This window comes from Tellurirhabdus rosea (assembly GCF_026278345.1).
Classification (GTDB): domain Bacteria; phylum Bacteroidota; class Bacteroidia; order Cytophagales; family Spirosomataceae; genus Tellurirhabdus; species Tellurirhabdus rosea.
In genome coordinates this window covers 375,343-433,013 of record NZ_CP111085.1, presented here as the reverse complement: position 1 = coordinate 433,013, position 57,671 = coordinate 375,343, and the positions used below count along the sequence as shown (strand labels likewise).

The 57,671-nt window shown below is 58.2% G+C and carries 44 protein-coding genes (2 of these 44 only partly in view); 17 read left to right on the top strand and 27 right to left on the bottom strand.

What is annotated here, in order from left to right; genetic code table 11:
• Positions 1-1,049: the 5' portion of a flavin monoamine oxidase family protein gene (locus ORG26_RS01760; RefSeq protein WP_266366803.1), read on the bottom strand. Its footprint begins 547 nt before the window's first position; 1,049 of the gene's 1,596 nt are visible here — the first part of the coding sequence; its start codon is at positions 1,047-1,049; its stop codon lies beyond the left edge, outside the window.
• 236 nt (positions 1,050-1,285) lie between these two features.
• On the opposite strand from ORG26_RS01760, the gene ORG26_RS01755 reads away from it, so the two are divergent.
• The 5 genes from ORG26_RS01755 (at position 1,286) to ORG26_RS01735 (ending at position 7,041) form a co-directional block, all read left to right on the top strand.
• A complete protein-coding gene (locus ORG26_RS01755) occupies positions 1,286-1,621 on the top strand; it encodes a YciI family protein (RefSeq protein ID WP_266366802.1) in 336 nt (111 codons plus the stop codon).
• Between the two features lie 191 nt (positions 1,622-1,812).
• Entirely contained in the window at positions 1,813-3,084 is a 1,272-nt protein-coding gene (locus ORG26_RS01750; protein ID WP_266366801.1) for an RNA polymerase sigma factor, read from the top strand.
• Between the two features lie 120 nt (positions 3,085-3,204).
• The gene (locus ORG26_RS01745) at positions 3,205-4,950 is read left to right on the top strand and encodes a GMC family oxidoreductase (protein ID WP_266366800.1); all 1,746 of its coding nucleotides are present in this window, start codon (positions 3,205-3,207) and stop codon (positions 4,948-4,950) included.
• A 220-nt stretch (positions 4,951-5,170) separates the two neighbouring features.
• The gene (locus ORG26_RS01740) at positions 5,171-5,809 is read left to right on the top strand and encodes a gluconate 2-dehydrogenase subunit 3 family protein (protein WP_266366799.1); all 639 of its coding nucleotides are present in this window, start codon (positions 5,171-5,173) and stop codon (positions 5,807-5,809) included.
• Between the two features lie 146 nt (positions 5,810-5,955).
• The gene (locus tag ORG26_RS01735; protein WP_266366798.1) at positions 5,956-7,041 is read left to right on the top strand and encodes a Gfo/Idh/MocA family protein; all 1,086 of its coding nucleotides are present in this window, start codon (positions 5,956-5,958) and stop codon (positions 7,039-7,041) included.
• A 60-nt stretch (positions 7,042-7,101) separates the two neighbouring features.
• Here ORG26_RS01735 and ORG26_RS01730 read toward each other — a convergent pair whose 3' ends face one another.
• From ORG26_RS01730 to ORG26_RS01720, 3 genes are all read right to left on the bottom strand, one after another.
• Positions 7,102-7,860: an SDR family NAD(P)-dependent oxidoreductase gene (locus tag ORG26_RS01730; RefSeq protein WP_266366797.1), complete on the bottom strand. Its 759-nt coding sequence runs from the start codon at positions 7,858-7,860 to the stop codon at positions 7,102-7,104.
• An 81-nt stretch (positions 7,861-7,941) separates the two neighbouring features.
• Positions 7,942-9,054: an OmpA family protein gene (locus ORG26_RS01725; protein WP_266366796.1), complete on the bottom strand. Its 1,113-nt coding sequence runs from the start codon at positions 9,052-9,054 to the stop codon at positions 7,942-7,944.
• Between the two features lie 160 nt (positions 9,055-9,214).
• Positions 9,215-9,331, bottom strand: a complete 117-nt coding sequence (locus tag ORG26_RS01720; RefSeq protein ID WP_266366795.1) for a 30S ribosomal protein THX — start codon at positions 9,329-9,331, stop codon at positions 9,215-9,217.
• Between the two features lie 168 nt (positions 9,332-9,499).
• Here ORG26_RS01720 and ORG26_RS01715 point away from each other — a divergent pair, with 168 nt between their 5' ends.
• The 6 genes from ORG26_RS01715 (at position 9,500) to ORG26_RS01690 (ending at position 19,432) form a co-directional block, all read left to right on the top strand.
• The gene (locus ORG26_RS01715; RefSeq protein ID WP_266366793.1) at positions 9,500-10,360 is read left to right on the top strand and encodes an SRPBCC family protein; all 861 of its coding nucleotides are present in this window, start codon (positions 9,500-9,502) and stop codon (positions 10,358-10,360) included.
• Positions 10,341-11,513 (top strand): zinc-dependent alcohol dehydrogenase, encoded by a 1,173-nt coding sequence (locus tag ORG26_RS01710; RefSeq protein WP_266366791.1) that lies wholly within the window; start codon positions 10,341-10,343, stop codon positions 11,511-11,513. The genes ORG26_RS01715 and ORG26_RS01710 overlap by 20 nt, the downstream gene beginning before the upstream one ends.
• A 221-nt stretch (positions 11,514-11,734) precedes the next feature.
• Complete coding sequence (locus ORG26_RS01705; protein ID WP_266366789.1) at positions 11,735-12,751, top strand: efflux RND transporter periplasmic adaptor subunit; 1,017 nt, start codon at positions 11,735-11,737, stop codon at positions 12,749-12,751.
• Positions 12,752-12,866: 115 nt separating this feature from the next.
• Positions 12,867-17,378: an efflux RND transporter permease subunit gene (locus tag ORG26_RS01700; RefSeq protein WP_266366787.1), complete on the top strand. Its 4,512-nt coding sequence runs from the start codon at positions 12,867-12,869 to the stop codon at positions 17,376-17,378.
• An 88-nt stretch (positions 17,379-17,466) separates the two neighbouring features.
• Positions 17,467-18,543, top strand: a complete 1,077-nt coding sequence (locus ORG26_RS01695) for a sensor histidine kinase (RefSeq protein WP_266366785.1) — start codon at positions 17,467-17,469, stop codon at positions 18,541-18,543.
• Positions 18,544-18,661: 118 nt separating this feature from the next.
• Complete coding sequence (locus ORG26_RS01690) at positions 18,662-19,432, top strand: LytR/AlgR family response regulator transcription factor (protein WP_266366783.1); 771 nt, start codon at positions 18,662-18,664, stop codon at positions 19,430-19,432.
• 124 nt (positions 19,433-19,556) lie between these two features.
• On the opposite strand, the gene ORG26_RS01685 is transcribed toward ORG26_RS01690, so the two are convergent.
• Positions 19,557-21,188: an ABC-F family ATP-binding cassette domain-containing protein gene (locus ORG26_RS01685; RefSeq protein WP_266366781.1), complete on the bottom strand. Its 1,632-nt coding sequence runs from the start codon at positions 21,186-21,188 to the stop codon at positions 19,557-19,559.
• A gap of 189 nt (positions 21,189-21,377) precedes the next feature.
• Here ORG26_RS01685 and ORG26_RS01680 point away from each other — a divergent pair, with 189 nt between their 5' ends.
• Complete coding sequence (locus ORG26_RS01680; RefSeq protein WP_266366779.1) at positions 21,378-22,094, top strand: DUF4386 domain-containing protein; 717 nt, start codon at positions 21,378-21,380, stop codon at positions 22,092-22,094.
• Here the strand turns inward: ORG26_RS01680 and ORG26_RS01675 are convergent.
• Positions 22,066-22,644 (bottom strand): Crp/Fnr family transcriptional regulator, encoded by a 579-nt coding sequence (locus ORG26_RS01675; RefSeq protein ID WP_266366777.1) that lies wholly within the window; start codon positions 22,642-22,644, stop codon positions 22,066-22,068. The genes ORG26_RS01680 and ORG26_RS01675 overlap by 29 nt on opposite strands.
• Before the next feature lie 176 nt (positions 22,645-22,820).
• On the opposite strand from ORG26_RS01675, the gene ORG26_RS01670 reads away from it, so the two are divergent.
• The gene (locus tag ORG26_RS01670) at positions 22,821-23,270 is read left to right on the top strand and encodes a hypothetical protein (protein ID WP_266366775.1); all 450 of its coding nucleotides are present in this window, start codon (positions 22,821-22,823) and stop codon (positions 23,268-23,270) included.
• Here ORG26_RS01670 and ORG26_RS01665 read toward each other — a convergent pair.
• The 5 genes from ORG26_RS01665 to ORG26_RS01645 all read right to left on the bottom strand — a co-directional run bounded on the left by ORG26_RS01665 (position 23,267) and on the right by ORG26_RS01645 (position 27,979).
• The gene (locus ORG26_RS01665) at positions 23,267-24,262 is read right to left on the bottom strand and encodes a ketopantoate reductase family protein (RefSeq protein ID WP_266366773.1); all 996 of its coding nucleotides are present in this window, start codon (positions 24,260-24,262) and stop codon (positions 23,267-23,269) included. The genes ORG26_RS01670 and ORG26_RS01665 overlap by 4 nt on opposite strands.
• A gap of 92 nt (positions 24,263-24,354) precedes the next feature.
• Positions 24,355-24,912: a GNAT family N-acetyltransferase gene (locus ORG26_RS01660; protein WP_266366770.1), complete on the bottom strand. Its 558-nt coding sequence runs from the start codon at positions 24,910-24,912 to the stop codon at positions 24,355-24,357.
• Between the two features lie 139 nt (positions 24,913-25,051).
• Positions 25,052-26,326, bottom strand: coding sequence for a histidinol dehydrogenase (hisD, locus tag ORG26_RS01655; protein WP_266366768.1), 1,275 nt, complete (start codon positions 26,324-26,326; stop codon positions 25,052-25,054).
• A gap of 127 nt (positions 26,327-26,453) precedes the next feature.
• Complete coding sequence (hisG, locus tag ORG26_RS01650) at positions 26,454-27,314, bottom strand: ATP phosphoribosyltransferase (protein ID WP_266366766.1); 861 nt, start codon at positions 27,312-27,314, stop codon at positions 26,454-26,456.
• 62 nt (positions 27,315-27,376) lie between these two features.
• Positions 27,377-27,979, bottom strand: a complete 603-nt coding sequence (locus tag ORG26_RS01645) for a hypothetical protein (RefSeq protein WP_266366764.1) — start codon at positions 27,977-27,979, stop codon at positions 27,377-27,379.
• A gap of 189 nt (positions 27,980-28,168) precedes the next feature.
• Here ORG26_RS01645 and ORG26_RS01640 point away from each other — a divergent pair, with 189 nt between their 5' ends.
• The 3 genes from ORG26_RS01640 (at position 28,169) to corA (ending at position 34,015) form a co-directional block, all read left to right on the top strand.
• The gene (locus ORG26_RS01640) at positions 28,169-31,213 is read left to right on the top strand and encodes an amidohydrolase family protein (protein ID WP_266366762.1); all 3,045 of its coding nucleotides are present in this window, start codon (positions 28,169-28,171) and stop codon (positions 31,211-31,213) included.
• A 337-nt stretch (positions 31,214-31,550) separates the two neighbouring features.
• Positions 31,551-32,867 carry an amidohydrolase family protein gene (locus ORG26_RS01635; protein ID WP_266366760.1) on the top strand — a complete coding sequence of 439 codons (1,317 nt, stop codon included), beginning with the start codon at positions 31,551-31,553 and terminating at the stop codon, positions 32,865-32,867.
• A gap of 197 nt (positions 32,868-33,064) precedes the next feature.
• A complete protein-coding gene (corA, locus tag ORG26_RS01630; RefSeq protein WP_266366758.1) occupies positions 33,065-34,015 on the top strand; it encodes a magnesium/cobalt transporter CorA in 951 nt (316 codons plus the stop codon).
• Positions 34,016-34,098: 83 nt separating this feature from the next.
• On the opposite strand, the gene ORG26_RS01625 is transcribed toward corA, so the two are convergent.
• From ORG26_RS01625 to ORG26_RS01595, 7 genes are all read right to left on the bottom strand, one after another.
• Positions 34,099-34,959 carry an endonuclease/exonuclease/phosphatase family protein gene (locus ORG26_RS01625; protein ID WP_266366756.1) on the bottom strand — a complete coding sequence of 287 codons (861 nt, stop codon included), beginning with the start codon at positions 34,957-34,959 and terminating at the stop codon, positions 34,099-34,101.
• Between the two features lie 149 nt (positions 34,960-35,108).
• Positions 35,109-36,809, bottom strand: a complete 1,701-nt coding sequence (locus ORG26_RS01620; protein WP_266366754.1) for a M14 family metallopeptidase — start codon at positions 36,807-36,809, stop codon at positions 35,109-35,111.
• Positions 36,810-36,936: 127 nt separating this feature from the next.
• Positions 36,937-37,341 carry a group III truncated hemoglobin gene (locus ORG26_RS01615; RefSeq protein WP_266366752.1) on the bottom strand — a complete coding sequence of 135 codons (405 nt, stop codon included), beginning with the start codon at positions 37,339-37,341 and terminating at the stop codon, positions 36,937-36,939.
• A gap of 157 nt (positions 37,342-37,498) precedes the next feature.
• Positions 37,499-40,480 (bottom strand): outer membrane beta-barrel protein, encoded by a 2,982-nt coding sequence (locus ORG26_RS01610; RefSeq protein ID WP_266366750.1) that lies wholly within the window; start codon positions 40,478-40,480, stop codon positions 37,499-37,501.
• A gap of 122 nt (positions 40,481-40,602) precedes the next feature.
• Entirely contained in the window at positions 40,603-42,102 is a 1,500-nt protein-coding gene (locus ORG26_RS01605; protein ID WP_266366748.1) for an ATP-binding cassette domain-containing protein, read from the bottom strand.
• Positions 42,103-42,489, bottom strand: coding sequence for a nuclear transport factor 2 family protein (locus ORG26_RS01600; protein WP_266366746.1), 387 nt, complete (start codon positions 42,487-42,489; stop codon positions 42,103-42,105).
• Between the two features lie 127 nt (positions 42,490-42,616).
• Positions 42,617-43,903, bottom strand: a complete 1,287-nt coding sequence (locus ORG26_RS01595) for an acetyl-CoA hydrolase/transferase family protein (RefSeq protein ID WP_266366744.1) — start codon at positions 43,901-43,903, stop codon at positions 42,617-42,619.
• 134 nt (positions 43,904-44,037) lie between these two features.
• Between ORG26_RS01595 and ORG26_RS01590 the strand changes: the two genes are divergently transcribed.
• Complete coding sequence (locus ORG26_RS01590; RefSeq protein WP_266366742.1) at positions 44,038-45,450, top strand: alpha/beta hydrolase family protein; 1,413 nt, start codon at positions 44,038-44,040, stop codon at positions 45,448-45,450.
• A gap of 180 nt (positions 45,451-45,630) precedes the next feature.
• Here ORG26_RS01590 and ORG26_RS01585 read toward each other — a convergent pair whose 3' ends face one another.
• The 9 genes from ORG26_RS01585 to ORG26_RS01545 all read right to left on the bottom strand — a co-directional run.
• Positions 45,631-48,324: an MGH1-like glycoside hydrolase domain-containing protein gene (locus tag ORG26_RS01585; RefSeq protein WP_323134334.1), complete on the bottom strand. Its 2,694-nt coding sequence runs from the start codon at positions 48,322-48,324 to the stop codon at positions 45,631-45,633.
• Positions 48,325-48,607: 283 nt separating this feature from the next.
• On the bottom strand, positions 48,608-49,015 hold the full coding sequence (locus ORG26_RS01580; protein WP_266366740.1) for a DUF2267 domain-containing protein: 408 nt from the start codon (positions 49,013-49,015) through the stop codon (positions 48,608-48,610).
• Between the two features lie 131 nt (positions 49,016-49,146).
• Entirely contained in the window at positions 49,147-50,580 is a 1,434-nt protein-coding gene (locus tag ORG26_RS01575; protein ID WP_266366738.1) for a S41 family peptidase, read from the bottom strand.
• A gap of 95 nt (positions 50,581-50,675) precedes the next feature.
• Entirely contained in the window at positions 50,676-54,053 is a 3,378-nt protein-coding gene (locus ORG26_RS01570) for a methylmalonyl-CoA mutase family protein (RefSeq protein WP_266366736.1), read from the bottom strand.
• Between the two features lie 171 nt (positions 54,054-54,224).
• Positions 54,225-54,635, bottom strand: a complete 411-nt coding sequence (locus tag ORG26_RS01565) for a Spy/CpxP family protein refolding chaperone (protein ID WP_266366734.1) — start codon at positions 54,633-54,635, stop codon at positions 54,225-54,227.
• A gap of 25 nt (positions 54,636-54,660) precedes the next feature.
• A complete protein-coding gene (locus ORG26_RS01560) occupies positions 54,661-55,062 on the bottom strand; it encodes a hypothetical protein (protein WP_266366732.1) in 402 nt (133 codons plus the stop codon).
• A 103-nt stretch (positions 55,063-55,165) separates the two neighbouring features.
• Positions 55,166-55,726, bottom strand: coding sequence for an RNA polymerase sigma factor (locus ORG26_RS01555; RefSeq protein WP_266366730.1), 561 nt, complete (start codon positions 55,724-55,726; stop codon positions 55,166-55,168).
• Positions 55,727-55,922: 196 nt separating this feature from the next.
• Complete coding sequence (locus tag ORG26_RS01550) at positions 55,923-56,879, bottom strand: transketolase family protein (RefSeq protein ID WP_266366728.1); 957 nt, start codon at positions 56,877-56,879, stop codon at positions 55,923-55,925.
• Between the two features lie 104 nt (positions 56,880-56,983).
• On the bottom strand, positions 56,984-57,671 hold the 3' portion of the coding sequence (locus ORG26_RS01545; RefSeq protein WP_266366726.1) for a transketolase. Its footprint extends 170 nt past the window's final position; only the last 688 of its 858 coding nucleotides appear in the window; its start codon lies off the right edge, out of view; the stop codon is at positions 56,984-56,986.

The window sequence follows — 57,671 nt, the reverse complement described above, 5'->3', positions numbered from 1 at the left end:
ACCTGCCGGAGTTTGGTGAACGGAAGGGTCAGCAGTGCATAATCCGCCCTGACCGCGGGCGCGTTCTCAAACAGCAGTTCCACGCCTCCATTGTACGGCTTGATGGCTTTCAGGACCCGGCTGGTCTCGATATGGCTTTGGTACAGTTCGGTCAGGGCGTCGGTGATTTGCTGGTTGCCCCCAGCAATCTTGTAGCGCTCGTCGCTCACGCCGAAAATATCAAACTGTCCTTTTTTGGTGTCCGTCGAAATCAGAAAGAGCAGATTGATGGACGACTGCTCCTGGGGCGACAGGCCATATTCGGTTTCGTAGGCGACTTCCAGCAACGTTTTCAGCCAGCCGGTGGCCCCGAGGCGGGTCAGGTACTCCGAAATAGAAAGCCGGTCGAAAAGGCTGGCCGCTCCGCCCGTTCGGTAATCGATAGAGTCGGGCAGGCTGTCGATATCTTCCTGCATTTTCGGGGCAATCTGCCGGAACGCCTCGACGACCTGCGCCAGCGAAAAATGCTGTCCGTTGAAAAAATAGGCGTCTTTGATCAGGGCCGTCTCGGACGGGTCCTGGGTGTCGAGCAGCCGCAGATCAAACTCTCTGGCCAGCCGCAGCATGTCCTTATGAATGCTGTCGATGAACTCGCCGCCCAGTTCGGTGGTCAGGCCGGGAGCCATCAGATTGCGGCCGGTGTAGATGCGTCCGCCGGTCCGGGTGGAGCCTTCGTAGATGGTGAAGTTGTCGAAGCCGGACTTGGCGAAGGTATGCGCTGCCACCAGCCCGGCAATGCCGCCGCCGATAATGGCCACGGAAGCCCCGCCCGGTTTGCGGGCCGACGAATGCCGGGCACCCGCGGGCGGCTCTGGTTCAACCAGCGTTTCGGGTCGGCAGGCGTTCAGCAGACTGAGGCCGCCCACGGCAAGGCCCAGCTGGCCCGCGGAACGAAGAAAATGGCGGCGGTTCTGCTGTTCCTGCCATTGGTCGAGCAGTTCATCGGCGGGCAGTGCGCCGGGCTGGCGGGAGGCAATAGCCAGCCGGAAAGCCCGGCGAACCAGGCTCATAAGCGGTGTTTTTGAGGATTGCACGATTGTGGTGAGGTGTGTTCGCCGCCAAACTACAGAAACAGCCAGAAAAAGTACATTTGATTGTGTAAACGGTTGTCCACCGCGCTTTCCGGAGCCGTTTTCTGCTTCCCGAAAAAATTTTCAATTATTTTTCGAAAGACCTGTCCGGTTCTCCTCTGGCCGCTCGTCTTTATTGCGAAAACCAATTAATCACCACTAACTAATCAATCACAATGGAAAAGTTCATGCTCATTTTTCACAACGCCATCCCCAACGAAACCGCATTTCTGGACATGTCGCCGGAAGCCATGCAGGCCGAAATTGAGAAATGGAACACCTGGATCGGCGGTCTGGCCGCGCAGGGAAAAATGCATGGCACCGAGGCGCTGCTGCCCCACGGCAAAGTCATCAACGGCGGCGGGACGGTCGTGACCGACGGGCCCTATACAGAAGGCAAGGAAATCGTCGGCGGCTACACCCTCATCAGCGCCGCCAGCTTCGACGAAGCCGTCGCCCTCGCCAGCGGCTGCCCCATCTTCGATAGCCACGGTTCGGTGGAAGTGCGGTAGATTCAGCAGTTTAATTAATTTTGAATGATTGAATTTTGAATGACTGAATGGCTGAATGACTGATTGGCTGAATAACTGAATGGCTGATTAACTCCGCAAGCCTGAAACTGAGGCAGAGCCAACATTCAACATTCAAAATTCAATGTTTCAGTCATTCAGTCATTCAGCCATTCAGTCATTCCCTTCCACCCATGCCCACCCCACCCGACAGCCGCCATCTGGTTGACCATCTTTTCCGCCATGAGGCGGGGCGGATGGTGGCGGCGCTGACGCGCTTGCTGGGGTTCGACCGGCTGGAGGTGGCCGAGGACATTGTGCAGGAAACGATGATTCAGGCGCTGAAAAGCTGGCCCCTCGCCGGAATCCCGGAACAACCCTCGGCCTGGCTGTACCGCGTGGCAAAAAACAAGGCGCTGGATGCGCTGCGGCGGGAAAAGACCCTGCGACAGATTGGCGAAGCGTGGACCGACAACGGATTTGTGCAGACCGAGGAGGCGATGGACCATTTTTTCTTCGAAGACGAAATCACCGACAGCCAACTCCGGATGCTGTTTGCCTGCTGCCACCCGTCAATTGCCTTTGAGTCGCAGGTGACGATGTGCCTCAAAATCCTGTGCGGCCTGAGCGTCCGTGAAATCGCCAATGCGTTTCTCACCTCCGACGAGACGATCACCAAACGCCTCTACCGGGCAAAGGAAAAAATCCGGTCGGGGGAAATCCGGCTGGAGGTGCCGCAGGGAACGCAGCTGCCCGCCCGCCTCGATGCGGTGCTGAACAGCCTGTATCTGCTGTTTAACGAAGGGTACAACTCCTCACATCCCGACGAACTTATCCGCCGCGACCTCTGCCTGGAAGCCATGCGGCTTTGTCTGCTGGTCACGCAGCACCCCAAACTGGAGGCACCCGAGGCGCACGCCCTGCTGGCGCTGATGTGTTTTCAGGCCGCCCGCTTCGACGCCCGAACCGACGGGACGGGGGCCATTGTGCTGCTGAAAGACCAGGACCGGACCACCTGGAGCCGTCCGCTGCTCGACCGGGCGGGGCACCACCTGGCCCAATCGGCCCGGGGCGATACCCTCAGCCGTTACCACCTCGAAGCCGCCATTGCCTGCCAGCATGCGCTGGCACCCCGCTACGAAGCGACAAACTGGCCCGTAATTCTGCAGTATTACGACGCCCTGCTCGAACAATACCCTTCGCCGGTTGTCGCGCTCAGCCGGGCCGTGGCCCTTTGGGAGGTCGAAGGGCCGCTGGAGGCGCTGATCGCCGTGCTGCGCCTTGAAGGGCTGGAGACAAATCAGTATTACCACACGCTGCTGGCCGATCTGTACCAGCAAACCGGCCAGGCGGACCGGGCCCGGGCGCACTACGACCGGGCTCTGGGGCTGACTTCCTCCGCCGCCGAAAAGCAGTTAATCGAGAAAAAGAAACGCCGGATCGAGGAAAGGAACGGGTTAAATTAGCCTCCCTGCGGGAATCTGTTCTACATCGGCCCCTAAAAAGGCAGTATGTAAACCGGGTTACCTGCTTTTGTGACTAACCAATTACCTAACTACTGTTACTCATAGTCAATCCTCAATCGAATGGACGTTTTTCAGCTTAAAAAAGCCCCGGTGCTTTACGACGTGGCCATTGTCGGGTCCGGTGCCGGTGGCGGTATGGCGGCCTATATGCTTTCCAAAGCCGGAGCTAAGGTCGTGCTGCTAGAGGCGGGCGGATACTTCGACCCTGCTGATCCCAAGTACATTACGCAGCTCAAGTGGCCTTACGAATCACCCCGTCGCGGGGCGAGTACCACCCGTGCTTTCGGCGATTTTGATGCGGCCTGGGGCGGCTGGGACATTGACGGCGAACCGTACACGACCAAAGCCGGTACCGAATTCTACTGGTTCCGCTCGCGGATGCTCGGCGGCCGGACCAACCACTGGGGACGGATTTCGCTACGCTTTGGTCCGGATGACTTCAAGCGGAAATCGCTGACCGGCATCGGGGAAGACTGGCCGATCGGCTACGATGACATTTCCCCGTATTACGACAAGGTAGACCGGCTCATCGGGATTTTCGGCTCCAAAGAAGGCCGCCGCAACGAACCGGACGGCATCTTCCTGCCGCCGCCGAAGCCGCGTCTGCACGAACTGATGATCAAAAAAGCCGGTACGGGGCTGGGTATTCCGGTAATTCCGTCGCGCCTTTCGATCCTGACGCAGCCCATCAACAACGAGCGGGGCAAGTGTTTCTACTGCGCCCAGTGCGGCCGCGCCTGTCAGGCCTACGCCGACTTCTCTTCGTCCTCGGTCCTCTGCAAACCGGCCATCCAGACCGGCAACGTGACGCTGATTACCAACGCCATGGTGCGCGAAGTGCTGACCGACCAGACGACGGGCCTGGCAACGGGCGTCAGCTACGTGGACACCAAGTCGCTGCAGGAGATTCAGGTGAAGGCCAAAGTGGTGGTGCTGGGGGCTTCGGCCTGCGAAACGGCCCGTCTGCTGCTGAACTCCAAATCGTCGCGCTTCCCCAATGGCCTCGCCAACTCAAGCGGCGTGGTCGGCCGGTACCTGAACGACTCAACGGGGGCTTCCCGGGGTGGCTTCATTCCGGCCCTGATGGACCGCAAGCGGTACAACGAAGACGGCGTCGGCGGGGCGCACATCTACACCCCCTGGTGGCTCGACAACTCCAAACTGGACTTCCCGCGCGGGTACCATATTGAGTACGGCGGCGGCATGGGCATGCCTTCGTACGGTTTTGGCTGGGGCATTGAGGGCTACAACGGCGCAGTGCCGGGCCGCGACGGTAAGCCGAAGAAAGCCGGTGGGTACGGCGCGAGCCTGAAAGACGACTTCCGCCGCTTCTACGGGGCCGCCGTGCACATGGCCGGTCGGGGCGAGCCGGTGCCTCTGGAAAGCAACTACTGCGAAATCGACCCCGACAAGGTGGACAAATACGGCATTCCGGTGCTGCGGTTCCATTACAAATGGTCGGATTACGAAATCAAGCAGGCCAAGCACATGCAGGATACGTTTGAAGAAATGCTGCACAACATGGGTGCCATTCCGTTTGGCCGAAAGCCCGGTGCCGAAAGCAATTATGGCCTGGCCGAACCCGGCAAGATCATCCACGAAGTGGGGACGGCCCGCATGGGCAACGACCCGAAAACATCGGCCCTGAACAAGTTCCAGCAGGCTCACGACGTGAAGAACCTCTTCGTGGTCGATGCCGCACCGTTCCCTTCGCAGGGCGACAAAAACGTAACCTGGACCATCCTGGCCAGCTCCATGCGCACGTCGGATTACATCGTTGAACAGGTAAAGCAGAAAAACATTTAATGTTTATAGTTTAGGGTTTATAGTTTAAAGTCAGGCTCATGGCGACGGTCCAGCGATTTGAAGATTTACAGGTTTGGCAGCACACCCGAAAGCTGACTAATCGTGTTTACTGGTCAGCCTGTGAAATACCTCGCCGACGGGAGCTACCGGGGAACAAAGTTTATGGAAGAAGCCCCGGCCTACGAAAACTATAAACCCTAAACTTCAAAACCAGAAAGCCATGAAACGCAGAGATATTCTTAAAGGACTTCCGGTGACGATGCTGGGGGCGGCGGTGATGCCGGTCGAGGCGGCGGTACCGGCACCACCCGATGTGAAACCCGTTAAGGTGCCGGGTGGACGGCAGCCGTTCGAGGCCGAACGGGATGCCAAACTGATGGCGGAGAAATTCTTCACGCCGCAGGAACTGCAGACGGTTACCGTCCTGTCGGACATTATCATCCCGGCGGATGCCCGGTCGGGGAGTGCCTCGCAGGCGGGCGTTCCGGCCTTCATCGAATTTATGATGAAAGACCAGCCCCGCAACCAGACCCCCATGCGGGGCGGCCTGCGCTGGCTCGATAACCAGATGGTGAAGCGCCACGGCAAGCCGTTTGTGCAGTGCACCAAAGCCCAGCAGATCGAAATGGTGGAGGACATTGCTTACCCCCAGGAGGTCAAACCCGGACTGAGCCAGGGCGTGTCTTTCTTCAACATGATGCGCGGGATGGTGGCCACCGGCTTCTTCACTAGCCAGATGGGCATCAAGGACCTCGGTTACATGGGCAACACCCCCAACGAGTGGGCCGGCGTCCCCGACGACGTCCTCAAACAGTACGGCTACGCCTACGAAGACCGCGAATACGCGGATAAGAAGTAAAAAGTTTATAGTTTAGGGTTTAAAGTGTGGGGTTTATAGTTTATAGTTGCTCTGCTTAACCAGCGAATTGGGATTTAAGCAGAATAATTATGAACCATAAACCCTAAACTTTGAACTATAAACCCTAAACTTTTAACGTAAAAACAATGGACCGCAGAAATTTCCTCCATTCTTCCTCGCTGATGGCTGCTTCGGTGGCCTTTTCGCCGCTGTCGATCCCGCTTTCGCCGAAAAAAGACAAACTGGGCGTGGCGCTGGTCGGACTGGGTTATTACAGCACCGATCTGCTGGCTCCGGCCCTGCAACAGACCAAAAACTGCTACCTCGCAGGCATCGTCACCGGCACCCCTTCCAAAGCCGAACAATGGACGAAGAAGTACAACATTCCGGCGAAAAACGTCTACAACTACCAGAACTTCGACCAGATCGCCAACAACCCGGATATCGACGTGGTCTACGTCGTGCTGCCGCCTTCCATGCACCGGGAGTACGTCATCCGGGCGGCCAAAGCGGGCAAACACGTCTGGGTGGAAAAACCAATGGCCATGACCGAACGGGAATGCCAGGACATGATCGACGCCTGCCGGAGCAACAAACGGTCGCTGGCTGTCGGGTACCGCCTGCACCACGACCCCAACACCCAGGAGTACGTGAAAATGCTGCGCGACGGAGCCATCGGAAAAATTCAGATGGTGAACTGCTCGGCGGGCTATTTTGACGCGCGGACGACCCACTGGAAACAGAAGAAAGAGCTGGGCGGCGGCGTGATGTACGACATGGGCGTATATGTGCTGCAGGGAGCCCGGCTGGCAACAGGCGAAGAGCCGATTTCGGTGACGGCCCAGCAGTTTACCAACCGCCCGGATATTTACAAAAACGGCCTCGACGAAACCACAATGGCCCAGCTTGTTTTCCCCAGTGGGGCGCGGGCGGCGGTGCAGACCAGTTTCGGGATGAACATGAACAACCTGCACGTGGTCGGCAACAAAGGGTCGCTGCGGATTGAGCCGTACTCGGCTTACTCGGGCGTTAAAGGCGTCGGGCCGGGTGGAAAGGTCATCGACCACCCGTACGAGGTGCCCCGCCAGCAGGCCATGCAGATGGACGACGATGCGGCGGCGATCATGGCCAGCAAACCGATGCTCGTTCCCGGTGAAGAAGGGCTCCGCGATATCCGGATCGTGGAAGCGATCTACAAGGCCGCACAGTCCGGCAAAACGGTAACGCTGTAACCGTTTAACATCGTAAGCCCGGTTCGTCCGTGATAGGAGCGCGGACGAACCGGGCTTTTTTTATAGCGACAACCCGCCCGATACCTCGATTCGCTGCGCGTTGACCCATTTGGCATCGTCCGTACAGAGGAAGGCCACCACGCCGCCGATGTCGTCGGCCTGCCCCACGCGACCCAGGGCCGTCAGGCCCGCCAGGTTGCTTTTCATCTGCGGATTGTTCCGGATGGCGGCATTGTTGAAATCTGTCTCGATCGGGCCGGGTGCCACCACATTGGCCCGGATGCCCCGGTTCCCGAACTCCTTCGCTACATAATTACACAATACCTCGATGGCCCCCTTGAGGGAAGCGTAGACCGAGTAGCCGTACACGACCCGCCGCGAGGAACCCGACGAAATAAAGACGATGCCGCCGTTGTCGTTCAGAATCGGCAGGGTTTTCTGCGTCAGAAAATACACCCCTTTGTAATGCACATTCATCAGCTGGTCGAAGGTCTCTTCCGTGACCTGCGGCAGGGGAATCGTGGCCCCAAAACCGGCATTGTGAATCAGGTAATCGAACGTGCCGACGCCCCAGGTCTGCTGGAGCGTGCCGGTCAGCTGGCGGATAAAGTCGTCAAAGGAGGCCGTTACGCCAACGTCCAGCCGTAACGCTGCCGCCTGCCGTCCCAGCGCCTGAATTTCGGAAACCACCTGTTCGGCTTCTTCCTGTTTGGAATGATACGTCAGCACGACGTCGAGGCCTTTCCCGGCCAGCGAGAGGGCCATGTCTTTTCCGAGTCCCCGGCTGCCGCCGGTCACCAGCGCAATTTTGGATGTCATACGATTGGAATTGATAAGGAATAGGGAACGGCCTCCGGCCGATCGGCCGGTTTGAAGGCCATCATCGGCGGCGGAAGCTGCTCAGGGACGGGAACTGTGTATTTTGTCGGCCAGTTCCCGCCGGATGGTCATTTCTACCCGCCGGTTTTTGCTCCGTTCGGGTTCGGTCGTGTTATCGGCCACCGGACGCGTCCCGCCAAACCCTTCCGTGCGGATACGGTCGCCCGAAATGCCCCGCTGAATCAGGTAGCTGGCGACCACTCTGGCCCGGTTTTCGGACAGCGCCCGGTTCAGGCGCGGGTCGCCCACGTTGTCGGTATGGCCGGCAATATGGAGCTGCCAGAAGGGGTTGGCCTTCAGCACCCCAACCAGCCGGTCCAGATCAGGAACAGCCTGGGCCCGCAAAGTGTAACTGCTCTGTTCGAACTGGACATTTTGCAGCACAAAGGTGGTATCCGGCGCGACCTCCGCCAAAGGCACCACCGCCGGAGTTGTTTTGGGAACCGGAGCCGCCACGGGGGGCTGGCGAACGACGGCCTTTTTGGGCGGCAGCACCACGGGCCGGGGCTTCATGGGAGTAACCGGCTTTTTAGACACCGCAACCGTCGGAAGCGGTTTGGCGGCTGATTTGGGAACAGGGGCGGGCTTCTGGGAAAAATATTGCGCCGCAATGGGTTCGTCGGACGAAAACGGCCAGTTTCTCGCATCGGGCCGTTCCCAGTACAGGATAATGACCCCGCCCTCCGGAGCATTGAAATAATCGACCCGCAGGTCGTAGGTCTGGCCCGCCTGCAGAACGATCGTGCCGTCGTAGTTTCCCGAATCGTTCAGCTGCCACGATTCCACGACTTTCCTGTTACCGACCCAGACCCGGATGCCGTCGTCGACTTTGGCGTAAAACCGGTATGGCCCCGTGGCGGGAGCCCGCAATTTACCCGTCCAGCGGATGGAATAGTAGGAGTAGGGCAGGCCCCGCCCCGGACTGCTTCGGGACCAGTCGAAGCTGATCTGCGGGTCGAGGCGGGTGAAGACTTTTTGCTCAAAATTCGTCCCCGTAAAGTATTCGCCTTTCAACCCGGCCTGGGCCAGCGCGGTGCCGGTGACGCCCACGGCCAGTCCGAAAAGCAGAAAAAGGCCGGTCAGAAGCACTTGATACCAATGCTGCCAGCGGAGAGGAAAGAATAGTCGAGCCATGACCAGTGCCAGTTGACCCGGGCAAGGTAAGCAGAATCCGGATTTTCGGAAATGAGGCTGTAAGTAAGTTTTTGCCGGTCTGCCGGGTCTGCCCTTTCTTTTTCGCCGGATAAAAAGGAAGCCCGGCCGGAGGGGCCGGGCTTCCGAATGTATAACCGGGTCAGGCTTTGACGGCCTGTTCAATTTTCTGCTTCTGGCCGGATTCTTTCGGTCTTTTCTTGCCAAACGTGCCGCGCCAGATCTTCCCGCGCTTCGACTTGCGATCTCCTTTTCCCATGATCAATTTTCTGTTATTGGGTGAATGAATAAGATGGAAAACGCAAAGAAAAACCTTTTGCAAAATTTTACAAATGACCGTTTCCGCGCTTCTTCCGAAACCTCATTTTTCGAAACAACTATATAGCCCACAGGGTTAGCCGGGTATTTCACTTAAACCAACCAAACGATGGCAGAACGAGTTTTTGCAAACACCAGCCAGCCGCTTTCCGAAACGCTCGGTATGGCCCCGGTGGACCCGGAAGCGAGCGGCTCAAGCCGGGTGAACGTCGGGCAGACCGAGCGCATTTTTTCGGCCGCGGGCGGCGCTTTGCTGCTGACTGTGGGCCTGCGGCAGGGATCGCTGGGCGGTTTTCTGCTGGCGCTGGCAGGCGGCGGACTGGTCTTCCGGGGAATGTCCGGCTATTGCCCCATGAACGAAGCCCTCGGGCGCAATTCTGCCGAGACCGGCGAAGAGGCGGGCGTGGTCGAAATCAGCAAGAGCCTGACGATCATGAAACCCCGGGAAGAAGTGTGGGCGTACTGGCGGCGGCACGAAAACCTGCCGAATTTCATGTACCACCTCAAGGAAGTCCGGCAGATTACCGACAAACGCTCGCACTGGGTGGCCCAGATTGCCGACAGTAAGCTGGCCCGGGCGCTTGGTTCGGTGGAGTGGGACGCCGACATCATTGACGAGGTGCCGAACGAACGGCTTGTCTGGAAATCCATTCCCGGTTCACTGGTCGATCATTCCGGAGAGGTTCGGTTCAACGACGTGCCGGGTGGCCGCCCCGGTACCGAACTGCACGCAACCATCAAGTACCGTCCGCCTGCCGGGCAACTCGGTACGGCCGTGGCCAAGCTGTTCAACCAGAACTTCAAGCAGATGATTAAGCAGGACCTGCGGCGCTTTAAGCAACTCCTCGAAACGGGCGAGATTGCGACCATTGCCGGACAGCCGTCGGGCCGAAAACGGGATCAGTTACTGGAAAACAAACCGCATCAATACAGCGAACCGAATCAGAAGCATGAAAGCCTTATGTTATAACGGGGTCCGGGATCTGCGTGCCGAACGCGTCCCCGACCCGACGATCATCAACCCGAAAGACGCCATCATCCGCGTCACGTATTCTTCGGTCTGCGGCTCCGACCTGCACATCGTCAACGGCTACATTCCGTCTGTGCTGGCGGGCGACATTCTGGGCCATGAGTTCATGGGCGAAGTCGTCGAGGTTGGTTCCGGCGTGAAAAAGCTCAAAAAAGGTGACCGCGTGGTGGTCGGCTCCATTCTGGCCTGCGGCGAATGCCAGTACTGCCAGTCGCAGTCGTACTCGCTCTGCGACAACACCAACCCGCACGCCTGGATGACCGAGAAAATGTACGGCGATGCCACGGCGGGCATCTTCGGCTACACGCACGCGTTTGGCGGCTATGCCGGTTCGCATGCCGAATACATCCGCGTGCCGTTTGCCGACGTGGGCGCGTTTGTCATTCCCGAAGGCATTCCCGACGAATCCGCCGTTTTTGCGTCCGACGCCGTTCCGACCGGGTTCATGGCTGCCGACATGGCCGACATTCAACCCGGTGATGTGGTGGCGATCTGGGGCTGCGGCGGCGTGGGGCAGATGGCGATTCAGACGGCCTGGATTATGGGTGCGTCCCGGGTCATCGCCATCGACAAGGAACCCGAGCGCCTGCGCATGGCCCGCGAAAACAGCCGGGCCGAAACGCTGGATTTCTCGAAAGTCGAAGTGATGGAGGCCCTGCGCGAAATGACCGGCGGCCGCGGCCCCGACGCCTGCATCGACTGCGTGGGCATGGAGGCGACCGGCGAAGGCTGGGGTTATTATTACGACAAGGCCAAACAGTCGCTGCGGCTGGAAAACGACCGTCCGCTGGTGCTCCGCGACATGATTATCGCCTGCAAAAAAGGCGGCAACATCTCGATTGTAGGCGTCTACAGCGGCTTCATCGACAGCATCCCGATGGGCGCGGCCATGAACAAGGCCCTGACGTTCAAGATGGGCCAGCAGCATTCGCAGAAGTACATTCCGCAACTGCTCGAACACATGCAGAACGGCGAACTCGACCCAGGCTTTCTGTTCACCCACAAAATGTCCCTCGAAGAAGGCCAGAAAGGCTACATGATGTTCAACGACAAAAAAGCCATGCGGGTAGTGTTTGACCCGAGAATGAATTAGTCAGTGATGAGTTATGAGTTGCTCCGCCGGTCTGAGATAGTGGCGGAGCCAACTCATAACTCATCACTAATTTCCCATTTCATCCCCCCCTGCTTACGCTTCGGCTCTAACCTCTTCCGGTTGGGGCCTTTTTTGTATACGGGGCGGGCACCTGGCCGCTAAGTTTATCGCCATAAACTGATGCAGCCATGAAAAAATTCATAGTACTCTCTCTCTCAATAATGCTTATCGGTGGAGCTGTGGCCCTGCTGATGAGCAATAAACAGAAACAAGCCGCCCAGCTCGAAGAAGCCCGCCGTCCGCTGGCTACGACGGTGTCGGTGGCGACGGTAGAACGGCAGACCGTGACGGAAGCCGCTTCCTATCTTGGCAAAACCGAATTCTGGCGGGAAATTCAGATGAATGCCACCACGCAGGGCACCATTCGCGAACTCCACGCCGCCCTGAACGCTACGGTCCGCGAAGGCCAGCCGGTGCTGAAAGTGGATGCCGAACTGCTGGAACTGCAACTCGCCCAGGCCGAGGCCGGTCTCCGCAAAGCCCGCACCGACCTCACCCGCTACGAAACGCTGCACCGCGAAAACAACCTGCCCGCTTCGGACCTCGAAAACGCGCGTCTTCAGGTAAAAACGGCTGAAACGGCCGTGTACACGCTCAAAAAGCAGATTCGCGACGCCGTGGTGCTGGCGCCGATCGGCGGTACGGTGACCGAGAAACCCATCGAACGCGGCATGTTCATCGCCCCCGGTGCGCCGCTCATGACCATCACGGATGTGTCGGCGGTGAAGGTCGTGATCCACGTTCCGGAAGCGGAACTGGCGCAGTTTCGGCCGGGGCGGGCGGTGAAGGTGGAATTTGACGCCTATCCCGGCCGGCCGTTTTCAGGCGCTGTTCACCAGATTCGCCTGAAAGGCGGGGAAACGGGACGCTTCCCGGTTGAAATCCGGGTGGACAACTCGTCGGCGAATCCGCTGCGCGTGGGCATGTCTGCGAATGTGACCCTGCCCGGTGCTACCTCGGTCAACGGCCTGTCGATTCCCCGCGCAGCTCTGGTGACGACGAGCCAGCAACCGGCCGTTTACGTCCTCAACCAGAACCGCATCACCCTCCGGACCATCGAAACGGGCGCGGGCGCAGGCACGAACGTCTTCGTCCGCAACGGTCTGAAAGCGGGCGAGCAGGTAGTCGTCAGCGGCACCGAAGCGCTCCAAAATGGACAGGAAGTAATAATAAAATGACTGAGTGACTGAATGATTGAATGTGCCACTCTGCTCTTTCGCAGCCCAATCATTCAATACTTCAGTCCTTCAGCCACTCAATCATTCAGTCAATCAATCATTCAATCATTGACTTATGAAACTCACACTCCTCTCCATAAAACGCCCCATCCTCGTCATTGTCCTGTTCCTGATACTGGGCATTCTGGGGCTGTTCTCGTATTCGCAGATGCGGTACGAACTGCTGCCGAACATGTCGATTCCGTTCATTATCGTCACGACGCCTTACCCCGGCGCATCTCCGGACGAGGTGGAAAGCGGCATTACCAAACCCATCGAAGACGCCGTTTCGTCGGCCGACCGGATCAAACGCATCACGGCCATGTCGCAGGAAAACGTCTCGGTGGTGATGATCGAATTCAAGCACGATGTCGATTCCGACAAGGCGCTGCAGGATGTGCAGCGGCGGGTCAACCAGATTGCCACGACCCTGCCCGCCGATGCCCGGACGCCGACCCTCGACCGGTATTCGCTCACCGAACTGCCCGTGCTGCGCGTAGCGGCCAACAGCCAGCTGTCGGACCTGGACTTTGGCATGCTGCTCAAAACGCAGATCAAGCCGCGGCTGTCGCAGGTGGCGGGCGTGGGGCAGGTGCTGTTTGTCGGACTGCCCGAAAAAGAGGTGGCCGTGGCGCTGGATGCCGCCCGGCTGAAATCGCTGAATCTGTCGGTCCTGCAGGTCGTCGGTGCTATTCGGGCGTCGAACCTGAACGTGCCCTCGGGCAGCGTAAAAGACCGGGATGCCGCCTATTCGGTGCGCGTGGTGGGAAAAACCGACGCCATCGACCACCTGCGCGACATCGTGGTGCATACCGGTTCCAACGGGCAGAAAGTGCTGCTGGGCGAAGTCGCCACGGTGCAAACGGTGCAGAAGGAACTGGAAAACGTGAGCCGGTTTATGGTGCGAAATGCCGACGGTGCCCCGGCCAATGCGCAGTCGGCCGTGGGGATTCTGGTGAAAAAGCAGTCCGGGGCCAACAACGTGGAGGTTAGCGCAGCCGTCCGCAAGGCCATGACTGGCCTCGAAAAAGAATACGCCGCGGCGGGTCTGAAGTTCTCCATCGCGCAGGACGGCTCCGAATTTACGCTGGCTGCCGCCGATGCCGTGAACCATGACCTGATGCTTGCTATCGGGCTGGTGGCGCTGGTGATGTTCGTGTTTCTGCACAGCCTGCGGTCGTCGCTGATCGTGATGGTCGCCATCCCGGCCTCCCTGCTTTCGACCTTCATTTTCATGAATCTGCTGGGCTTTTCGCTCAACCTGCTGACGCTGCTGGCCCTGTCGCTGGTCATCGGGATTCTGGTCGACGACTCGATTGTGGTGCTGGAAAGCATTTATCAGCAACTGGAAAAGGGCCTCGACAGGCGCACCGCCGCGCTGGAAGGCCGCAACAGCATTGGTTTTGCGGCCATCGCCATTACACTGGTAGACGTGGTGGTGTTCGTGCCGCTCTCGCTGTCACCGGGCCTGATCGGGGATCTGATGCGGGAATTTGCGCTCGTAGTGGTCATCTCGACCTTGTTCAGCCTGCTGGTGTCGTTTACGCTGACACCCATGATCGCCTCGCGGTTCGGCAAACTCGAACATCTTTCCGACAAATCGCTGATGGGCCGTTTCGGGCTTTGGTTCGAACGGCAGTACGACCGGCTGGCGCAGGGCTATCATTCCCTGCTGGCCGGTGCGCTCCATTACCGTAAAACCACCGTCGGGCTGACCTTTCTGCTGTTCGTGTCCTCGCTGATGCTGCCGGGCATGGGTTTTATCGGCGGAGAGTTCATGCCGCCGACCGACAAAGGCGAAATCAACGCCGTGCTGCAGTTTCCCGAAGGCTATAAACTCCAGCAGACCGACGACATGGCCCGCCGGTTTGAGCAGAAACTCTACCAGTTGCCGGAAGTACGGCGGGTGTTCACCAACGTCGGCGCGAATCCGGAGGGCTGGTCGGGCCTGCCGACGAGCCGGAACGCCGTCGAATTTGCCATCACCTTTTCGCCCCGGCAGGAGCGCACCAAAGACCTCAACACGCTGACGCGGGAGGTGAAGGAACTCGCCTCGCAGATTCCCGGTGCCCGGATTCGGGCCTACCCGCTCGGAATTCTGGGTTCGGACAACGCCGCGCCCATCGTCATCATGGTTAGCGGAGCCAACCGCGACAAGGTGCGGGCGGAAACCATCCGGCTGGTCGATGCCATGCGCAACATTCCAGGTACGGCCGACGTGCGGTTTTCGGGAAACGTGCGCAAACCGGAGATTGAAGTGGAAGTGGACCGCGAAAAACTGGCCCGCTTCGGCCTGACGACCGAAAGCGCCGGGATGGCGATCCGGACGGCCCTGGCCGGTTTCGATGATCTGAAAATTCAGCAGGAAGCCCAGTCCGTAACCCTGCGCATCCAGTACGCGGAGGCATTCCGCAGCCGGACGGAGGAAATCGGCAACATGACGCTGACCAACGCCCTCGGGCAGCCCGTTGAATTGCGGCAGGTCGCCACGATTCGGGAAACGTACAACCCGGCCATTCTGGAGCGGAAAGACCGCGACAATTCCATCACCATCACGTCGCAGGCCATCGGAAGGCCGGTGGGTGAAATTGGCGTGGACATTCAGAAAGCCGTGGAAACGCTGAAACTGGACCCCACGGTGCGCGTCACCTACGGCGGCGACCTCGAACTGCAGGACGATTCGTTCGGCAAACTGGGCCTGATGTTCCTGGCGGCGATTCTGTTCATGTACCTCATCATGGTGGCGCTGTACAACTCCTGGGCGTACCCGTTTGTCGTCCTGTTCTCGATTCCGGTGGCCATTGTCGGCGCCTTGTATGCCATGGCTTTCACAATGAATTCAATGAACGTGTTCACCATCCTCGGAATGATCATGATGCTGGGGCTGGTAGCCAAAAACGCCATTCTGCTCGTCGAACGGGCAAACGAAAACCGGGAGGCCGGGATGGGCGTGGTCGAGGCGCTGCTGGAAGCGGGCCGGATTCGCCTCCGCCCGATTCTGATGACGACGCTGGCGATGGTGGTCGGGATGCTGCCGATCGCGCTCGCGACGGGGCCGGGTGCAGAACTGAAAACGGGTCTGGCCTGGGCCCTCATCGGCGGGCTGTCGTCTTCCCTGTTCCTGACGCTGGTGTTTGTGCCGGTCATGTACCTGTACTTTACCCGGATGATTGGGAAGTTGGGAGGAGAAGGAGGAAGGGGAGAAAAGGGACGAGAGGGCGTAAGGGGCGTGAGCCGCGGCGAACTGGTGGCCGGACTGTTGGTGGTGACGCTTTCAACGGTGCAGGCTCAGCCGGTTCCGGGGGGCGGAGAAGTCCGGAAACTGTCTCTGAACGAAGCCGCCGAACTGGTACGCCGACAAAACGGCGACGTGAAAGTGGCGCAGTGGGATGTCCAGAAAGCGGACGCCAAACTGACCGAGGTGAAGCGCATGAGCCTGCCGGCCGTCAACGGAGCCGTGCAGTACCAGCGCAACATCAACCCGCCGGTCTTCTTCTTTCCCGCGTTTCAGATTACGCCGGACGGTTTTCAACTGGACAACAACCGGCTGACGCCCGTGGAGGCGGCCCTGAAAAATCAGTACAACGCGGGAGTGACCGTCGCCATGCCGCTCATTCAGCCGGATTTGAAACTGGCCAAACAGCAGGCCGCCGTCGGCAAGCAGGCGGCGGCGGAGAACCTGCGGGCCGTTACCGCCCGGCAGGTGAGCGAGGTCAAAAAGCAGTACCTGAATGTGCTGCTGGCGGAAGAACAGCGTCGGCTGGTGGAGCAGAGCCTCCGCCGGGCCGAACAGGCGCTGCGCGAGGCGCGCAACCTCTACCGGGTGCAACTGGCGACGGATGCCGACACGCTCCGGGCGTTTGTGGAGGTCGAAAACCTGCGTCCCGGCCTGTCCCGGCTCGACCGGACGGGGCGGCTGCTGAGAAACCAGCTTGCTGTGTTGACAAGCTTTAACCCGTCGGTACAACTTGTGCTGACCGATTCACTCGCTTTGGAAGGGGAGGAGGAACTGAAGGAAGAAACAACGGTGGGTCAGGCACTGAGCCGCCGCCCGGAACTTCGTCAGCTGGCGCTGGGCCTGGACAATAGCCGGTTGCAGCTCAGGGTGGAACAGGTGCGCCGCCTGCCGACGCTGAGCCTTTTTGGACAGGCCGCGACGCTCTCGCAGGTGAACGATTTCCGCTTTAAAGACAGCCGGTGGCCGTTTGTCAGCTTTGTTGGGCTGCAACTGAACATCCCGGTTTTCAATGCCACGACGGCTCCGAAAATTCAGCAGGCCCGCCTGGCGCAGATTCAGCTGGAAGAGCAGATTCGGTACAACAAGGCGTTGATTGCCAACGAAGTCCGGTCGGGTCTGGACGCCCAGGAAGAGGCCCGCGAACGGATTCGTGCCGGGGCCGGTATTGTCCGCGCGGCCGAACGAAGCTATGCGCTCGTGCAGAGTCGTTACAAACAGGGGCTGGTCAAATTCAGCGACGTGACCGACGCCGAGCTTGCCCTGCGGCAGGCCCAGACCAACCGCGTGCAGGCCGTATACGACTTTCTGGTGGCTAAGGTGGAACTGGAACGGGCGACGGGACAGGAGTAGTCCTGGGGGTCACGACCGGGACAGTTGCCCCGTCGTGACCCCAATAAGTCGCCTGCATTTGCCGAAAAGATTGTACTTTCAGGCTGTTATGAATCCGGATAACCTAAAGGAAACTTCCCGTTCGTTTATGCTCTGGCTGCGCTGGGCCGGGGTGCCGCTGGTGGGGCTGCTGCTGTATGCGCTGTCGTACGTCATCAACCCTAAGTTGTTTGCCGCCCCGTATTACGACCAGCTCGGCTGGACGGGCTATGTCTGCGATCTGGTGTTCGTGCTGATCGGGTCGTTTGTCCTCTTTGAATCTACCGTCTGGCTGAGCCGGTGGCTCGACCGGTGGCTGCCCTGGTCGGACTGGCCGTGGCAGCGGTTGCTGGGGCAGTTTGCACTGATGGTCGTCTGGGGGCTGGTGGTGACCCGGTTTCTTATCTGGCTGATTGACTGGCTACTGATTCCGAGCACGTACCAGGTTACGGAGCTGGACATCATGGGCATGCGGCAGACCGTGGTGCTGGGCGTAATTATGGCCGTTTGCATCAACGCCGTTTACACCGGCGAATCGTTTTTCCGCCGCTGGAAGGCCGCGCTGGTCGAAGCCGAGCAGTTGAAACGGGAATCGGTCGAGGCCCGCTTTCAGGCCCTGAAAAGCCAGTTGGACCCGCATTTTCTGTTCAACAACCTGAATACGCTGACTTATCTGGTGGACGAAAACCCGACGGCCGTCCGCTTCATCGGAAACCTCTCGCTGGTCTACCGCTACATTCTGCAAAACCGTGACAAAACGCTGGTGCCTCTATCCGACGAACTCAAACTGGCCGAAGCCTATCTTTTCCTGCTCAAAAACCGCTTTGGCGAAGGCATTCAGGTGGAGATTGATGTGCCCGACTGCGACCGGAACCGGATGATTCCGCCCATGACGCTGCAACTGCTGATCGAAAACGCCGTGAAGCACAATGTCGTAGACGAAGCCCGTCCGCTGGCTATCCGCCTGAAGTGCAGCGAGTCCGGTGAGCTGGTGGTCGAAAATTCGCTGCATCGGCGGCAGACGGTGGAAGGCAAAAACGGCATCGGACTCCGCAACATCCGGCACCGCTACGAACTGCTGAATTGCGGCGAACCGACGATCGTGGAAGCCGAAACGGCGTTTACGGTACGGTTACCGTTGGTATAAGGTTTTATTGTTTCCCGCAGATGCTCGCCGATTTTTAACGCAGATTTTCGCGGAAAAATCTGTAAAATCTGCGCTTAAAATCCGCGAGAATCGGCGAGAAACAAGCCCGTCAAACACCATGAATGTTCTCATCATCGAAGACGAAATTCCCGCCGCCAAACGGCTGGCGAAGCTCCTGAAAGAGACCGATCCGGGCCTGAACGTGGTGGCTACGGTCGGGAGCATTGCGGCCGGGGTGACCTACCTGTCGGGTCGCCCGGCAGTTGATCTGCTGTTCAGCGATATTCACCTGTCCGACGGGCTGTGCTTTGAGATTTACAAACAGGTTGAGCCGCCGGGGCCGATCATTTTCACCACGGCTTACGATGATTACGCCATCCAGGCTTTCAAGCACAACAGCCTCGACTACCTGCTCAAGCCCATCATGGCCGATGAACTGAAGGCGGCCCTGCAGAAACTTGGCAAAATGAGGCAAACGCAGGCTCCCGGCGGCCTGACGTCCCAGTCCGTCGAGCAGCTCATCCGGTCGCTGACCCAGCCCCCGCGTACGTACCGCGAACGGTTTCTGGTGACGCATAAGGAGACGTTCGTGCCGATTCCGAGCGAGGAAGTCGCTTATTTTTATTCCGAAAACAAACTGACCCGCCTTGTCCGTCCCGATGGCCGCTGGTTTGTGCTGCCCGAAACGCTCGAAGAACTCACCGACCAGCTCGACCCCCGGCAGTTCTTCCGCGCCAACCGGCAGTTTATCGTCAGCTCCGGCAGCGTCCGGACCATTCACAAGCATTTCAACGGCAAACTAAAGCTGGTTCTAACCCCCGACCCCACCGAAGAAGTGATGGTAAGCCGGGAGCGGGCCGAAGAATTCAAGCAGTGGCTAAACCAGTGAAGGGAGTTAAGAATAAAGAATTAAGAGTTAAGAGTTAAGAGTTAAAAGTAAGGCTCCGCTGATTCAGGATTCTGAACTGGCGGAGCCCTATTTTTAACTCTTAACTCTTAACTCTTAACTCCCTTCAGGCAACGGCTGCGTATAGTTCGTCGCGCTGCTGCTTCACGCGTTCGTCGGAGAGGTACTCGTCGTAGGTCATCAGCTTGTCGAGGTGACCCGCCGGGGTGATTTCGATGATGCGGTTGGCGATTGTCTGCACAAACTGGTGGTCATGCGAAGAGAACAGCACCGGACCTTTGAAGTCGATCAGGCCGCGGTTTTCCGCTTCAATCGATTCGAGGTCGAGGTGGTTGGTCGGTTCGTCGAGCATCAGCAGGTTGGCGCCCGAGAGCATCATCCGCGACAGCATACAACGCACTTTTTCACCCCCGGACAGCACGGTCGCCTTCTTCAGCGACTCTTCGCCCGAGAACAGCATCCGGCCCAGGAAGCCGCGGATGAAGCTTTCGTCTTTTTCGGCCGAGAACTGCCGCAGCCAGTCCACCAGGTTCAGGTCGGTCTGGAAGTACTTGTCGCGGCCCGTATCGTTGGGAAAATAGGCCGGAGTGATGGTCACGCCCCATTTGAAATCGCCCGAATCGGCCTTGCGCTCGCCCGCCAGAATGTCGAACAGGGCGGTTACGGCCAGTCCGTCGCGGCTGAAGAAGAAAATCTTGTCGTCGCGGCGCATCGTAAAGGACAGGTTCTCGAACAGTTTCTGCCCGTCCTCCGAGGTGTAGGTCAGGTTCTCGACCGTCAGGATCTGGTCGCCCGGTTCCCGCTCCGATTTGAAGTTGATGTACGGGTATTTCCGCGACGAGGGCGCGATGTCCTCAATCGTCAGTTTCTCCAGCAGTTTGGCGCGGCTGGTGGCCTGCTTCGACTTGGAAGCGTTGGCCGAGAAGCGCCGGATAAATTCTTCGAGTTCCTTCCGCTTGTCTTCCACCCGTTTGTTCTGATCCTGACGCTGTTTCAGGGCCAGCTGGCTCGATTCGTACCAGAACGTGTAGTTACCCGTGTACATCTTCACCTTCGAGAAGTCGATGTCTACGATATGGGTACAGACCTGGTCGAGGAAGTGACGGTCGTGGCTGACCACGATCACCGTATTTTTGAAGTTCCCCAAGAAGTTTTCCAGCCAGATGCTCGATTCAACGTCGAGGTTGTTGGTCGGTTCGTCGAGCAGCAGGATGTCGGGGTTGCCAAACAGGGCCTGGGCAAGCAGAACGCGTACTTTCTCCGAACCGTTGAGGTCGGCCATGAGGTTGTAATGCAGGTCTTCGCGAATGCCGAGGCCCGAAAGCAGCGCGGCCGCGTCGGATTCGGCGTCCCAGCCGTTCATTTCGGCAAATTCGGCTTCCAGTTCGGCGGCCCGCTCCCCGTCCGCGTCCGTGAAGTCGGCTTTGGCGTAGAGCGCGTCTTTTTCCTGGGTGATTTCCCACAGGCGTTCGTTGCCCATGATGACCGTTTGCAGAACCGGGAATTCGTCGTAGGCGAACTGGTTCTGTTTCAGGACCGACATCCGTTCGCCGGTGCCGATGCTGACCTGCCCGCTCTGCGGTTCGATTTCGCCCGAAAGAATTTTGAGGAAAGTCGATTTGCCCGCCCCGTTTGCGCCGATAACGCCGTAGCAGTTGCCCGGTATGAATTTGATATTGACGTCGTCAAAAAGTACCCGCTTGCCGTAGCGAAGCGAGACGTTTGATACTGAAACCATTGTGTCTGTCTCCTGTCTTAGAAATGCAGGGGCAAAGGTACGGATTTTTGGCGGGAAAAGGGAGTTTCGGCCGCGGCAAAGTGAGAGAGCGGCAATACGGGCGGACCGGATTTCATTTCTTACCCAAAGTCAATGCCGGACGGGCCGAAAGCGCGTAATCTTGTTCCGGAATCAACAATCAGACAAGTTATGCATTTCGAAAGCAGCATCAGTCTGCGCAAACTGGCCGTCACGGCGGGCTTTTCGCTCGTGCTTATGGCGCTTCTGGCGGGATTCGGGTACGGATTCGCTTTCCCGAAAATCGTGATCTCCGGCAATCCCCGCGCAACCCTCGAAAATCTTCAGCAGTCGGAACCGCTGTTCAGAATGGTCATTCTGGCTTTTGTTCTTATTCTGCTGCTGGATGTCGTCGTGGCCTGGGCGTTCTATTTTTTCTTCAAACCGGTCGATGCCGCCCTGTCGCTGCTGGCGGCCTGGCTGAGAATCGTCTACGCCGCCCTGCTGGGAACGGCCCTCTTTCCGCTCGCCCAGGTGCTGCCGCTGCTAAAACAGCCGGGCGACAACGGACCGGCGATGCTGAACAGCCTGCAAAGCTTCCAGACAACCTGGTCGCTGGGACTCATCCTCTTTGGTTTTCATCTGCTGGGGCTTGGTTACCTCGTCATGAAATCGGGCCGGACTGTGCCCCGAATGCTGGGCTGGCTCGCCGTGCTGGCGGCCCTCTGCTATCTTTTTACCAACACGGCCAATCTGGTTTTTCCGGATTATGAAGCCTACAAGGCCAGAGTGGAAGGCGTTTTGAGTCTGCCGATGGCGCTGGGCGAACTGGCGCTGGCGGTCTGGCTGCTGGTAAAAGGCGGTAAACGACAACCGGCGGTCACGACGCCTTCCCGATCCGTCGCCTGATGCGGCTCAGCGACTCCGGGGTCACGCCGATGTAACTGGCAAGCTGGTGCTGCGGCGCGCGTTGCAGCAGATCGGGTCGTTCTTCCAGAATGTGCAGGTAGCGCTGTTCGGGCGAAGACGTGATAAACCGGGTCAGGGCGTCCTGCGTTTTGCCAAAATCCTGTTCCAGCATCTGGCGGGTAATGTATTCCAGTTCAGGAAATTGCCGGTACATTTCCGTTTCCGAAGTTGGAGTGCCGATGAGGAGGAGCGAATCTTCGAGGCAGCTTAGGTAATGGGGCGAGGCGGTCTGCCGGGTGTAACTGGAAAACAGAACCGCCGCCTGCCCCTCGGTGTAAAACGCCGTTGTTTTTTCAAGGCCATCGAGCAGCAGGTACTGCCGCAGACAGCCTTTCAGAACGAAGTAGCATTCATTGCACAATTGCCCTTCCCGCACGAGAAGGGTGCCTTTTGTAAAACTCCGGACGGTAAGCTGTTCGGCCAGCACGTCGATGGCCTCAGGAAAAAGGGACGGGAACCGGGACAAAAAGGCAATCAACTCTTCTTTCATGACTCGTAGCGGCAAAAGGCAAAGATAAGTCCGAACGGGGATTTCGGGTAAACGCCGGTGAAGCACGGCCGATTCTTCTGGATAACAATGTAACCTTTCTTCGCTTTCGGGCCAAACAGGTCGGGACGCCGTTGGGTTTATTCCGGAAAGACGTCAACTTTTGACCAGCCAGCGTTATGAATACTTTAACCCGATCTTTTGCCAGCGGCCTGACGGGCGCCCTCGTCCTGACCGTCCTTCACGAATCGGTCCGCCGATTCAACGGCAGTGCCCCGCGCGCCGATATTCTGGGCATGCGCGCCCTCGCCAAAGGCTACCGCGCCGCCGGAGAGACGCCGCCCGCCGATGACGACCTGCACACGATGGCGCTGGGCGGCGACATTCTGTCCAACTCGCTTTATTACAGTCTGGTTGGGCTGGACGGCGGCAAACACGCCCTGGGCTTGGGGGCCGGACTGGGCGCGCTGGCCGGCGCCGGGGCGGTGGTGCTCCCCGGACCTTTGGGACTCGGCACCGCCCCGACCAACCGCACCGCCGCCACGCAGGCCATGACCGTCGCGTGGTATCTGGTCGGCGGGCTGGTGGCCGGAGCGGCCTACAAAGTTCTGGATACCCTAATCGACTAAGCCGTTTCGGGGCTCCATTCGGCCTGGGCCGCGGGCTCAAGCGAGGCGTCCGGCAAGGCGTCGATGGTGGGTTTGAGCGCGTCGAAAAGCGGCGTCTGCACGTTCAGGCGGCGGGCCATTGCGTACAGATCGTAGTAGTAGCTTTTTAACTCGGCCACCGAAGTCCGGGCATGTTTTTCGGCTATCGTCATTACGGAAGGAACGACCAGGAACAGCAGCCGGGTAATCAGGGCGGCCACAAACGAATGGCTGTAGGCCATGCGGCTTTCCGAAAACCGTCGGGGTTCGGTCCCCATTGCCCGGACCACCGCCATCGTTTCGCGCATCACCCGGAACGAATGCCGGATGGCGCCGAAGTGATGGGCATAGTTCAGCATGCCGCCTTCGCGCAGGGCCACACTCATGGTCGCGGCGTTCCAGGCAAAATGCACCCGGCTCCAGCCTTTGAAATCCGGTTCCAGACGGGGCGCAAAGCCCGACTGTTCAAACAGGGCCTGGATGTCTTTCAGGCGGTTCGTGAATCGCCCGTCCGGCTCGGCCAGCACCACCTGCGACGTCAGCGTGCCCTCCAGAATGTTGTTTTGCAGCGCGCCGCCGTTTTGGGGAAACCCGAAGAGGTAGCGCCCGGCCAGTTCGTGCTCGATGTCGCCGAAGGTCTCCCACTGGTTGCCGAAAAACAGGATTGTCGCATCCCCCGCCCGGTTTTGGAGCGTCTCCAGGGTCGCCCGGACGTGGCGGTGAGTTACCGGCACCAGAATCAGGTCGTAGTGGTCCGACGGGTAGAAGGTATGGACAAAAGGCGGCTCGTAGGTCCGGTTTTGGGGCCGGAAGGCACGGGAACGGCGGTCCTGCACGGCTATCGTGACGGGCCCGTTTTGGAACGTATTGGAGCCGCCGGGACGAATGTAGTGCGTGACGTGGTGACCGGCTTCCGTGAAAGCCCACCCGTAGAGGATGCCGATGGTGCCGCTGCCGAAGACGAGAATGTTCATGGCCGGAGAGAAGTTTGGTGCGCCATAAAACACACCAAAAAAAGCGCTTTAGGCCCTAACGCAAATCGGGGTTGGTGCTGATTGTTGTCACCCTATTCGGGCAACGCTTTGCCCAGAATGACCATGCCCCAGTATTCTTCCTTCATCTGCGAAAAATCGAGCCGGTGCGTACCGACGGGACGGTAGCCGTTTTTCCGGTAAAACTGTAACGCGTCCGTGCTGCTGTCCATCGCTTTCAGCCAGACCGTCCGTTTGCCGTTCTGACGGGCAAAGTCGTCCACGAAGCGCAGAACGGCCGAGCCAATGCCCTGCCCCGTAGCTGCCCGAACGAAATAAATCCGTTCCAGTTCGAGCGCGTCGGCGGGCGGCACATACCCGGCTTTGACGTGGCTTTGCGCCGGTTCGCTCAGGTTTAGTTTGAGGAAGCCGACGGGTTTTTCGGCAGCATAAATGAGGAAAAAGCGGCTGCTCGCATCGGCCAGTTCCGTGGCCAGCTGTTCGACCGTGAAGCACTTTTGGGTGTACCAAGCGCCCCGGTCGTGCCAGAGGTGCAGGTAATGATCGCGGTAGGCCTGCAGGGAAACCCGGGCCAGAAGCGGGGCGTCGGCAACGGTAAGCGGACGAATGTGCAGGGAAACAGGGATATTCACATCGGCAAAAATAAGGATCGGCGGTAACCGGTTTCAGCGAGGAGGTAAGTCGCGGCGGGTAGGGAAATTTAGGTTAGCTACCTCTCTTCACTAGGAAAAAAGAAATGCCATATCTGCGCGATATGGCATTTCTTTTTTCCTAGTGAAGAGAGGATAGTCGTAACGAAACGGCTTTTTTGTGGCCGTGCAGCGACTCGGCCTCCGCCATCGCCTCGATGGTGGGTCCCAGCGTCCGGATGCCTTCCTCCGAAATGTGCTGCACCGTGATTTTCTTCACAAAGCTGTCCAGCGAAACCCCGCTGTAGGCCCGGGCAAAGCCATTGGTCGGCAGCGTGTGGTTGGTTCCGGAGGCATAATCGCCGGCTGATTCGGGCGTGTAGTTTCCCAGGAAAATAGACCCAGCGTTGGTGATGCGCTCGGCGACGACTTCCGCCTCTTCGACGCTCAGGATGAGGTGCTCGGCAGCATAGGCGTTCAGCAGATCGATGGCTTCGTCTTCAGTCTCGACCAGAATGGCCTTGCTGTTTTCGATGGCTTTGGCGGCCATGTCGCGGCGGGGCAGGTGCTCCAGCTGGGTCGTCAGGGTCAGGTTGACCGTCTGAACCAGTTTCCGGCTGGTAGACACCAGCAGCACCTGACTGTCCACGCCGTGTTCGGCCTGAGAAAGCAGGTCGGCCGCCACGAAGACCGGAATGGCCGAATCGTCGGCATACACGGCCACCTCCGACGGTCCGGCGGGCATGTCGATCGCCACGCCTTCCTTCGCCACCAGCATTTTGGCGGCGGTCACGTACTGGTTGCCCGGTCCGAAAATCTTGTAAACCTGGGGCACCGTTTCGGTCCCGTAGGCCATGGCCGCAATCGCCTGCGCTCCGCCGAGGCGAAACACTTTGGTGACGCCCACGAGTTTGGCGGCGTACAAAATGGCTGGGTGGTTGCTCGGCGTGCAGAGAATCACTTCCCGGCAGCCCGCCAGCCGGGCCGGAATGCCGAGCATCAGCACCGTGCTGAACAGCGGAGCCGTGCCGCCCGGAATGTACAAGCCCACTTTCTCGATGCCCACGCTCCGGCGCCAGCAGGTGACGCCCGGCATCGTCTGGATTTTCTGGACCGGCTGTTTCTGCGCTTCGTGGAAGGTCCGGATGTTGGCGTAGGCTTGCTGAATGGCGGCTTTCAGTTCGTCCGACAACTGGCTTTCGGCGGCGTCCAGTTCGGCGGCGCTCAGGGCCAGCCCCGACTCGCGCAGGTCGATTTTGTCGAAACGCATAGCCAGTTCATACAGGGCCGCATCGCCTTCCGCGCGAACCTGCGCCAGAATGGGAGCTACGGCTTTTTCAATGGTATCGGTAGCCTGCACCGGCCGGGCCAGCAACGCGGGCCACTCGGCGCGGGAGGGGAAAGCGATGATTTGCATAAGTTAAGTCGTAAGTCGTAAGTCGTAAGTCAATAAGTCGTAAGTGGCTTCGCCTCAATAATTGAACTGGCGGTGCCCCTTACGACCGCAGCGGCGGACCGCTTACGACTTACGACTTATCGACTTTTTAATAAATCATTTTTTCAATCGGAATGACCAGAATGCCCTCGGCACCGGCGGCGCGGATGGCTTCGATGTTTTCCCAGAAGTCGTTTTCGTTCAGCACCGAATGCACCGACGACCAGCCTTCGGTAGCCAGCGGCGTCACTGTGGGGCTTTTCATGCCGGGCAGCAGGGCCGTAATCTGCTCCAGCGCGTGGTTGGGAGCATTGAGCACGATGTACTTGTTGTTTTTGGCCGCCTGAACCGACTTGATCCGGAACAGCAGTTTGTCGAGCAGCGCCTGTTTGCCTTCGTCCAGCAGCGTGCCGGACACCAGAATGGCTTCCGAGCGGAAGATGGTTTCGACTTCTTTCAGGCCGTTGCTCAGCAGCGTGCTGCCGGACGAAACGATGTCGCAGACCGCTTCGGCCAGTCCGATGCTCGGCGCGATTTCGACCGAGCCGCTGATCTCGTGAATCTGGGACGAAACGCCCTGTTCGCGGAGGTAGTTGCCCAGCAGGTTAGGGTAGGAGGTCGCGATGTTCTTGCCGTCCAGGTCGCGGATGCCGTTCCAGCTCTCGCCCCGCGGAATGGCCAGCGACAGGCGGCATTTCGAAAAGCCCAGCCGATGGACGGTCACGACATTGCGGCCGGTCTCGACGGCCACGTTTTCGCCCACAATCCCGAGGTCCGCCACGCCGTCTTCGACGTAGCCGGGAATATCGTCATCCCGCAGAAACAGGAATTCCGCCGGGAAGTTGGACGAAATGGATTTTAACTTGCCGGTTCCGTAATCGAAACGGATTCCGCATTCTTTGAAAAGCTGGTACGAATCCTCACTCAGCCGACCGGATTTTTGCAGCGCAATACGCAGTATGGAAGACACGACGGGTTGGTTCAATTTTTGAAAGTGCAAAGGTAGGAAAAAAACCGTTGCCCTTTCCCCGTTCACCGCACCGCCATGCGCCGGGCCGTTCGTTCCATCAGCCGGTGCATCGGCCAGTTGATGCCCGACAGCGGACCGAGGCGGAACGAATCCTGGTAGGAGGCCACCGGCTCGCCCGAGCGGCAGTTCAGCAGCGTCACCCGGCAGCGGTATTTCTCCCGGACGGCTTCTTCCGGAAACGCGTACGGATTCATCAACCCGCCCAGCGCCGCCCGGCCCGAACGCAGCGAAATGGCCTGAAGACGCATGGACAGCACCGCATCCACCCCCAGCAAAGGTCCTAATTCCTCAGCGGTATACTGGTCAATATTTCTGGACGTGATGCCGTGGAGGGCCAGAAGGCGGTTGGTTTCTGCCGGGGCCTGCAGCCGATACCGCCGGTTTCGTTTCCGGGATTGAAGCTTTTGGTGGAGCACTTTCTGATATTGGTAACCCTGCGAAATCTCTTCCTGAAAAAGCTCGGCGGGAGCCTCCCGCGAATCGGTTGCCACTATAGGCAGTCGAAAGGGCAGCACGGCGACGAGCCGGGCCGAATCAGAAGCCGGTTCTGGCCCAGCAGGCGGTTGGGCCAGCGCGCTGATAAGAAGCAGTAAAGTCAGAGTCATGGCATGTTGAGTAGATGGTGATGGAAGTTTTTCAAGATAAAATAGAAACAGTCTAATGGCAAGAACCACAATAAATTAAATCCCTTCCGCAGAAAGGTTTTCTGGTAACCGGAAAATAGGGTGAAGAGGCCGTTTTTTAGTAGATTTGTTAGCAAAATGCCCAATTACCAAAACTAACTCCTACACTTCATGAGGAAACCTTTCCTGACCGCTTTACTGGCACTGGCCCTCGTCCAGACCGGGTGGTCACAGGTAACGTTCCCGCGGAACGGCGTCTATGACGAACGGCCCGGAATCTACGCCTTCACCAATGCCACCATCATCATCGACCCGCAAACGACCCTGGAAGGAGCCACGTTGCTCATTCGGGACGGACGGGTGGAAGCCGTCGGCAAGACGGTGGTGATTCCGGCCGGCGCCGTGGTCGCCGATCTGAAAGGCAAGCGCATCTATCCTGCGCTGGTGGACATCGACTCGGACTACGGCATGCCGGAGGCCAAACGGGAGCAGCGGCCGTGGAACGCCCCGCCGCAGCTGGAATCGAACAAAAAAGGCGCTTACGGCTGGAACCAGGCCATTCAGCCGGAAACGGATGCCGGGCTGCTATTCAAGGTTAATGCCGAAAAAGCGACCGAACTGCGGAAACTGGGCTTCGGGGCGGTGGTGACTCACCTGCACGACGGCATTGCCCGCGGAACCTCGGCCCTGGTGACGCTGGCCGAAGACCGGGAAAATGCGGTGGTCCTGAAAAACCGGGTTTCGGCTCACTATTCCCTCAGCAAAGGCAGTTCGGGACAGACGTATCCCAACTCGCTGATGGGCTCGGTCGCCCTGCTGCGGCAGACGTATCTGGATGCGGACTGGCACAAAAAGTCCGGCAAAACGAAAGAAGCCAACCTCTCGCTGGACGCCTTCAACGGACTCCAGACGCTGCCTTCGGTCTTCGAAACCAGCGACCGGCTGGGCGTGCTGCGGGCCGACAAGATTGGGGATGAATTCGGCGTGCAGTACATCATCAAAACCGGAACCGACACCTATGCCCGGCTGGACGAAGTGAAAGCGACCGGCGCGGCTCTCATCGTGCCGCTGAACTTCCCGCAGGCCCTCGACGTGGAGGACGCCTGGGACGCCGACGTGGTGACGCTTTCCGAAATGAAGCACTGGGAACTGGCCCCGACCAACCCGGCCGCCATCGCCAAAGCGGGCATTCCGTTTGCGCTGACGACGGCCAATCTGAAAAACAAGGCCGATTTCTGGGCCAACCTGCGCAAAGCGATCGAAGCCGGACTGCCCGAAACCAAAGCCCTCGAAGCCCTGACGACCGCCCCGGCCCGCATGCTGAAAATCGACGACCAGGTAGGTTCGCTGAAACCGGGCATGGTGGCCAGTTTCCTTATCACGAGCGATAACCTGTTTGCAGCCGAAAATGCCATCCTCGAAAGCTGGGTGCGCGGCAAACAGTATGTATACGGCAACAAAGCGGCGGCCGACCTGCGCGGAACATACAACCTGACCATCGGCAACCAGTCGAACCTGAAACTGGCGGTGACGGGCAAAGCCGACAAGCCGGAGTACCAGCTGACGCTCAACGACACCACAAAGCTGTCGCCCAAAGTGTCGGTCATGAACGACCTGATCTCCCTTCAGGTGCAGCTCGACAAAACAAAACCGGGCATGACCCGCCTGAGCGGCTACAAAAGCGGCAACACCTTTAAAGGGGAAGGCGAACTGCCCGACGGAACGCCCGTGAAGTGGTCCGCTACGCTGGCTTCTGCTTTCCAGGAAACCGCCAAAGCAGACGCTAAAACGACTCCGAACGCAGAAATCGGCAAGATAACGTTCCCGTTCGTGGGAATGGGCAACCCCGAAAAACCGAAGACCGAAACGCTGCTCATCAAAAACGCGACGGTCTGGACGAACGAAAAAGACGGCATCCTGCAAAATGCCGACGTGCTGACCCAGAACGGCAAAATCGTGCAGGTGGGCAAAAGCCTGACGGCTCCGGCCGGGGCGCGGGTCATCGACGGCACGGGCAAGCACCTGACCAACGGCATCATCGACGAGCACTCGCATATCGCGCTGTTCTCGGTCAACGAAGGCTCCCAGTCGAGCACGGCCGAAGTGCGCATGGGCGATGCCGTGGATTCTGAAGACATCAACATCTACCGCCAGCTCGCGGGCGGCGTGACAACCTCGCAGCTCCTGCACGGCTCGGCCAACGCCATCGGCGGACAGTCGGCTATCATCAAGCTCAAATGGGGCGAAACGCCGGATAACCTGCTGATGAAAGGGGCCGACGGTTTCATCAAGTTTGCGTTGGGTGAAAACGTAAAACAGGCCAACTGGGGCGAGGCCAACCGCATCCGTTTCCCGCAGACCCGGATGGGGGTGGAGCAGGTCTACATGGACCACTTCACGCGGGCGAAGGAATACGCAAAGGCATGGGCGGCGTACAACGGGCTGAAAGACAAATCGAAAGCCGTAGCCCCGCGCCGCGACCTCGAACTGGAAGCGCTGGTCGAAATCCTGACCAAAAAGCGGTTTATCACCTGCCACTCGTACGTGCAGTCGGAGATCAACATGCTGATGAAAGTGGCGGATTCGCTGGGTTTCAAAGTGAACACGTTTACGCACATTCTGGAAGGCTATAAACTGGCCGACAAAATGGCCAAGCACGGAGCCGGTGGCTCGTCGTTTGCCGACTGGTGGGCCTACAAAATGGAGGTGAAAGATGCGATTCCATACAATGCCGCGCTGATGCACAGCCAGGGCGTTACGGTTTCGATCAACTCCGACGATGCCGAAATGGCCCGTCGCCTGAACCAGGAAGCCGCTAAGGCCGTCGAATACGGCGGGGTGTCGGAGGAAGATGCCTGGAAAATGGTGACCCTGAATCCGGCCAAGCTGCTGCACCTCGACAACCGCCTCGGCTCGATCCGCGCCGGAAAAGACGCGGATCTGGTGCTCTGGAACGCCCATCCGCTGTCGATCTACGCCCGTCCGGAAAAGACGATCATCGACGGAGCCGTTTACTTTGATCTGGAGAAGGAAGACGCCAAACGCGATGCGCTGCAAAAGGAGCGTGCCCGGCTGATTCAGAAGATGCTGGCGGCGAAAGCGGGCGGCGCTTCGGTTGCCCGGCCGGTATTCCGCCGCGGCCGCATGTGGCATTGCGAGGATATCGAAGGGGTGATGGCCGAAGGAGAAGAAGCCACGGAGAAAACCGAAAAATAAGCCGTCCCGGACTTCAGCCCGCGTTTTTATTTCGCCATGTTTTTATTTCTCCCACAGTTCAATTATGCCCACGGTTTCATTTTGCCCACGGTTTCAATTTTGCCCACGGTTGAAACCGTGGGTAACCGGACAAATCCCGGCGGCGCTGAGGAACCGTTTTAACGGTTTAGCTCAGGTCTGAAACCGCTGAAGCGGTTCGGGTTTTTCATCAATGACCGGTTGTCCCACCGATAAATCGGTGGGCTGGATAAATCGGTGGGCTGGATGATTCGGTGGGCTGGTGAATCGGTGGGCTGAATGATTCGGGTGGATACAGAGCATTCAAAAAAAGAACTTCATGAAAAAACTAACCATAACCCTTTGGGCGTTTGCGGCCATGTTCACCGCGAAAGCCCAGAACCCCGCCCCGGCGCGGCCGCAAACGCGGCCCATCGCCCTGACGGGAGCCACCATCCACGTCGGGAACGGCCAGGTGGTGCAGAACGGCGTTCTTGTCTTCGATAAAGGCGTCATCACGGCCGTGGGCGGACCCGGCACCGAAACGAACGGCGCGGAGGTCATCAGCCTCAACGGCAAACACGTCTACCCCGGTCTGATTTCGCCGGCGTCTACGGTCGGTTTGCAGGAAGTGGCGGCGGTCCGGTCTACGCTCGATTACAGCGAAACGGGCTACATCAACCCCAACATCCGGGCGCTGATTGCCTACAACACGGATTCGGAAGTGATTCCGACCATCCGCAACAACGGCGTATTGCTGACGCAGGCCATGCCGATGGGCGGCGTCGTGTCCGGCTCGTCGTCCGTGATGCAGACCGACGGCTGGAACTGGGAAGATGCCGTTCTGAAAAAGGACGACGGTATCTGGCTGACCTGGCCGGGCTACTTCACGCGCGACTTCAACATGGACGATTTCACGGCCTCCCTCAAACGCAACGAAAAGCGGCAGGAAGCCCTGAACCCGCTGCGGGCCACCTTTGCCGACGCGAAGGCGTACGCCGCTCTGCCTAGTCCGGAGACCAAAAACCTGAAGTTTGAAGCCATGCGCGGCCTGTTCGACGGGTCCAAAAACCTGTACATCCGCGCTGATTACGGCAAGGACATCATCGAAGCCGTGCAGTTCGCGAAGGAAATGGGCATCCGCAAACCGGTGATCGTCGGTGGCGAAGGGGCCGACCGCGTGGTGGAGTTCCTGAAAGAAGCCAACGTGCCGGTAATTCTGAACACGCCGCACCGGCTGCCCAACCGCGAGGACGAAGCCGTGGACCTGCCGTACCGCCTGCCTTCTATTCTGGCGAAAGGCGGCGTGACGGTCGCCATCAGCTACGCCGAAGAATGGTGGCGGACCCGTAACCTGCCGTTCCTGGCGGGGACGGCCGCTGGTTTCGGCCTGACGGACCGCGAAGAAGCCCTGAAGCTGATTACGTCCAACACGGCGAAAATTCTGGGCATCGACGGCCAGGTCGGCACGCTGGAACGGGGCAAGCACGCCACGCTGTTCGTCTCCCGAGGCGACGCGCTCGACATGCGGACCAACGTCGTGGAGATGGCCTTCATTCAGGGCCGCAACGTGAATCTGGACGATAAGCACAAGCGGCTGTACAAGATTTACAAAGGAAAATACGAAGGCGAGCGTCCGCTGGCCGAGAAAAAGTAGTGCCGATGGGCTTCCGCCCGTCAGCCTGTACCCCGGAGCGTCGCTTCGGGGTATTTTTTTGAAAGACACCGACCCGGCCGTTTCTGCGGGGCTGTTGCCTAAAAAAATCGCCGGATTGGCGGTCCGGTGTACAAATGCGGCTTACTTTTCCGAACTTTCGCCGGAAATAACAGTCCGCTGCCTATTGATTACAAACCATGATCCGCATCTTCCAGCAAGACGAAACCGCCGTTCGAAAAGTCAAGGATATAGAATCGTTTTCGGCCACCGACCGCACCCTCTGGGTCGATTTGCAAAACCCGTCCGGTGCCGAAATCAAAAGTGTTGAGGAGAAGTTTGACGTCGATTTCCTGTCGCAGCAGGAGCAGTTGGAAATCGAAAGCTCGTCGCGGTACATTGAGGAAGATGACTACCTGATTGCCAATTCCAACTTCCTGATTCCGGATAAGGAGCAGGTGTACATCAACGTGCCGGTCAGCTTCATGCTCAAGGACGACGTGCTATTTACGTACCGGAACGCCGACCTCAAATCCTTTGCCGATACGGTCAAGAAGATCAAATCCCGCCGGGCCGTTTTCCGCGACGGGGCGCAGATTCTGATCAATATTTTCGAATCCCGCATCGATTACGACGCCGACCTGATCGAAGTAGTATCGCAGGAGGTGAAAGCCATCAACAAGCAGCTCGATCTGGACGCGAAACTGGACAAGGAGATGCTGCTGCGGATCAATGATTTTCAGGAACTGACGATGATGATCCGGGAAAACGTAGTGGACAAGCAGCGCGTGGTTTCGGCCATGATCCGGTCGGAGGGCTGGTTCAACGACGCAGAACAGAAACGCCTCCGGACGCTCATCAAGGATATCAATTCGCTCATCGAACACACGAACTTCATCTTCGAGCGGCTCGAATTCCTTCAGGACACCTTCCTCGGTCTGGTCAATCTCGAACAAAACCAGATCATCAAGATTTTCACCGTCCTCTCGCTGGTCTTCCTGCCCCCGACGCTCATCGCCAGCATCTACGGCATGAACTTCCAGATCCTGCCCGAGCTGAACTGGCGCTACGGCTACGCCTTCGCCCTCGGCCTCATGGTGCTCTCCTCGGTGGTGACGCTGGTGGTGTTCCGGCGGAAGAACTGGCTATAAGGGAATTTTGAATGACTGAATGACTGAGGCTCTGCCTCAATTTGAAACTCGCGGAGCTAATCAGTCATTCAGTCATTCAAAATTCAATCATTCAACATCTCCACCCTCGTCAGCACCGGCCAGTGGTCCGAGACGAAGACGTCTTTTTCGACGATGGGCAGGTAGTCGTGGCGAAGGACGTTGATTTTGTCGCCGACGAAGATGAAGTCGATGGCGGGGCCGGTTGCGTTGTATTTGAAGCCGTTGAAGGTCGTGTAACCGCCCGTGTGGGCTTCCTTGCTCAGGTGTTCGGTGTTGCGGAGCCAGAAATCGGGGTCGCTGGTCAGCGTTTTGATGCCCGGTGAGTTTTCCGGCGTGTTGAAATCGCCGGTGAGGATGACGGGCAGGCCGCCGCTGAGGTCCTTGATGCGCCGGATCAGCAATTTGGCGCTGTTCTGCCGGGCCTGTTCACCCACGTGGTCGAAGTGCGTATTGATTACAAAAAGCTGCTTTCCGCTTTGTTTGTGGCGGAAAATACCCCAGGTCGCTACGCGGGTGATGGCGGCGTCCCAGTTTTTACTGCCCACCACCTCGGGCGTTTCCGACAGCCAGAACGTGCCGCTTTTGACGGCTTCGTAACGGGACTTCTGGTAGAAAATCGGGGAAAACTCGCCTTTCTCCTTGCCGTCGTCGCGGCCCACCCCAATCCAGGCGTAGGCTGGCAACTGGTCCTGCAAGTCGGTGATCTGGCCGTAAAGCGCCTCCTGCAATCCGGCAAAATCCACCGAATAATCGGTAAAGACCTTTGCCGCCAGCGCCTTCCGGTTCGGCCAGGCGTTGATGCCGTCTTTGGGATTGTTGTACCGGATGTTGAACGACAACACGTTGGAAGTCAGGGTTGGACGTGGCGGGGTTTGGGCGAAAGCCGTGGAGATGAGCAGAAGCAGGAAAGGGAAGTACTTCATGAAAATGAGTTTTGGGTAAACTATGGAATTGGGTTTCTCGCAGATTTTCGCAGATTTTAAGCGCAGATTAACACAGAAAAATCCGCGTCGCAGCGGCGAACCGTAAATCTGCGCTGAAAATCTGCGAAAATCTGCGAGAAACCATTAGGTCAAGGCATCCGAAACACCGGATACCGGTTATGCGTCGGTTCGTAGTACGGAGAGTTGCGGTACACAAACTCCAACTGGGCCGCGCCGTCCGCCGCGAAGGCCTTGTCGGCCTTTTTCCGGTCTTCGAGCTTTTGCCGCAGTGTGGGAGTTTTGCGGAGCAGTTCCGCTGCTACGTCTTCGAACACATAAGCCGAAAAGTGTTCCTTCTGGCTCAATATACTGTCGAAGAAGTTCCAGGCAAAGAACGAATCCACGCCCTGCGGCTCCAGCGTCTCGACAATGTACCGGTTGGCCGGCTGGCCGACGGGCACCATCACGTCGTTTTTGTAAAAGGCAATTTCCCGCCGTTCCTTCCGCACCTGAACGCCCGTGTGCGGGTAATGCCCCTCGTAAGGCCGCGTCGCCGTTTTGTAATCCTCGATAAAATACGCCTCCACCGTCAGGACCGTGTCTTTGGCCAGCCGCTGCACCCGGACCCCGTTGCGCTCCAGTCGCTCGATGACCTCTTTCCAGCCCTGCGGAATGACGTAGGCCGACGGCTTTTCCACCTCGATGGCCGGAACAAAGTTGTTCCAGAACGGAATGTTTTTGGTAAAGGGCGCGGTCCGGTCGTACCAGAGCCGTTTGCTGCCGGACACCTCGCTGGGCTTGTACCCGGCCGCGTAGCCGTTGAATTTGATGGAATCGACCCCTGTTTTGTCCAGCTTCCACGTCAGCGGGAAGGTGCGTTGCCCGGCAATGGCCTCGTCGGCTTTCCGTTTGTTGGCGACGATTGCCGCCGCGTCGCGCTGCACCAGCCGCAGGGCTTCTTCCATGAACGCCAGCGTGCCCTTCACCCGCGACGGGTAATCCTTCAGCATGTGCAGTTCGACCACAAACCCCATGCAGTTGAACAGCGCCGCGTAGCCCGAACTGTAGCGGGGCGCGTCGTTGAACCCTTCAATTCCGCTCTCCGGCGTGTCGGAGAAATTGTTGACGTACGGCACCGGCTCGAAGCCGCGCTTGGTGAGCGCCCGGTCCAGTTCGGGCTGCAGCGTGCGGGTCATGTACTGCGAAACCTGCGGGTGCAGCTTGTCCTTCTGCGTCGGGAAATACGTCATGATATGCTGGTAATCGGCCCCATTGCTGGTGTGGTTGTCGATGAGCACGTGCGGCTGGTAGGTGCGGAACATCCGCTGCCACGTCCGTGACTCCTGGGCGTCGGTCTTGATAAAATCGCGGTTGAGGTCGAAATTCCGGGCGTTGCCGCGGAAGCCGTACGCCACCGGGCCGTTCTGGTTTGGGCGCGAGACGCCCCGGTTCAGCATGCCGCCGATGTTGTAAACGGGCACGATGGCCAGCAGGACATTTTTGGGAAGCTGGCCGCTTTTGAGCATATCCCGCATCCAGAGCATGGTGGCGTCGATGCCCTCCGGCTCGCCGGGGTGGATGCCGTTATTGATGAGGACCGTCAGGCGGGCCGGGTTGGGCGTAAAGGTCTTTTCGGCAGACACCAGAAACAGGTGCAGCGGCTTGTCGGTATCGGTGGGGCCAATTTCCAGCAGTTTGGCCTCTTCGTATTGCCTGTCGAGCTGGCGGTACCAGTCGATGATTTCGTCGTAGGTGGCGGTTTCGGTGCCCTTGCTCCGTTCGTAGCGGGAGGTCTGGGCGGGGGAGAGGAGTGGCATCAGCAATACGGCGAGAAGAAAAAACGGTTTCATACGGATGAATTGAGCCGTGAAGTTCCGCTTTTTAGCCGTAGTCTGAAACGGGTGAAGGCGATTGTTTTGCTGAAAAAATAAATCGCAGGCGAGCCGATGGTCCCGCCTGCGAGGCAATCTTCCCGTTTCAGGACTGGGGCTGGTTGTTCACCGCTTCGATGCGCCCGAACATCCAGTTGCCGATTTCGTAGGCTTTGGACTTGATAAATTCGGCCCGGGGCCCTGCAAAAAGCTCATCCACTGTGCCGAACCAGATGCCCAGCCAGCGTTCGAAGTGCTCGCGGCGGAAAGGGTGCGTGGCGTTTTTCTCGAAATGCGCCCACATGAGTCCGCCGGGGTAGGAAGCCGTCTGAAAAATCCAGTTGTCCCAGAAATCATACGTGCGTTTGAGGTGAAACTCCCAGCGCTCGGGCGACAGGCGGAAGACCGGGGCCATGACCTCGTCCTGATGAATGTATTCGTAGAACCGGTTGACGAGCCGCTCGATGTCCGCGCGGCTTTCGATATCGGTGCGTGTTGGTGACGTTTCCATGCCGCAAATTTCGGCATTTAGGGACAGAAAAGGATTGACAAAAGTCAGTCGGCTGGAAAAAAATATCCCCAAAAACAAGCGGAGGGGAGCCGGGTTCAGCCGCGGAATTTCGCTCCGCCTGACCCGACTCCCCTCCGCTTAGCGTTGCGGCAAAACGTTAGTTGCCTCCCGGCCGTTCGCCCCGCGGGAAACCACCGCCACCGCCGGGGGCTCCGCCGCCCGGGAAATTGCCCCGGAACCGGCCGCGCTGATTCTCTTCGTTTTGGTTGTTCTCCCCGTTCTGGTTGCTGGCCGCGGCCCCTTTGAACTGCCGGATGGTGTACGTAAACGTCAGCATGAAATACCGTTGCAGCACCAGCGACTGGGTCGTCTGAAAGTACGTGTCGGTCAGGTTCTGGCTGATGGCCCGGTTCTGGCCCAGCAGGTCGAAGACCGAGAGCCGGAGGTCGCCGCGCTGGTCTTTCAGGAACTTCTTACCCACGGCCGCATTCCAGAGCGTGTACCGCTGGTTGAAATTGCCTTCAAACGATTTGTACTGCTGGTCGGAAATGTCGGACTGGAAGACAAAGCCCGGTCCGAAGATCCAGTTGATGCGCCCGGACAGGGTCTGGAAGAAGTAGCGGTTGTTCAGCTGCGGCTGAACCGTGTTTTTGACTAGGTTATAATTCCGGAAATAAGAGGCCGAGAAATCCAGTTTGGTGCTGATGTTGCTGCTCAGCGTCACGCCCTGCGTGAAGGTAGCGCCCCGCGAGTAGTTGATCCGGTTGTTGATCTGGCTCGGCGTGCGGCTGATGCTGTACCCGGCGTTCACGCTGAGGCTGGACTTCATGAACTTCAGCGGCAGGCTGTAGGTGGCAAAGGAACGCAGGTTGTAGAAACCGTCGAGGTTGACCGGCCGCGACAGCTGCACGCCCCGTCCGATGAGCGAATCGTTCGGAAGCCGGGCCGTCCCGTCGCTGATGAGGGTCGAGTTACCGATGTAGTTGCTCGTGGCGCTGCCGCCCAGCAGCAGGAACAGGCTCTGCGATTTCTGCGGTTTGGTCAGGCTGTAGCGGGCCGTCAGGTTGTGGTTGTACGACTGCTTCAGGTCCGGATTACCCGCCGTCAGGAACAGCGGATTGCTGTTGTCGATCACGTTCTGCAACTGCGTCACGGACGGCGCCTGGGTATTGGTCCGGTAAAAAAGCCGGATGCGGCTCTCGTTCGTGAAGCGGTAATCGAAGTTGGCCGAGGGCAGGACGTTGCTGAACGTCGCGTCGACGTTGTTGCGGCGGGGGTAAATCTGCTCGCTGGCCAAGTCCGCCCGCTGGTATTCCACGTTCGCGTTGAGGCCCATTTTCTGGGTGCGGAGATTATAGCCGACCCCGGCGCGGTTGGTGTAATAGTCGTTTTTGAAATGGTTCGAAAGCAGCAGGTTCGGGATGATGTAATCGCCGACTTCGGCGTCAAACTGGCGCACGTCGCGGTCCGAATCGCTGTAGCGGTACGAACTGTTGAAGGTCAGCTGCAACTGGCTTGTCTTGCTCAGGGGTTCGGTATAGGCGATGTTTCCGGAAAACTGGTACGTCGGGTTCTGGTTGCGGGTGCGCTGCTGAATCCGCTGGGTCCGGAGGCTGTCGTTAAAGAACTCGTTGAGCGAGAACTGCAGATTGGTCGCGTCGCGGTCCGACAACGAGGTGTTTAAACTGAGCGAAATGGTCCGGCCGGGCTTGGTGAAGCGGTGGCGCAGCAACAGTTCGTTGTTGAAATTATAGCCCATGCTGCGGCCGTCGTAGCGGCTCTGGCTGCGGTTCAGCAGCGAACTGTCCGGTCGGGTTGTCTGCCCAGCTACTTCGTTGTCCGAATCGTTGCGCTGCAGGCGGAGCGACGGAATCAGCAGCAGGGAAGTGCGGTCGCTGATGGCGTACTCCAGGCGCAGATCCAGGCGGTGGTTGAAGCCTTCGCTGCCGCTGCGGGTGTTTTCCCGGTAATACTGGCTGTTGTTGCCCGGCAGGAAGTACTCGCGGTAATCGAAGGTCGAGTTGCGGTTTCGGTTATTGTTGAAAAAATAACTGCCCCGCACCGTCAGTTTGCCCCAGTCGTCGGTAAAGTTGAGGCCAACCGAGTTGGTACGGCTGATGCCGGGCTGCTGGCCTGTCTGGAAAGCGCCGCCGCCCCCACCGCCGCCGCCCTGACCACCGCGGCCGCCACCGCCGCCCCGGAAGCCGCCCCCTCCACCGCCGCCGACGCCCTGAAGGTCCTGGGCCGAGAAGTTCTGCTGGTTGATGTTGTTGCTCAGACCGATGAGCGAAATCCGCCGCGGCCCTTTGAAGTAGTTGATGTTGCCGCCCGTCGAATACGAATCGCTGGTTCCGTAACCGGCAAAGACGCGTCCGAAAACGCCCTGCTGCCGGTCCCGCCGCGTCACGATGTTGATGGTTTTGGTGGTGTTGCCGTCATTGAAACCCGTAAACTGCGACTGCTCGCTCAGTCGGTCGAAGACTTCGATCTTATCGACCACTTCGGCGGGCAGATTTCGGAGGGCAATACTCGGGTCGTCCCCAAAAAACGGTTTGCCGTCCACCAGCACCCGCTGCACGTTTTCCCCCTGCGATTTCACCTGCCCGTTCTCCATCGTGATGCCCGGCATTTTGCGGATCAGGTCTTCGGAGGAAGCGTCGCGGGTAACTTTGTAAGCGTTGGCGTTGAACTGGATGGTGTCGCCTTTCTGCTGCGCCCCCGGCGTCTGGCCGACGATGGTGACTTCCCGCAGGTTCCGGGCGTTGTCTTCCAGAACGAGATCGCCGAGTTCCTCGACGGCATTCTGGACATTGACCGAACGGGAAAAGTCGTTGAAACCGAGGTACGTAGCCCGAAGCCGGTACGCGCCGGGTGCCAGGGAAGGAAACGAGAATCGGCCGGAAGTGTCCGTCAGGGCATACTGGCGCTGGGTAGTGTCGGCTTCCAGCGACAGTATGACCGGGACGCCGACCAGAACGGCTTTATTCTTATCCACAAACCGCCCGTTCAACTGACTGGTCTGGGCGAAGAGCGGCACCGAGAGGAGCCAGAAGACAACAAAGCCTGCTCCAAACCGAAAGAAGGGGGGAGCAGGCTTTAGCGAATAATTCTTTCTACAAAAAGGTAGGAATGCTTTCATGTGAGTTATGTTTTGCCTCGTAAACCGTACTAAAACGGGATTGTTCGGCCCATTCTTGACGGTCACAAGTTAAGCATACCTCCCTGCAGAAAAATCCGCGTTCGTCGGCAAATAGTGCTAATTCATCGGTGAAGATTTACACACGCCCGAACGGCTCCCTGGCCTGCCTGCAATTGCAGCACCTGCGTGGCGCAGCGCGGGATTTCTTCGGGATAATGCGAGACGTACAGCAGCGTCCGGTCGGAGTGCGAACAGAGTTCGTCCACCATGTCGCGGAAGCGGGCCGTATGCGCGGGATCAAGGCCCTGGCAGGGTTCGTCGAGGACCAGCAGCGGCGGGTTCTTCACCAGCGCGCGGGCCAGCAGAACCCAGCGCTGTTCGCCGGTCGAAAGGCCATCGAGGCGTTTGTCCCGCAGCGGCTCAATCCGTAAAAGCCGGAGCATAAAATCGGTCTGTTCTGCCTGCTCCGGGGTCAGTTTCCGGAAAAGGCCGGTCGTGTCGAACAGCCCGGAGGCCACCACTTTCCAGACGGGCTGTTCCCGGGGAAAATACAGATGCAGTTCGGGCGAAACGAACCCGATGTTGCGTTTGATGTCCCAGATGCTTTCGCCCGAACCCCGCCGCCGGTCGAAGAGGTCGTAATCGTTGCGGTAGCCCTGCGGGTTGTCGGCCGTAATGAGGCTGAGCAGCGTGGATTTGCCCGAACCGTTCGGACCCAGGACCGCCCATTTCTCGCCCCGGCAAACGGTCCAGTGCAGGTTGTCCAGCACGGGTTTATCGTTGTACCGGACCGTCACGCCGCGCATGTCGATTGCCTTTTCGAACGAAGCCGGAGGCGCGTTCAGCCAGCGGGGCAGGAGCGAGGCATCCGTCAAGGTTTCCGGCCGGGAGTGGCTGTCTTCGGGTCGTTCGGCGATGGGGCCGGACCACCGGATGCGCCCGTTTTCGAGGAGCATGCCGTGCGTGATGCAGGCCGGAATTTCGCGGGGTGTCGTCACCAGCAGCAGCGCCGTTCCTTCGGCGGCAATGGCGTTCAGGATGCGGTGCAGGCGGACCCGGCTGTCGGCGTCGAGCCCGCCGAAGGGATTATCGAGGAGCAGGATTTTCGGGCGGCGCAGCAGCGAACGGGCCAGCAGCGTGCGGCGGGTTTCTCCATTGGAAAGGGACGTCAGCCGCCGGTCGAGCAGGTGGACAATCTGCACCCGGTCCGCAATTTCGGCCAGCCAGTCGTCGGCGTAGGCGGGCGGCAGCGGGGCAATCGACTTTTCATCGACGGTGCCCGGTGGCCGGACCTGATTTTGGAGCACCTCCCGGACGGTGGGAGCCTCGGCGGCGGTGTCGGCCGTGTACCGCTGCTGGTAGAACTGGGCCGCCGCCGCAACGTTCCGGTCGAAGCGGTAGTCCACGGCGACCCGTTCGACCACTTCGCGGAGCGGGCTGGGGTGCTCGTACTGGCCCTTGAAAACGGGTAGCAGACCGGCGACGGCTTCCAGCAGGGAGCTTTTTCCGGAACCCGTCGGGCCAAAAAGGGCCCAGTGCTGGCCGGGGTTTATCTGCCAGTCCAGATCAGACAGAACCGGCCCCGTCGGGCGGCGGATGGAGGCGTTTCGAAAACGAAGCATTTATCGGATGAACCAGACTTTGGTGATCAGCCCGTTCCGGACTTCGTAGACGGCCGTGGCGTACACTTCGTAGCCCTTGCCGGTAACTTTTTCGCGGTCGATCACAAAATTTCCCTGCACGATCCGCCCGACCAGGGCGGCGTAGTTTTCGGGGTTGTTTTTGAAATACCCGGCATACTGCTGACGCAGGGCCTGTTTGCCGGACAGCATCACTTTGTTGGGCCATTGGTACAGAACCACGCTGTCGGCATAGGTCGCCACAAAAGCGTCTACGTTCTGGGCGTTGTAGGCGTCGAGCTGTTTCTGAACAACTTTTTCGGGTGCATCCTGGGCGGCAGCCGCAAAGCTCAGGAAGAGTACGGAGAGGAAAAGGGTAAGCGTTTTCAATAGTTATGAATTATGAGTTATGAATTAAGAGTTAAGCGGAGTCCGCCGCAGTAGTTAACTCCGCCTGTTCAGGAACCTAAATTAGCGTAGCCAACTCATAACTCATAATTCATAACTCTTAACTCCTCTACGCAAACACTTTGAACCGCTCGTACGCCTGCCGTTCCAGCGTTTCGCGATGGTCGGGATGGGCGATGTTGATGAGTGCCCGGGCGCGCTGGCGGAGGTTTTTGCCGTACAGGTTCGCTACGCCGTGTTCGGTTACGATGTAGTGGACGTGGGCGCGGGTGGTGGTCACGCCGGCTCCCTGCTTGAGGAACGGGACGATCTTGCTTTCGCCGTACTTCGTCACCGACGGCAGGGCGATGATAGGCTTGCCGCCTTCGGAGAGGGACGCGCCCCGCACAAAGTCCATCTGCCCGCCGACCCCGGAATACTGGTACGTGCCGATGGTGTCGGCGCAGACCTGGCCGGTCAGGTCCACCTCAATGGCGCTGTTGATAGCCGTTACTTTCGGGTTGCGGCGGATGATGGCCGTGTCGTTGGTGTACGAAACCTCCTTCATGACCACGCCGGGGTTGTCGTCCAGAAAATCGTACAGCCGCTGGCTTCCCATGGCAAAGCACGAAACCAGTTTGTACGGAAGCACCTTCTTCATTTCGCCCGTCACAACGCCGCGCTCCACGAGGTCGATGATGCCGTCGGAGAACATTTCCGTATGGATGCCGAGCTTCTGGTGGTAGATCAGTTCGGCCAGAACGGCGTTTGGAATCCCGCCAATGCCCATTTGCAGCGTCGCCCCGTTGTCTACCAAGTTGGCGACGTGTTTGCCGATGCGCTGTTCGATTTCGCTCGTCGGTTTGGGGTTGACGATGTAAATCGGATCGTCGCAGTCGATGGCGGCATGCAGCGCCTTGACGTGAATCATGCCGTCGCCGTGCGTCCGGGGCACGTTCGGGTTGATCTGCGCAATGACGTATTTGGCCGTTTTGACCGCCGCCAGCGACACATCGACCGAGGGGCCGAGCGAGCAGAAGCCGTGCGGGTCGGGCGGCGACACCTGAATCAGGGCGACATCAATCGGCAGGATATTGCGGCGGAACAGAAGCGGAATTTCGCTCAGAAACACCGGCACATAGTCGGCCAGACCGGCGTTCAGTTCTTTCCGCATGTTGGCCCCGATAAAAAAAGCGTTGGCGTTGAAAATGCCTTCGTACTTCTCGTCCAGATACGGCAGCGGGCCTTCGGTATGAATATGACAGATTTCGACGTCGGTCAGCTCGCCGGCCCGGGCAACCATGGCGGCGATGAGGCGGTGGGGAGTCTGGGCGACGCTGTGCACAAAAACGCGGTTGCCGGACTGAATGACTTGTACGGCCTGCTCGGCGCTGACCATCGGAACTAAATGACTCATGCTGTTGGAATTCAGGTTGTTGGTAGTAACCGCCGATTGCCGGACAAGGTTTTGATTTCTTTCGAAGGAGGAATAAAGGAAACTCCGTTGAAAATTCGCTACCAGCCCGTAAATTTCCGGCCTTAATCCTTTCCATGATGCGGGTTCTATCACTCCTGGCGCTGATTTTACTCACCGTAAATCTAAAAGCGCAGACAGTTACTGAAAAATCAATTTACCAGGGCCAGCTATCGGGACTTCGGCTGGTGCTTCGGTTGTATCCCGATTCGCTGACGGGCAAACCGGCCGCTCACTTCGAAAGTCCGGACCAGACGACGCAGAAGATTCCGGTCAGCAGGCTGCACCTGAGCGGGGACAGTCTGGTGGCCGAGTCCGCGCTCATCAACGGCAACCTGAAAGCCCGTTTTTCGGCCGACCGGCAAACGCTCAGCGGCACCTGGTCCCAGCATGGCCGGGCTACGCCCATGACGCTGAAAAAAGTGGCGAAAGTCGAAAGCGCGGCGCGGCCGCAGACGCCCAAACCGCCGTTTCCGTACCGGAGCGAAGACGTTACCTATGCCAGCGCCGACAAAAGCATCCGTTTTGGCGGAACCCTGACCCTGCCGTCGGGCAAAGGCCCTTTTCCGGCGGTGATCCTCATTTCGGGCTCCGGACAGCAGGACCGCGACGAGACGCTGTTCGGCCATAAACCGTTTCTGGTCATTGCCGACCACCTGACGCGGAACGGATTCGCCGTGCTGCGGGTGGACGACCGGGGCGTCGGCCAGACGACGGGGATTGCCGGTACCTCGGCCGAACAGGCCCGGGATGTGCTGGCGGGGCTGGCGTTTCTGAAAACCCGCTCGGAAATTAATCCGAAAAAACTGGGTTTGGTCGGCCACAGCGAAGGCGGCATCATCGGTCCGCTGGCGGCCGTGCAGTCGAAGGATGTCGCGTTTCTGGTTTCGCTGGCGGGCATCGGGGTCAAAGGGCTGGACCTGATCAAGCGGCAGAATTACGATATTCTGAAAGCGAGCGCCCCTATGAGCGAAGAGTTTTTGGGCTACTTCAACGACATGTACGCGGCTCTGTACATCGAAACGGCCCGCCAGCCGCTCGACAAGCCCGACCTGACCGCTGACCTGAAGCGGGCGATGAAGGACTGGCAGGCCCGGCAGCCTGAAAGCCGTCTGCGGCAGATGGGCGTAGCGGGAGAGGCCGGGGAGAAGGTGGTCGAACAGTTTGCTCCGACCGCCAGCCAGCGCTGGTACCGTTCGTTTTTGCAGTACGACCCGGCGCCGGTGCTTTCCAAACTGACGATTCCGGTGTTGGCCCTCAACGGCGAGAAGGACTTGCAGGTATCATCGGCCGAAAACCTGGCCGGATTTGAAAAGTACCTCAAACAGGCGGGAAACAAGCGGTTCAAAACCCAGTCGTTTCCGAACCTGAACCATCTTTTCCAGACGGCAAAAAAAGGAACGATTCAGGAATACGGGCAGCTTGAAGAAACGTTCTCCCCGCAGGTGCTGGCAGTGATGACGGACTGGCTGAAGGCAGCGGCGCAGTGAGGTGGGGTTAGAGATTCCGTCTGGGTGACTCCTGCGGTGTAAATTTCAATTTCGCTGATAGCCTGTAGGATGTGTTCGAGCCGCACAGAAAACAGGAATTGCGCTTCGGGGAACAATGGCCTGAATATCCACAAAAATAAAGTCAAATCTCCAGCCCACGGATTAATCCGTGGGCTGGGATTATAACACCTTCGCTTCTTCCGGCTCGGTCTGCAATTTGTGCTGGTAGAGGAACTCGATGAGGTCCGCCACGAGGCCCGTCCAGCCAGTCTGGTGGTTGGCGCCGAGGCCCGTGCCGTTGTCGCCGTGGAAGTATTCGTAGAAAAGGTACAGGTCCTTGAAATGCGGGTCGTCCTGAAACTTGCGGACATCGCCGTAGGCCGGAACATTCCCCAGCGCGTTGCGGCGGAAAATGTTGATGAGCCGTTCCGCCAGCCGGACCGTCGCTTCCTTGATGCTCATGATCTGGCCCGAATGCGTCGGATACTCGATCTCAAAATCGTCGCCGTAGTAATTGTAAAACTTCAGTAGGGCATCCACAATCATGTAGTTCAGCGGGAACCAGACCGGCCCGCGCCAGTTGGAGTTGCCGCCGAAGAGGCTCGTTTCGGATTCCGCCGGTACGTATTTCACGCTGAAAACCTCGCCGTTAACGCCGAACTGGTACGGATTTTTCTCGTGGTATTTCGACAAAGCCCGGATGCCGTAGTCCGACAGGAATTCCGTCTCGTCGAACATCCGTTTCAGCAGCATCTTCATCCGGTGGCCGCGCAGCAGCGACAGCAGGTGCGTTGAACCTTTGCCCGGTTCGTGCCAGCGCGAAATGAGCGAGGCCAAATCCGGCCGGTTCATCAGCACCCATTCCACCCGGCGTTTGAAGTCCGGCAGGCGCGACAGCAGCTTGTCGTCCAGAATCTCGACGGCAAACAGCGGAATGAGCCCGACCATCGAGCGGATTTTGAGCAGCATGCTCTTGCCGTCCGGCGTGTGCAGTGCGTCGTAATAAAACTGGTCCTCTTCGTCCCAGAGGCTGATGTTCTGACCGCCGAGGTTTTTCATCGCCGCCGCGATGTGCAGGAAGTGTTCGAAGAATTTCGATGCCATGTCCTGATACGACGGCCGCTCGAGGGCGATTTCGCAGGCGATGCGCAGCATGTTCAGCGTGTACATGGCCATCCAGCCCGTGGCGTCGGACTGTTCGATATGACCGCCCATCGGCAACGGGGCGCTCCGGTCGAAGACCCCGATGTTGTCGAGGCCGAGGAAGCCGCCGCCGAAGACGCTGTTGCCGTTGACGTCTTTCTGGTTGACCCACCACGTGAAGTTCAGCAGCAGTTTATGAAAGACGCGCTCCAGAAACTCGACATCCGGTTTGCCGTTCATCTCCCGGTCGATCTCGTACACTTTCCAGGTTGCCCAGGCGTGTACGGGCGGGTTGACGTCCGAGAAATTCCACTCGTAGGCCGGAATCTGCCCGTTCGGATGCATGTAATATTCCCGCAGCACGACCGCCAGCTGGCGTTTGGCAAAATTAGGGTCCATCCGGGCCAGCGTGAGCGTGTGGAAGGCCAGGTCCCAGGCGGCAAACCAGGGGTATTCCCATTTGTCGGGCATCGACAGAATGTTGGCCGTGTACATGTGCCGCCAGGTGCCGTTGCGCTGAAAAGCCCGTCCGTGGAACGGAATCGGCATCTTCGGATCACCCTTGAGCCACTCGTTGACGTTGTAATAATAGAACTGCTTGTTCCACATCATGCCCGCATAGGCCTGTCGCTGGATGTTGCGCAGTTCGGGATCGGGCACGTTGCGCTGGAGGTCGTCAAAAAACTCGTCCGCTTCCTGTTTGCTTTTGGCAAAAAGCGGGTCAAAATCGGCGAACGGCTGCGTCATGTGCGTCTGGTCGCTGAACCGGAGGCGGATGCTCACCGATTCGCCGGGAGCGACCGTCCGGGTGTACCGCGCCGCCGCCTTCGTGCCGATCTGGTTATGGTTGACAAACTTCCGGTCGCCGCTCGTGATGTAGTTGTTGATGCCGTCCTTGACGTACAGCGTCGCGTTGGGCAGGTTGTAAAGCCGTTCGGTATTCGTTTCGTTTTCGCAGAAAAGCAGTTCGTCGGCCCCGTCGCAGTAAAGCTTGTACTTGCCCAGCAGTTTATGATCGACGGAGACCTGGGTGTTGGCGATGCCCGTCAGCATGGGTTTGTACGTGTACTGCTCGTAGCCCCATGACCAGGTGTTCCGGAACCAGAGCGTGGGAAGCAGCGTCAGCGGGGCGGCCTCGTCACTGCGGTTGAAGGCCGTTATTTTGACCAGAATATCGTTCTGCTCGGCTTTGGCATATTCGATGAAAATGTCGAAATACTCGTCATTGTCGAAGATGCCGGTGTCGGCCAGTTCAAATTCCGGTTCCTGCCGGTTTCGGCTGCGGGTTTCTTCCACCAGCTGGGCGTACGGGAAGGGTTGCTGCGGGTACTTGTACAGCATTTTCATGTACGAGTGCGTGGGCGTACTGTCGAGGTAGTAATACGCCTCTTTCACGTCTTCCCCGTGGTTGCCTTCCGGACCGGTCAGGCCGAAAAGGCGTTCCTTGATGATGCCGTCGCGATGGTTCCAGAAAGCAAGGGCGAAGCAGATATGGCCTTTGTTGTCGGAGATGCCCCCGATGCCGTCTTCGCCCCAGCGGTACGCCCGGGAGCGGGCCATATCGTGCGTGATAAAGCTCCAGGCGTTTCCGTGGACGCTATAGTCTTCCCGCACCGTTCCCCAGGAACGTTCCGAGAGGTAGGGTCCCCACTTTTTCCAGCCTTTATTATCTTTTCGTTCAAAAAGCCGCTCGCGCTCGGCGTTTCGGGCCATTGACAAAGAGTACTCCATACGCTCAGGTACAAGTTCTTACAAGTATGTTTCAAACCTGCGTTTAAACCGCCGGACAAAGAAGTGTCACGAAGACATTCAACCGACGAAGTTAATTGAAACGAGATAAACCGCAGGAAAGATTCTATTTTCCTGTCTAAGCAAAATACGGTAAATCTCTGGTTCTTTGCAGTAGATACACGAAAAAGCAAAGAGTTACCAGAAATCTTGCTATTCTCTGCGTTGCAAAAAAAGAGCCGAACCTACCGATTCAGCTCTTTTGGGTAAAAAATTAAACGAATTATCAGGCAGCATCCTGGCTGTGCGTACCCGAAAACAGTTCGGCATAATCGGCCGACAGAATTTTCCGGATTTTTATTATTTCGCCTTCCGTGACCATCTGGCTCAGTAAAGTCATCAGGGTCTGGGTGTATTCCTGCCCTTTGTCAGCGCCGACGCCGGCCCGGTTGCTTACCCGTTCGTAAAATTCGGGGAGTTTGAAACGCTCACCCTGGTCGCGGTCCTCGGGGTTGATTTCCCGGATGAGGTGGGCCAGTTCGGCGGGCAACTGGGCGGCCAGGTTATCGGCGGCGTTCCCGGCCATGTGGTCGGTCAGGGTGTGAAAAAACGCCCGGGCGATGTTCATCACTTCTTCGGCCGAGCCGACGCCCAGCCGTTCCTTCGCCGTGTGGATAAATTCGTTGTACTGCATAAGTCTTTGCCGGTTAGGTGTTTTACGTATGTGGACAACCGAAAATGAGCGCGGTAGTTTAGAAATCCATCCGACCGGTTCAACGCCCGGAGGTTGCTCCGTATCGACGGGGCAGCCGTTTTTCAGCACGGTTAGCGCGTTTTTGCCGCTGGTTTCTGTTCCGTCACTGACTTCCGGTCCTGTTGTTTCCAGTAGTCTTGGACAAACCCGTACCAGTCCCAGGCCCCCGACGGAATACGGACGTCGGGCGTAATGCCGATGCCGTCGTAGTGTGTGTAATCCAGGTAATTGCTGCGCCGCACCGGAATCACTACCGTAAAAGGGGCATAAGGCAGCGTGTGTTCGACGCCGTCGCCGTAGTCGAGCACGCCGCCCGTGTTTTCTCCGAAAAGGGTCACTTTCCGGCTCTGCCGGGCGTGCAGCAGCAGAATCTCGGCGGCGCTCCCGGTGCGGCGACTGGCCAGAATGGCCACGCGGCGAGGATTCGGGAGGACTTCGGCCAGGCGCACCGTATCTCCCGGACTTTCGAACCACGCATTCGGATTCTTCTCTCCAAACGCAACAACCTCGTCAAAGAAGGAGATTCCCAGTTCCCGGTATTTGGCGATGTTGGTTGGGGAAGTCCAATACCGGCTTCCGGTTCGAACGATGGGGCTGGTGTACAGGTAAGGCAGCAGCGATTGGTACGTGCCGGTGCCGCCCCCGCCGTTGTAGCGCACGTCCAGAACCCAGTTTGGTGTCTGCTTCAGCCGGTTTTCGTGGGCCGCCAGGGTGCTGTCGATAAGCGGTTTGTAACTGGGGTTGAAACTTTGAAATTTGAGGACGACCGTCTGCTCGTCGAACCACCGAATCTCGATTGGCTCGTACGGGTATTGAGAAAAATAGATTGCGGGTTGCAACGGCTGGTCTGCTTGTGGCTCACGCTTCCAGAATTGACCTATCCAACGGATATCCAGCACATTGCGGTGGAATAGGGCTTCGGTATTTTCCCGGCTGAAATCTCCCATCCGGTAATCCACCGAAAAGCCGCCGGTACTTGCCGGCTGGAGTTTCATCTTCACCAGACCGGGTTTCCAGGCCGGATTGGTGGAAGCCAGCACGACGCCCGCAAACGTCAAGTCAGGGCTGCGTGGGTCCCGAATGACCGCTACCGTATAGCCTTCGCGTTCCCAGATTCCTTCCAGAGGGTGCCGACGTCGGGAAGGCTGGGCAAGCTGGGCCCTGATGGCCTCCGGCGTCAGAGGAAACACTTCCGGCTCTACCGTTGCGGCCGTGTCGGGCGCTGCGGCGTAAAGTTTAAGGTGCTGGTCGCCAAAAAAAGCGAGGTAGTTTTTCAAAACCTGCTCACAGGCGGCGGGTGTTTTCTGACGGGTGGCCAGCGTCTGGAACTGCGCGAGATGTCGATTATAGGCCGCTTCCGTTTTCGGATTTACCTTATCGGTGTACCCTGCGTAATTTTCGCGTAGCAGGAGGCTCAGGCGGGTGAGGTTTTCGGGGCAATCGCAGGTGGACGCTGGGGCGGACAGGCCAGAAAGTAAAAAGCTGAACAGAAGAAGAATAGTCATGCAGGACCGCGTTGATGATGCCCGGCAATTTGATAAACCGACTTGAAAAAACAAATGCCATTTCTTGAAGAAATGGCATTTGTTTTTTCAAGAAGTTACATATTTCGCCGGTACTGCCCGCCGACTTCGTACAGCGCTTTTGACATCTGTCCGAGCGAGCAGACCTTGGCTGCTTCCATCAGCGCTTCAAACACATTGTTGTTTTCCAGCGCGGCCGTTTGCAGGTTTTTCAGGGCCGTTTCGGCTTCGTCGGCATGGCGTTGCTGGAAAGCCTTGCGCGATTCCACGGCATAATCCTTTTCTTCTCTGGTCGAGCGGATCACCTCTTCGGGCACGATGGTGGGCGAGCCGGCCGGGTCCAGGAAAGTGTTGACGCCGATAATTGGCAGCACACCCGTATGTTTCTGCATTTCGTAGTGCATCGACTCATCCTGAATTTTGCCCCGCTGGTACATGCGCTCCATCGCGCCGAGCACACCGCCCCGTTCGTTCAGACTCCGGAATTCTTCCAGAACGGCCTGTTCCACCAGATCCGTCAGTTCCTCAATGATGAACGCGCCCTGCAGCGGATTTTCGTTTCTAGCCAGACCGAACTCCCGGTTGATGATGAGTTGGATCGCCATCGCGCGGCGTACCGACTCTTCGGTTGGGGTGGTGATGGCCTCGTCGTAGGCATTGGTGTGCAGGGAATTGCAGTTGTCGTAAATCGCCAGCAGGGCTTGGAGGGTTGTCCGGATGTCGTTGAAGGCAATCTCCTGCGCGTGCAGGCTCCGGCCCGAGGTCTGGATATGGTACTTCAGCTTCTGCGACCGCTCGTTGGCCCTGTACTTGTGCTTCATGGCTTTCGCCCAGATGCGTCGGGCCACGCGTCCGAGCACCGAGTACTCGGGGTCCATGCCGTTGGAGAAAAAGAACGACAGGTTGGGCGCAAAGTCGTCGATGTGCATGCCCCGCGACAGGTAGTATTCGACAAACGTAAAGCCGTTCGAAAGCGTAAAGGCCAGCTGTGTAATGGGATTCGCGCCCGCTTCGGCGATGTGATAGCCGGAGATGGAAACCGAATAAAAGTTACGGACCTGTTTGTCGATAAAATACTGCTGGATGTCGCCCATCATCCGCAGGGCAAATTCCGTCGAAAAGATGCAGGTGTTCTGCGCCTGGTCTTCTTTCAGAATATCCGCCTGAACCGTGCCCCGAACCTGTCGCAGCGTATCGGCTTTGATTTTTTCGTACACCTCTCTGGGTAGTACCTTATCGCCGGTGGTGCCCAGAAGCTGCAAACCCAGCCCGTCGTTGCCTTCGGGAAGCGGTCCATTGTAACCCGGAATGGTATTCCGGGAATCGCCGTTGACAGTGCCCGGAATACCATTCCGGGTTACGTAAAGCTCGCACTGCTGATCGATGGCCGCGTTGAGGAAAAAGGCCAGCAGCATGGGAGCGGGGCCGTTGATGGTCATCGAAACGGACGTGGCCGGGTCGCAGAGGTTGAAGCCGCTGTACAGTTTTTTGGCATCGTCCAGCGTGCAGATGCTGACTCCCGAGTTGCCGATTTTGCCGTAAATGTCGGGCCGGTAGTCGGGGTCTTCGCCGTAGAGCGTCACCGAATCGAAGGCCGTCGAAAGGCGCTTGGCGGGCATTCCTTTGGAGACGTAGTGGAAACGGCGGTTGGTCCGTTCGGGGCCGCCTTCGCCCGCAAACATCCGCGTGGGGTCTTCGCCTTCGCGTTTGAGGGGAAACACGCCCGCCGCATACGGGAATTCGCCCGGCAGGTTCTCGGTCAGGAGCCAGCGCAGGATGTCGCCCCAGTCTTGGTATTTCGGCAAACTGATTTTCGGAATCCGTGTTCCCGACAGCGAGGTGCTGATCAGCGTCTGCCGGATGACTTTATCGCGGACCTGGTACTCGAAGGTGTCACCGGCGAATTTGGCTTTGGTATCCGGCCAGCTTTTCAGCAGCTGGCGGCATTCGTGGTGGAGGCGTCCTTCGAAATCTGCCCGAATCGTCTTCAATTCGGCGGCTACTTCAACCGAGCCGGACTTTTCTACCAGTTCAATCGTGCCCTCCAGCTGGTAAAGTTTTCGGGCAATGGCCACCTGGTCGTTTACAAACTGGTCGTAATTGTCGCTGGCTTCCACAATTTCGGCCAAGTAACGCACCCGCTCGGGCGGGATAATGGTCGCCGCCTTGGGCTGTGGCAATAACCCACTGGCCTCTGAAGACTGGTCACTGACTACGTTCACTCCCGTCTTCTGCCCGATGACCGCCATCAGTTTGTCGAAGAGCGCATTCATGCCCGCATCGTTGAACTGCGAGGCCATCGTCCCGAATATGGGCAGTTCATCGTCCGGCGTTTCCCAGAGGTTGTGGTTGCGCCGGTATTGTTTCCGGACGTCACGCAGGGCGTCCAGCGAGCCGCGTTTGTCGAATTTGTTGATGGCAATAACGTCCGCAAAATCGAGCATGTCGATTTTTTCGAGCTGCGTGGCGGCACCATATTCGGCCGTCATCACGTAAAGGCTCACGTCGGAATGCTCGGTGATTTCGGTATCCGACTGCCCGATGCCGGACGTTTCGACAATCACCAGGTCAAACCGGGCGGCTTTGCAGACGTCAATGGCGTCCTGTACGTTCCGGCTCAGGGCCAGATTCGACTGTCGGGTAGCGAGCGAGCGCATGTACACCCGTCCTTTACTGATCTCGGGACTGATGGCATTCATCCGGATGCGGTCGCCCAACAGCGCTCCGCCCGTTTTGCGCTTCGACGGGTCGACGGAAATGACCGCCAGGGTTTTGTCCGTGGTATGAAAGAGGAAGCGTCGGATCAGTTCGTCCACCAGCGAGGATTTGCCCGCTCCGCCGGTGCCGGTAATGCCGAGAACGGGAATGGTCGCCGGCAGTGACGCGGGTTTTGGCGTTTCTACGGATTGAAACGCTTCCGGATCGTTTTCCGCCGCCGAAATAAGGCGGCTGATGATTTTGACGTCTTTGGTTTGCGGCAGTTTAGCCAGTTGGCCGTTCAGTTCCCACAGTTTTGTCGGGAAATCGCACTGTTGGAGCAGGTCGTTGATCATGCCCTGCAGTCCGAGTGCCCGGCCGTCGTCCGGCGAGTAAATCCGGGTAACGCCGTAGGCATGAAGTTCGTCGATTTCACCGGGGAGGATAGTTCCGCCGCCGCCGCCGAATACCTTGATATGGCCTGCGCCGCGTTCCCGCAGCAGGTCGATCATGTATTTGAAGTATTCGAGATGCCCGCCCTGGTAGGAAGTCACGGCAATGCCCTGCGCGTCTTCCTGGATGGCGCAGTCCACGATTTCGGCTACCGAACGGTTGTGACCCAGGTGAATGACTTCTGCCCCGGAGGCCTGCATGATCCGGCGCATGATATTGATGGCCGCGTCGTGACCGTCGAAAAGCGAAGCGGCCGTGACGATGCGGACGGGGTTTTTAAGTTGGTAAGGAGCGACTGCGTTCATCGGAAAAGGGATTACACAGATTAAGGTTTTGTTGATGAAATGTCCCGCAAATTCGTAAAAAAATTACACTTAATCCGTTCGTCCGTGCATTCTCCGTTCGGGAGACAAATAAAACGCCCGGCCGCAGGGCAGCCGGGCGTATCCGATCAGTAAGTATAGCAAAGTTGTCGATTAATTGCCGGGTTTGAGCCGGTCGAGCAGCATCTTGTTGAATGTCCGCTCGGTATTGTGAAGCTCCTGCAACTGCTGCGGGGAGATAACCTTCAGAAAACGACCGTTGTATTCTTTTTCCAGATCAACCAGTTTTTGTTTCAGTTCCACAGATTCTTCCAGATCATCCATCGCGTTGCTGGTGCTACGGTTGTTCTGCCGCAGTTTGCGGGTCACATCTTTGCGGCGATCGCTGTATTCATTGTAAATGGCCCAGAACTGGGGTGCCTGGTCGGGCGTTAGGTTCAGGCGGTTGGTGATCAGACCAATCTTGGCACTTTCAATTTTCTGACGATCCTGATTCTGTGCAGCGGCCGGAAGGCTCAGTAATAAACTGAAACAACAAACCACGGCGAGCAGTACCTTTTTCATACGAATTTAAGTTAAAAATATATCGTTAGCTGTCTTGATTAGCTCCATTTAAAACAGGTTCGCTTTCCAGTTGCTGCCGGATGGCTCCGGGCGAAACATCAAGGTAATGAATCAGGGACGAATCCGTCGCCATTTCCTCGTCAATCACCGGTATATCCGCCAGCACTTCGTCGGCCAGCGCCTGGTCATTCAGGTATTCCACAATGGCGGCGTCGCTAACCTCGCTCAGCACGTCGGGGCCGAGCGGGCCCTGCCGGGGAGGGTAGGTGATCCAGACCAGCGCGGCCACCAGACCAGCGCCCGCCAAAGTAGCGGCGGTCCGCTGCCACGACCAGCTGATGGTAAAGCGGTGCGAACGGTTAACAGTCTCTGCCTGAATGCGCGACGGCAGCGCGTCGAAATACCCCTCGGGCACCGTGAATGGCAATTGCCTCAGTGGGTGCTCACGGTCCAACTCCTCAATCCGTATTGGTTTTTTCGGTTCCATACTTATCAGTCACAACGGTTTGACAAACAGCCCGGTTCCGGGTTTATTCTTTGTTGAGGAAATCTTCAATTTTTTTTACAGCCAAATGATAAGAGGCCTTCAGCGCACCGACGGATGTGCCCGTAATTTCGGCAATTTCTTCGTACTTCATGTCATCAAAGTACTTCATGTTGAAAACAAGGCGCTGTTTGTCAGGTAATTTCAACAGGGCTTTCTGCAGCTTCAACTGAATCTCCTCTCCGCTGTACTCGGTACCGGACGTTACATAATCGGAGTTGGACTCCAGCTTTTCCATCAGTTCGCCTTCCACATCACCGATGGGCAGGAAGAAGCGACGGCGTTTTTTATTCAGAAAATTCAGACACTCGTTGGTCGCAATCCGGTAAATCCAGGTGTAGAGCTGGGAGTCGCCGCGGAAGTTCTCCAGGCTGTTCCAGACTTTAATAAACGTTTCCTGCGTCAGGTCGTCGGCATCGTCGTGGTCAATAACCATTTTCCGAACGTGCCAGTAAATTTTCTGCTGGTATTTTCGGACCAGCAGATTGAAGGCGTAATTCCGGCTGGAAGGGTCACGGTATTTTTGCAGGAGTTCCTCGTCAGTCATGCGTCGTTTTTGTACTCGTCGTCCGCGGGTGCAGCTTATTCACGGCTCTAAAGTAAGGGACCATCACAAAAAAGCAAACAGGCCGGACGGGTCGCTGCGGACCGCACCCAGCCTGTATTGCATGTAACGACAGGAACCGAAAGATTGATTCCCGTGGAGGTTGGTCACTTTTCCCAATCCAGTTACCGGCCTCAGGTCAGGCCCGGCGGCTCATGGCGCGCCGGACCGCTTCCACAATTTTTTCGGCGGTCAGGCCGTACTTTTTCATCAGCTGCTCGGGTGTACCGCTTTCGCCAAACGTATCCCGGACGCCCACCATTTCCAGCGGGGCGGGGTAGTTGCGGGCCAGCGTCTGGGCGATGCTGTCGCCCAGGCCCCCGTTGAGCATGTGCTCTTCAGCCGACACCGCGCAGCGCGTTTTCTGGACCGAGGCCAGAATCGCGGCTTCGTCCAGCGGCTTGATCGTGTGAATGTTGATAATGTCAGCTTCAATGCCTTCCTCCGCCAGCATCTCGCCGGCCTTGATGGCTTCCCAGACCAGGTGGCCGGTCGCAAAGATCGACACGTCCGGACCTTCGTTCAGAATCACCGCTTTGCCGATTTCAAACGTCTGGTCTGCGGGCGTGAAGATCGGCATCACCGGGCGTCCGAAACGCAGGTAAACCGGACCTTCGTGCTCGGCGATGGCCAGCGTGGCGGCTTTCGTCTGGTTGTAGTCGCAGGGGGTGATGACGGTCATGTTGGGCAGCATTTTCATCATGCCGAGGTCTTCCAGAATCTGGTGCGTGGCCCCGTCTTCGCCCAGCGTCAGCCCCGCGTGCGAAGCGCAGATTTTGACGTTTTTATTGGAATATGCTACCGACTGGCGAATCTGGTCGTAGACGCGACCGGTGGCGAAATTGGCGAAGGTGGTAGCAAACGGAATCTTCCCGCCGATGGTCAGGCCCGCCGACACGCCGATCATGTTCGCTTCCGAGATGCCGCACTGGACGTAGCGGTCAGCAAACTCCTTCATGAACCCGTCCAGTTTGAGCGAGCCCGCCAGGTCGGCCGTCAGCGCCACGACGTTCGGGTTCGTGCGGCCCAGCTCCAGAATGCCCGCCCCAAAGCCGGAACGGGTGTCTTTTTTTTCGGTGTATTCGTATTTTTTCACGATTTCTATTGAGTGAATGAGCGATTGAGCGGTTGAGTGATTGAGTGGACAGCTTCACTGGGAAGTAAATCACTCAATCACTCATTCACTCAATCACACAATGATTAATAATCCTGATCGCCGGCCGTCACGGCCAGTTGATTGAGTGCCGTGGCGAGTTGCTCGTCGTTCGGGGCGACGCCGTGCCACTTGTGGCTACCCATCATAAAGTCGACGCCGTAGCCCATTTCGGTATGCATCAGAATCATCGTCGGCACTTCGGGGTCGTGCTTCGATTCGTGCAGCGTTTTGAGGACTTCGGTCATGTCGTTGCCTTTCATTTCGGTCACGTTCCAGCCAAAAGCGCGGTATTTGGCGCCCAGATCCCGGTTGTTCATCACCAGATTGGTCGGGCCGTCGATCTGCTGGCCGTTGAGGTCAATGATGGCCGTGAGGTTGCCGAGTTTGTGGTGGGGCGCAAACGTGGCCGCTTCCCAGACCTGGCCTTCCTGCTGTTCCCCGTCGCCCATCAGCACGTACACATGCTTGTCGTCGCCGTTCAGACGCTTGGCAAAAGCGGCTCCGCAGGCTACCGAAAGTCCCTGCCCCAGCGAGCCGGAAGCAATCCGGACGCCCGGCAGGTGCTCGGCCGTGGTCGGGTGACCCTGCAGACGGCTGTCGAGCTTACGGAACGTGCCCAGCTCCGATACGGGGAAGTAACCCGCACGGGCCAGTACCGAATACCAGACCGGCGAAATGTGGCCGTTCGACAGGAAAAACAGGTCTTCATCGGTCCCGTTCATGTCGAAAACG

What these genes read in the sequence shown, in the direction of transcription:
- ORG26_RS01755 (WP_266366802.1), top strand. Translation starts at nt 1,286, where the DNA reads ATGGAAAAGTTCATGCTCATTTTTCACAACGCCATCCCCAACGAAACC.
- ORG26_RS01750 (WP_266366801.1), top strand. Translation starts at nt 1,813, where the DNA reads ATGCCCACCCCACCCGACAGCCGCCATCTGGTTGACCATCTTTTCCGC.
- ORG26_RS01745 (WP_266366800.1), top strand. Translation starts at nt 3,205, where the DNA reads ATGGACGTTTTTCAGCTTAAAAAAGCCCCGGTGCTTTACGACGTGGCC.
- ORG26_RS01740 (WP_266366799.1), top strand. Translation starts at nt 5,171, where the DNA reads ATGAAACGCAGAGATATTCTTAAAGGACTTCCGGTGACGATGCTGGGG.
- ORG26_RS01735 (WP_266366798.1), top strand. Translation starts at nt 5,956, where the DNA reads ATGGACCGCAGAAATTTCCTCCATTCTTCCTCGCTGATGGCTGCTTCG.
- ORG26_RS01730 (WP_266366797.1), bottom strand. Translation starts at nt 7,860, where the DNA reads ATGACATCCAAAATTGCGCTGGTGACCGGCGGCAGCCGGGGACTCGGA.
- ORG26_RS01725 (WP_266366796.1), bottom strand. Translation starts at nt 9,054, where the DNA reads ATGGCTCGACTATTCTTTCCTCTCCGCTGGCAGCATTGGTATCAAGTG.
- ORG26_RS01720 (WP_266366795.1), bottom strand. Translation starts at nt 9,331, where the DNA reads ATGGGAAAAGGAGATCGCAAGTCGAAGCGCGGGAAGATCTGGCGCGGC.
- ORG26_RS01715 (WP_266366793.1), top strand. Translation starts at nt 9,500, where the DNA reads ATGGCAGAACGAGTTTTTGCAAACACCAGCCAGCCGCTTTCCGAAACG.
- ORG26_RS01710 (WP_266366791.1), top strand. Translation starts at nt 10,341, where the DNA reads ATGAAAGCCTTATGTTATAACGGGGTCCGGGATCTGCGTGCCGAACGC.
- ORG26_RS01705 (WP_266366789.1), top strand. Translation starts at nt 11,735, where the DNA reads ATGCTTATCGGTGGAGCTGTGGCCCTGCTGATGAGCAATAAACAGAAA.
- ORG26_RS01700 (WP_266366787.1), top strand. Translation starts at nt 12,867, where the DNA reads ATGAAACTCACACTCCTCTCCATAAAACGCCCCATCCTCGTCATTGTC.
- ORG26_RS01695 (WP_266366785.1), top strand. Translation starts at nt 17,467, where the DNA reads ATGAATCCGGATAACCTAAAGGAAACTTCCCGTTCGTTTATGCTCTGG.
- ORG26_RS01690 (WP_266366783.1), top strand. Translation starts at nt 18,662, where the DNA reads ATGAATGTTCTCATCATCGAAGACGAAATTCCCGCCGCCAAACGGCTG.
- ORG26_RS01685 (WP_266366781.1), bottom strand. Translation starts at nt 21,188, where the DNA reads ATGGTTTCAGTATCAAACGTCTCGCTTCGCTACGGCAAGCGGGTACTT.
- ORG26_RS01680 (WP_266366779.1), top strand. Translation starts at nt 21,378, where the DNA reads ATGCATTTCGAAAGCAGCATCAGTCTGCGCAAACTGGCCGTCACGGCG.
- ORG26_RS01675 (WP_266366777.1), bottom strand. Translation starts at nt 22,644, where the DNA reads ATGAAAGAAGAGTTGATTGCCTTTTTGTCCCGGTTCCCGTCCCTTTTT.
- ORG26_RS01670 (WP_266366775.1), top strand. Translation starts at nt 22,821, where the DNA reads ATGAATACTTTAACCCGATCTTTTGCCAGCGGCCTGACGGGCGCCCTC.
- ORG26_RS01665 (WP_266366773.1), bottom strand. Translation starts at nt 24,262, where the DNA reads ATGAACATTCTCGTCTTCGGCAGCGGCACCATCGGCATCCTCTACGGG.
- hisD (WP_266366768.1), bottom strand. Translation starts at nt 26,326, where the DNA reads ATGCAAATCATCGCTTTCCCCTCCCGCGCCGAGTGGCCCGCGTTGCTG.
- ORG26_RS01645 (WP_266366764.1), bottom strand. Translation starts at nt 27,979, where the DNA reads ATGACTCTGACTTTACTGCTTCTTATCAGCGCGCTGGCCCAACCGCCT.
- ORG26_RS01640 (WP_266366762.1), top strand. Translation starts at nt 28,169, where the DNA reads ATGAGGAAACCTTTCCTGACCGCTTTACTGGCACTGGCCCTCGTCCAG.
- ORG26_RS01635 (WP_266366760.1), top strand. Translation starts at nt 31,551, where the DNA reads ATGAAAAAACTAACCATAACCCTTTGGGCGTTTGCGGCCATGTTCACC.
- corA (WP_266366758.1), top strand. Translation starts at nt 33,065, where the DNA reads ATGATCCGCATCTTCCAGCAAGACGAAACCGCCGTTCGAAAAGTCAAG.
- ORG26_RS01625 (WP_266366756.1), bottom strand. Translation starts at nt 34,959, where the DNA reads ATGAAGTACTTCCCTTTCCTGCTTCTGCTCATCTCCACGGCTTTCGCC.
- ORG26_RS01620 (WP_266366754.1), bottom strand. Translation starts at nt 36,809, where the DNA reads ATGAAACCGTTTTTTCTTCTCGCCGTATTGCTGATGCCACTCCTCTCC.
- ORG26_RS01615 (WP_266366752.1), bottom strand. Translation starts at nt 37,341, where the DNA reads ATGGAAACGTCACCAACACGCACCGATATCGAAAGCCGCGCGGACATC.
- ORG26_RS01610 (WP_266366750.1), bottom strand. Translation starts at nt 40,480, where the DNA reads ATGAAAGCATTCCTACCTTTTTGTAGAAAGAATTATTCGCTAAAGCCT.
- ORG26_RS01605 (WP_266366748.1), bottom strand. Translation starts at nt 42,102, where the DNA reads ATGCTTCGTTTTCGAAACGCCTCCATCCGCCGCCCGACGGGGCCGGTT.
- ORG26_RS01595 (WP_266366744.1), bottom strand. Translation starts at nt 43,903, where the DNA reads ATGAGTCATTTAGTTCCGATGGTCAGCGCCGAGCAGGCCGTACAAGTC.
- ORG26_RS01590 (WP_266366742.1), top strand. Translation starts at nt 44,038, where the DNA reads ATGATGCGGGTTCTATCACTCCTGGCGCTGATTTTACTCACCGTAAAT.
- ORG26_RS01585 (WP_323134334.1), bottom strand. Translation starts at nt 48,324, where the DNA reads ATGGAGTACTCTTTGTCAATGGCCCGAAACGCCGAGCGCGAGCGGCTT.
- ORG26_RS01580 (WP_266366740.1), bottom strand. Translation starts at nt 49,015, where the DNA reads ATGCAGTACAACGAATTTATCCACACGGCGAAGGAACGGCTGGGCGTC.
- ORG26_RS01575 (WP_266366738.1), bottom strand. Translation starts at nt 50,580, where the DNA reads ATGACTATTCTTCTTCTGTTCAGCTTTTTACTTTCTGGCCTGTCCGCC.
- ORG26_RS01570 (WP_266366736.1), bottom strand. Translation starts at nt 54,053, where the DNA reads ATGAACGCAGTCGCTCCTTACCAACTTAAAAACCCCGTCCGCATCGTC.
- ORG26_RS01565 (WP_266366734.1), bottom strand. Translation starts at nt 54,635, where the DNA reads ATGAAAAAGGTACTGCTCGCCGTGGTTTGTTGTTTCAGTTTATTACTG.
- ORG26_RS01555 (WP_266366730.1), bottom strand. Translation starts at nt 55,726, where the DNA reads ATGACTGACGAGGAACTCCTGCAAAAATACCGTGACCCTTCCAGCCGG.